Here is a 57,671-nt window from a genome sequence, read left to right as displayed (position 1 = left end):
AAAAACTCTATGTCTCTGTGCTTCTGTGGTGAACCGCTATGCTCTGACCCAACCACAGAGTCACAGAGGAACAGAGACCGTATTCTCTGCCCGAACTCACCCACATAAAAAGTGCTGGGGGTCATTCCTGATGCCCCAACTCCTTAGCCTTGGCATAGGCAGCATCTGCATCAGTCTGACGACCTAAAGCCTTGAGAACATTGCCTTTGAACAACCAAGCACTCGCTTTTTCAGGTTCCAGCTTAGTAATCATCTCATAAGCATCCAGAGACTCATTGTACTTCCCAAGGACATTGTAATAGGTAGCTTTCTCATACCATACGCTGGGATTCTCTGGATCTAACTGAATGGCTTTATCGATGGTATCAATGGACTCATTGTACCTGCCAAGGTTCAGAAGAATATTGCCCTTGGTGATCAAGGCATCAATCATCTTTGAACCGTTCAATTCGATCACTTTATCATAGGCGCTGATAGCCTCCTCACTCCCATTTAAGATGGAAATCAGCCCCGCCTTGAGAAACCAAGCAGTGGCATTCTTTGGATTATCTTTTATTTCTTGGTCGTAGACATCTATGGCTTTCTTTAGGAACTGGTTGGATTCTTCTCGATTCCCCAAACTTGCCAATGCCATCGCACTAGTCTGCAAAGCCTCGATATCTTGGGGATTTTTGGCTAATTTTGTCTCACTCAAATTGAGAATTTTACTATAAGTCTGTACGCTTAAAGTGTCGAGAACCATAGATTTTCCATTCCATGCGGTCATATTGTCAGGATTTATCTGGATGGCTTTTTCATACGATTCCAGGGCCTCTAGAGGGTTGCTTTTATTAAAAAACAGGTCGTCTCCTTTTGCTATCCAGTATTTTGCTGTATTCTCCTGTGCTGCAGCAGAAACGCATAATGCTGCCAGTGCCAGCAGGCCCAGGGCAACGGCCCACAGCCTGCTGTTTTTATGTCTCTTCCCCACTCGACATTTGTTCAATTCATTCACCTCTTTTCGATGCAACAAAAAAAATTTCAGACGACGTTCAGATCTGATTTTTCACAGCCGCCTTATCGCTGGCCTCTCCAGGAGTCCAGGCCCATCCCAGGTAAAAGACCCTGTCCGTTTGGGACTTGACATCCACAAACCGGCTCTTGTCCGCCCCGGAAGCTTGTTGGTCCTCGGCTTTTTCCCTGGATTCGTCTATCGTCTCCGTATTCAGACTCGAGGGCGCAATTGCGTCTGCAAGAATTGTGGCTGCAGGTCTGTATTGTGATGTATCCGGATTGATCTTGAACCCTGTAGCTTCTCCGCTGGAGACCTTCCCCTGGCTATCTCCTCGCAGGAAGCTGCCTCGAATGGTCTCGCCGTCTGCGTCTCCAAATATCGCCGTCTCCACAATGAGCCCGCTGCCGCTGCGAATAGATCGAGTCTGGAGTTCAACCTCATTTCCGGCAAGCGAGCCCATTACCACCGCATTCCAGGGTCCAGAGTCGCTTCCAGTGCAGGCTCCTATCAAACGGCTTTCATGCTGGCGGATCATCATGGTGACCTGCTCGCTGCCCAGGTTAATCGTCCAGATGCCCTCCAGGTTCGGAGGCTGGGCGGCAATTGCAGGATCCTCTGCCAGGGATAGGCTTGAGAGGCCTGTTATCATCACCAATGACAGTAGCATCAAGGATAGCGGCAGAAAAACGACTCTTGCCGCTGATTCTTGACTCAGTGGCTCCATCAAAGCATCTCCTTTCCGCTCCTCTCCAGGGAAGTGTTTCTGATCCAGCTGTAGTTAGCTGCCTCAGGTTCGTACTCAGTCCTCTCGGTGACATAAGGGCCGCTTCCGGTTTCTCTCACCACCATCTTCACCTCGTTTTGGCCCGACGGCGGATAGCCAAACTCGCCCTCTGCAGTCATTATGCCTGTGATAGAGCCATCGGACTCGACTCTGTACCCAAAAGAAGCCACAATCATTCCGGTTTCATCTTTCAGGATGATGTTTCCCGCAGTATCGTTAAGGGTGATGGCGCTGTTCAAGAAGACATCCGTCTCGTTGCTCTCGCCCCTACCAAGATGGATATTGATCCTCTCGTTAGGGCCAAGGGTGAGATCAGGCAGAGTTACGGACTGGTTGCTGCTGCCGTTCCTACCGTCACTGACATCAAGAGTCCAGCCGTTGAGGCTTTGGGCAGCTGCTCGGCTATTGGCTACTACCACGAACTCGTCCTCGCCTGTGGCCATAATCCTGGTGATGGCCAGCATTTTAGGGGTTGAAGAAGGCTTAGCGTCGCTCTCCTTCTGGACGTTGTACCCCAGATCCACAACCCTGGTGGAAGCCTCGTTCGCTTCCTCCTCCGCGGTTAGCAGGCTGCGGAGATGGTTATCTAGCTCCCCAGCCCTGGCATAGGCCTCGTCCGCCTCGGCCCGTCGGCCCAGCGCCTTCAAGACTTCTCCCTTGTAAAGCCAACCTGTCGGCTCTTGGGGATCAAGCTCTGTGACCTTCTCAAATGCCTTCAATGCCTCTTCGTTATTGTTCTGCCCCATGAAGTTAAAGCCCTTAAAGGTCCAGACCTCTGCTAATTTTCGGCTTGAATTGGCTGGGATCATCTCAATGGTTTCATCAAAAGCCTGGTCGGACTCGTTGTACCTACCAAGCATAGAGAGAAGCTCCGCCCTCTGCCAGTGAAAATCGATATTCTCGGGATTCAGCTCAACTGCCCTGTCTACGGCATCGAGCGCCTCGCCGGTCCTGCCCATCCACCTGAGAATAAAGCTTTTGTTGAGCCAGGCTCCAGCATTCTCTGGATAGATCTCCAGTACCTGATCGAAGTAGTCCAAGGCTTTTTCGAGGCTTTCATTGGCCTCTTCCCTCTTTCCAGGGCTTTTTTCACTGCCCGACAGCACAAGGAATGCCTCTCCTTTGCCCTTCCAGGCTTCTGCCAGCAGAATTTTATTCGAGCCCGCAGCCCCAATGGCCTTTTCATAAGCCTCAGCTGCTCCTTCAAAGGATTGGCTTCTGAATAGAGCCCTGCCAGTTTGAACCCAATCATCTGCAATTTTCACCTGTGCAGTCTCTTTAGAATTGGGGAAGCCATAATCCGCCCAGTTTGTGCTCAAGGCCTGCAGCGCCTCATCATGCCTGCCCAGAGGCTTTTCCTCGGGCGAGAAGCCTTTGCCACTGGTCGGCCTCTGCCAGGCTGCGGTGAAGTCCGAGTTGACCATCATGATATTCTCGATGGCTCCTGTGGACTGGTTGCGCCATGCTGAGGTGGTCCTGACAATCTGACCGTCTGCAATCCAGGCATTATGGTAGATGTCCGTACCTTTTGCCCACCACAGGCCCATGATGCTCTGCTTATCTTTGGTTGGCAGCAGATTGAGAGCGCTGTCAAAGGCTTCCACTGACTCGTTATATCTGCCCAAGGAAACGAAGATGTCTGATTTCCTTATCCAGGCACCAATTGCCTTCGAGGAATTCAGCTCGATGACCCTATCGTAAGCTTGTAGCGCTTCATTGCTCCTGCCAAGGTTGTCCAGGCTTTCGGCCTTCAGCCACCAGGCTTCAGCATCTTCGGGATCTTCTTCAAGGCTGCCATTCAAAACCTCGACTGCTCTCTCGTAAGCCTCCTTGGAGTCGCTATATTTTTCCAGGCTCAGCAGGGCATTGCCCCTACCAATCCAGGCCCTGGCCGACTCCGGATCGATCTGAATGGCCTTCTCGTAAGCCTGAAGAGATTCGTTGTAGGCTATGGCCGCCTCTTCAGCTTTATCTGGGCCCATCAGAGACTCGGCCTTGGACTTCCCAAGCCACGCATCCGCAACTGCCAAAGCGGCAGAGGAGTATCTGTATGTCGGGTCCCGTTCAACAGCACGGAGGACCTCATCGTAGGCCTGAACAGATTCGTTATATCTGCCCTGGTCTCTTAAGGCTGCACCTTTACCCGACCAGGCCGTTGCACGATTGGGATCGATCTTTAGGGCCCGGTCGTAAGCTAAAACAGCCTCTCGGTTCCTGCCTAAGCTCCTGAGAGCATGGCCCTTGCTGGTCCAGGCTCGGGCATCGGATGGGTCCAGCTGCAGGGCGCGGTCGTAGGCCTCTATGGACTCATCATATCTGCCCAGATCATTGGACAGAATCTCGCCCATCATCTCCCAGGCCATCACATACTCCGGAGTTATTTTCGTGGCATTGTTTAGAGCTGTAATTGCCTCCTCATACCTGCCCTGCTCCTGGAACAGAATTGCTTTGTTAACCCAGGCACCAGAGTTATTGAGATTCACTTCGATGCTTCTGTTCAGTTGCTCTATTGCCTTCTCGTATCCTGCAGCGGCTTCATCGCGTCTCCCCAGCTCTTTCAGTACTCCCGCTCGATTCTGCTGGGCCTCCTGGCCCACGAAATCCGGATCCAGGTCGATGACCTTGTCGTAGTTCTTTACGGCCTCCTTCAGCACAGCCCTGGATTCCTCAATCTGGCCTCTGGCTGCCAGATCCTGGCCCATATGGGAGAGAGCGACAGCCTTTCCTTCGTAAGCCTGAGCCAGGTTTCTGCTATCGTTGGTGGGTGCAAGCTCGATGGCCTTATCATATGCAGCTAAAGAATCGTTGTACCTGGCGGAGTCGTTGTTGAACGTGGCCAGATCGTCGCAGATCACTCCCTTGCCTGCCCAGGCCTCTGCAAATTTAGGATCAATCTCCAAAGCTCTGTCGAAGGTCTCTATTGCCTCTTCAAAGATCTGAATGCGCTCCTGGCCGCGCAGCCCGTTGACAGCCTGTCGCAAGGCAAAACCCTTCCACAACAGGTAGGTAGTGTTCTCTGGATCAAGCTCGATGGCCCTGTCGTAAACCTGGAGGGACTCATCGAATCTGCTCTGGTTCTGAGTGATCACCCCGGCTAAGTTCAGGCCGGAGGCTTTGTAAGCCCAGAGGGTGGCGTTCTCGGGATCGAGCTCTATGGCCTTATCGACCGCCTGAAGTGATTCTTCGAGAGATCCGTTGTTGTAAAGATCCAGGCTCTTTTCATACCAGTAATTTGCGCTCTTCTCGTCTTCCGCTACAGCGCCGATGCAGAGTATGGCCAGCGAAATCATAGCGAGAGCAAATCTTACTCCTACTACTATCATCGATGGCTTCTTGGCGTCTAATGTCTTTTTTCGTTTCATTTTTTCACCCACATCTCCTGTTTTTATTGCTCATGTTTGAGCGGCAATCATGTTTTTCAAAAAAATAGCCCGGATTATTCCTGATACCCTAACTTCCTGGCCACACGAAAAGATAGGTCGGCTTCAGAGAACTGGCCGAGGGCGCTCTGTGCCAATCCCTTGCCATGCCAAGCACGGCCAAATGCCGGATTGAACTCGATGGATTTGTTGTAAGCCTCTAGAGCGTCCTCGTTCTTCCCTAACGCTAGCAGAATATCGCCTTTGCCATTCCAGGCCTCAGCAGGGAATACTGGAACAGAAGATGGAGCGATCTCCAGTGCCCTGTCTAAGGCTTCTATGGCCTCATCGTACCTGTTTAGTTTGATGAGGGCATAGCCTTTTATGATACAAATGCCGCTGGCATTGCCTGCATCTTTCTGGATAACCTCATCAGAGATCTCCACAGCCTTCTCAAACGCCTTCAAGGCATCATTATGGTTATCCATTTTAGCCAAAGCATTTCCTTTTTTGTACCAGACTTCAGCCCATTTGGGATCTATCCGAAGGGCCTGATCGTAAGCCTCAATGGATACGTTGTATCTGCCTAGCTCGGAGGCCATATCGCCTTTCATGCGCCAACTGTGCCTGTCTCCGGGGCTTAATTGAGCATACTTTTCAAATGCTTCGAATGCCTCCTCTTCCTTGCCTAATTCCGCGAGGGCAAAGCCTGCGCTATTCCATGTTCGAGCAAGCTTTGCAGTATCGCTAGCAGGTATCAGCCCAATAGCCTGGTTGAAGGTTTCCTTGAACTCATCGTAATTGCCTTTGATAGCGAAGTCATATCCCTTAATTAACAGGGCATCTGCCAGCCTCGGCGTATGGTTCAGCTCTATGACCTTCTCGTAAGCCTGCAGAGCCTCGTCACTTCTACCAATCCCATAAAGTACGTTGGCCTTGGACCACCAGGCTTCTCCATCTTTCGGATTCCTCTCTGTGCTCAGGTTGAGAATCTCCAGGGCCTTCTCAATGGCATCGAGCGATTCCTCTTGTCTTCCCAGGCCGATCAAGGCATCACTTTTGGCCTCCCATGCTCTGGCATCCTGAGGGTTCTTCTTCAGATCATTGTCAATGAGATTCAGAGCCTTCTCATAGGCCTTTGATGACTCGCTACCATTGCCCATTATTCCCAAGGTTATGGCGATGCTTAGCCAGGCACTGGAGTTCTCGGGATCCAGCTGTATGACCCTCTCCATGGCCAATACCGACTCCTCCAAAGAGTCGTTTTCAAAAAGCTCAGTTCCTTTTTTATACCAGTCGTCAGCAGTGTTCTCCTGCAGCTCATCTTTGTTACTATGATTATGAGCTAACTCCGGCCCGATCTCCGTCCTCTCGGCGATAAAAGGACCAACACCCGCTGCCTTCTGCACCATCTTCCCCTGATAACCAGTCCCTGGATACTCAAGATCGTTTTCAGCTGTGCCTGAGTAGTGAGTGACCTGGTGAGCGATCGAACCATCCAGCTTGGTCCAGTAGTCCAATGAGGCTACTTTCGCTCCTGAGCCGTCTCTCAGGGAGACGCTTCCGACAGTGTCATTCAGCCCCAGATTGCTGTCCAGGAATAGGTCTGTCTCATTCTCCTGGCCGCTTCTCAGGTGAACCCTGACGGCTTTCCCTGGCAGAAGGGAATATTCCGGCAGCGATACTTTTGATCCCTGAATCTCCAGGCTCCAGTTCTGGAGACTGACGGCCTCCTTCAGGTTGTCGGCGATATCGATGAAATCGTCTTCCTTGGGATTGATTTTGGTTATGGTCAGGCAGGGAGGCCAGGCCTGAGGCTGCGCTTTTGGCTGGTTGAAGGTGTACATTTCCCAATTAAGGCTTGACCCCATGAGTGAGCCTCCATGTCTGCCTGGATCAACCGCCTTGCCTTTTAGCTGCAAGGCTGCAATATAATCGGAGTTGATCTGCTCTATCTCATCGAAGGACTTTGAGGAGATATTGTACAATCCGATAGAGACCCTGTGGATCTGGCCGTTAATGAGCCAGGCTTTTGTGAATATAAAGGTGTTCTCGCTCCGCCGCTGGAATCCTAACTGCGACTCGGATTTGTTAGCGGGAACCAGAGCCATTGCCCTGCTGAAGGACTCTACCGATTGGTTGTACCTGCCCTGAGCCGCCAGGATATCTGACTCCCTTATCCAGGCTTCCAGAGCGTGGGATGAGTTCAACTCTGCCACCCGACCGTAGGCCTCCAGTGCTTCCTCGCTCTTCCCAAAGAGATCCATCTCCTCTGCCCTCAGCCATAAGGCCTCCTGGTCTTCAGGGTTCTCCTGGAGCCTCTGGTCTATGAGCTCCATGGCCTTCTGAATTGACTGGTTAGCCTCCGCTCCGTGGCCCATGCCCGCCAGGGCCATTCCCCTATGATGCCAGGCAGAGGCATTCTGCGGGTCCGTCTTCAGGCCCTCGTCGAAGGCGCTTATTGCCTCCTCATTCCTGCCCATGTCAAACCAGTCCTCTGCGCTGTCCTCCTGCGCTAGGGCACAGGCGCAGAGCATGGCTACCGTTAACAACGCGATGGCAAATCTTGCTTTCATTCACAAACCCCCATTAACTTTACAAAAATGCTATGGTCATTCCTCATACCCCAGCTTCTGTGCCACTAGAAGCGACATGCTCGCGTTGTGGGTTTGGCCCAGCGCCCTCTGCGCCTCTCCCAGCCCGTGCCAGGCTGTGCTGAAATTGGGGCTCATATCTATGGCCTTGTTGTACTCCTCCAGAGCCTCCTCATTCCTGCCCAAAGCTCTGAGAGCATCTCCCCTGGCAATCCATGTGGTTATGTGAGTTAATCTTGGCTCGACGCTCGGAGTGGTTTCAAGGATATGGTCATAGATGGCTATGGCCTCATCGTACCTTTCCAGATTGAAGAGCACTCGGCCTTTCGCCTCCAGGAGGCTGACATCGCCCGGGTTCTCTGCTATCGCTTCATCATAAAGCTTCAGGGACCTCTGGAAGGCATCTGTTGCCTCCTCATTCCTGCCTGTCTTGTTCAAGGCTGATGCTTTGGAGAACCAGGTCTGTGCCAGCTCTTCGGTGTTGTTCTCTGCTGCCAGCTCGATTGCTTTATCATAGGCCTCCAAGGACTCGTTGTACCTCTTCATCTCGACGAGAAGGCTGGCCTTCCACTGCCAGTTGCCGATATCCTCCGGATTCTGCCCGATGGCCTCATTGAAGGCTGCCAGAGCTTCTTCCTTTCGATCAAGCTCTGTTAAAATAAATGCCTTGAAATGCCACCAAGTGCTGCTCCTGGGATTTAGCTCCAAAGACTTATTGACCGCCTCCAGGGCATCTTCCCATCTGTCCACAGAGGCCAGGTTCTCGCTCTTGGAGGCATAAGCCAGGGCAAGCTCATCTGTATCGTTGGCAGGTATCAGGCCGATGGCTCGATCGTATGCTTCAACCGACTCATTGATGTCCCCTATGCCGCTTATAACCTCAGCCTTTCTCCACCAGACATTGTAATCCTGCGGCTTGAGTTCAGTGACTTCATCGTAGGCCTCATGGGCCTCATCCCATCGACCTAGGTTCAGGAGAACATTGGCCCTGCCCATCCAGGCGTCTGCATCCAACTGGTTCCTCTCTATTCTCTGGTCGAAGACTTCCAGTGCCTTCTCATATGCCTTGATGGATTCTTCGTTCCTGTTCAGACTGTTCAAGGCACTGGCCTTTTTTTCCCAGGCCTCGGCATCGCTCGCATTCTTCTTCAAGTCCTCATCCAGAAAGGAGAGAGCCCTCTCGTATTCCTTGGCCGACTCATTCGCCATGCCAACTACGCTTAGATACCAAGCCTTGCGGATCAGGACGGTCTCATTTTCAGGCTCTATATTCAGAGCCTCGTCCAATGCTGAGATGGCCTCTTCGAAGGAGCCGTTGTGCGTCAGCCCTTCAGCCTTGTCCATCCAATAGTCTGTGGTATTTTCCTGTGCAGTGACACAAGCACATAGTCCTGCGACAGCCAGCATGCCCAGAGCAACAGCCCACAGCCCTCTGCATTTGTGTCTTTTCCCCACTCGACGTTTGTTCAATTCAATCACCCATTTTCGATGCAATAAAAATTATTAAGGAATCACTTTTCGTATCCCAGCTCCTTTGCCTTTGCGAAGGCGGCATCTGCGTCTGATGTGCGGCCCAGCGCCTGGAGAGCAATGCCCTTTTTGTGCCAGGTCTGTGCACCCATAGGCTCCGACGGGTAGTTCTCGATGGCATTATCGTAGGCAATGACCGCCTCATCGTATTTTCCCCAGGCGCTTAGCGCATCTCCCTTGCTGCCGTAAGCGTGAGCTATCAGCGCCTGCGAGGAGTCGGGATTCTGTTCAACGACTTTATCGTATGCAAAAGCGGCCTCTTCATATCTTCCCGACTGGTTGAGGGCATCGCCCTTTGCGAGCCAGACAAAGGCGGAGGCTTGCAGGTTCAGCTCTATGGCTTTGTCAAAGGCTTCAAAGGACTCGTTATACCTTCCCAGTTTTGCCAGGGCCGTTCCCTTGCCGCTCCAGGCATTGCTCAGCGATTCATTGTCAATTGCATTTTCGCCATCAAGATCGATAGCTTTATCGTAAGCGAGCAGGGCCTCCGCAGATTTGTTCAGCCTAGTATCGAGAACTGATGCCTTGTAGGTCCAAGCTTCCTCATTCATCGGGTCAAGCTCAAGGGCCTTATCAAACTCCTTGATGGCTTCTTCGTACAGGCTCTCATTCTTGTGCCCGCTCAAATCGGCCAGGTTGGCGATGAAAAAGCCTTTGTGAATATGCAATGTGGAGTTTCCTGGATCCAGTTCAATGGCTTTGTCCTGCGCCTTGAGTGATTCGTTGTACTGGCTGCGGTTGCCGTCAAAGGAGGCTGCAATGCCGAGGCTTGAGGCTTTAGCGTCCCAGAGCGTAGCATTTTGGGGATCAAGCTCAATGGCCCTGTTGAGGGCTTCGACAGATTCTTCATATGATGCCTTCTTGAAAAGTTCCTGACTCGTTTTATACCAGCCATCAGTTTTTTCCTGCATTCTATTGGCAGCTAAAGCTGCAAATTCGGCTCTTGTCTGTAAAAAGCCAATACTGTTGTCTCTGAACAACCAGGTGGAAGCCGGCCTTGAAACAATCTGCTGGATGAAATCAAATTTCTTTGTAGACTTGTTATAGCTGCCGATGGTTACTCTGAGGATCTTATCATCATCCCGCCAGACGTCCGTACGTAGAATAGAGTTCCCTTGATCTGAGACAACACCCCCTGCCCAGCTGGCATTGTCAGGCATCAGTCTAATTGCTTCATTGAAGGCTTCCACCGATTCGTTATAGCCGTTAGCTTTTGCGAAGAGTATGTCGGCTATCCTGATCCAGGCACCCACCGATTTGCTGGAGTTCAGCTCTATGACTTTTTCATATGCCTTGATGGCAGCATAATCCATGTACAGAGCCTCGTAGCTTACAGCTTTTTGCCACAACGAATCTATATCTTCCGGATTCTCCTCCAGCCTCTGGTCTGAAATCTCTATTGACCTTTCCAGGGCACCTATTGCCTCCTCATTTCTGGCAAGGCCGGCCAGAGCTACACCCATTGCCTGCCAGGCTTTCGCATCCTGAGAATCATCCTTCAAGGTCCCATTGGTCGCATCGAGAGCCTTCTGGAAATATTCCCGAGATTCAATCTGATTTCCCAGAATTTGAGATACCTGGGCCTTGCCCAACCAGGCACTGGCATTTCCGGGGTCCAGCTGCAGGGCGTGGTCATATCCCTGAACGACATCCTGGAAGGGATTGCGTTCCGATATGTTCCCACTTATTCCAGTCTGATTAACCGACATACTCTCCGCCATAGCAGAGGCGCAGAGCATAGCTATCGTTAGCATTACGATAGCAGATATCTCTTTCATTTACAAACCTCCTTCATTGGTCGAAAGCGGCTCCTGACACAAGTCCCGTGATCAATGAGAAGCTCTCTCCTCTGCTTCCCGGATTTATGGGCCTGATCTCGATATTCCATATACCCTTTGCGGGATTTCTGAGGAAGTAATAGTCGTAGTTCGTGCCAGTGACGTGTTTTATATTCTGACGGTCGCTATCCGGGAAAAGCTTGCTCCCATCAGGCTTGATCAGGGTAACGCTGAAGGGATTGCTCTGCCAGGCGAGGCCCACCATCTCGGCGCTCCCAGCTGCCTGACTTATTCCCTGGGCTGCAAGAGCGGCCTGATCGTAGCCGAGCTGTCTTGAGAATATAAGGGGCTGTCCGGCAACATATGTAACTCCATTCTCTACCTTTGCAGAGCCGATGGCTGTGACTGCCGTTCCCCAGGGCAGATTTATGGATGATCCGGGTGGAATCGTGTAGCTGCTCGGGGCAGCCCGAGGTGAGGAAATCGTCTGACAAACGCCGTTCACACACCTCTTTCCAGCTCCACAGACCACGGGTGTATGAGAGCACCCCCAATACGGATCACACTCATCGATTGTGCAGGGATTCCCATCATCGCAGTTCCTCCGCAGATGCATACATTTGCCCCGGCCGTCACAGGCATCGATAGTGCAAGCATTGCCGTCATCGCAGTTCTTTCCTCTATGGTAGCATTCTCCATTCACACAGGAGTCAGCAGTGCAAGGATTGCCGTCATTGCAGTTCTTTCCCATATGGTAGCATTCTCCATTCACACAGGAGTCGACAGTGCAAGGATTGCCGTCATTGCAGTTCTTTTGCCTATGAGTACATGTCCCGTTCTCGCAGGAGTCGGCAGTGCAGGCATTGCCGTCATCGCAATTCCCTGGGGTGTGAACGCATTCGTTTCCATTCCATGTGTCGATGGTACAAGCGTTGCCGTCATCGCATTTCTTTGAAGAATGGACGCACACTCCATTCAAACAATAGTCTATTGTGCTCTCGTTTTGATCATCGCAGTCTTTCTGCTTATGAGTGCATACCCCATTCTCGCAGGAATCGATTGTACAGGGATTGTCATCATCGCAGTTTACGGGAGTATGAACGCATTCTTTTCCATTCCAGGCATCTGCAGTGCAGGCATTGCCATCATCACAGAAATGAAGGAGGGCAGAGGACTCATTTCCAGTAATGGATTCATTGGTGCTGTTCATGGAGATTTCTGAGCTTTGCAGAATTGATGAATTCCCTTGTGTCGGCATTGATTCTATGAAGGAAGTATTAGCGTTCATATTTGGCAGAATTCCCGTATTCTGATTGCCGGATTCAGTGGAATTAATGATTCCAGATACATCAGCTCTAGCCGGGCCATTTATGCTTGAATTATTTGATGCCACATTGTTTTCCAAAATCCAGGTTGTCTTTGAAGCATTGCTAGCGAGATAGGTCCCGGATTCCCCCGATTCACTGCTATTTATCGGAAAGCCTGTTACCCTGGTTCCACTTGTATTCGTTTGGGAACTGTTTGTAACTTGGAAGCTGGCGGTTTCTGGACTCGTGATCTCCGGAGGATTGGTTATGTCGGGACTGCGGTTCTCTGAGGGACTGGTTATGTCAGGACTGGAGATCTCCGAGGGACTGGTTATGTCGGGACTCGTGATATCCGGGGGACTGGTTATGCCGGGACCCGTGACCTCCAGAGGATTGGCTATGCCAGGACTTGTGGCCTCAGGGGGACTGGTTATGCTGGGACTGGTGACCTCCAGAGGATTGGCTATGCCAGGACTTGTGACCTCGGGGGGATTGGTTATGCTGGGACTTGTGACCTCCGGAGGATTGGTTATGCTGGGACTTGTGACCTCCAGAGGATTGGTTATGCTGGGACTTGCGACCTCCGGGGGATTGGCTATGCCGGGACTGGTGACCTCCGGAGGATTGGCTATGCCGGGACTGGTGACCTCCAGAGGATTGGTTATGCTGGGACTTGTGACCTCTGGGGGATTGGTTATGCTGGGACTGGTGATCTCCGGAGGATTGGCTATGCTGGGACTTGTGACCTCTGGGGGATTGGCTATGCCGGGACTAGTGATATCTGGGGGACTGGTTATGCCGGGACTCGTGACCTCTGGGGGACTGGTTATGCCGGGACTCGTGACCTCTGGGGGACTGGTTATGCCGGGACCGGTAACCTCTGGGGGACTGGTTATTTCAATGTCACAGTCTATCGGCTCATGGACGCAGCCATTTGGCCCACAGTAATCCTTCGTGCAGGGATTTTTATCATCGCAATCTCCACACTTTGACAAAGCATAGGATGGAACTATCACAGCACAGACACAGAATATCACTATCGCTAATAATACAACTATGAGCCTCGCTTTCATTTACAAACCTTCTTTAGCCCTGCAAAAAGATTGGGGCTCATCTTCGAGGCCCCGTTTCCTCAGCCTCAGGCATCATCTCTGCCCTTTCGGCGACAATGAGACCGCTTCCGGCAACCGCCGTCACCATTCCAGACATGTATCCCAGATCCATGGCTTTTGCGGAAGCCTCCTCTGCCTCGGCATTGCCGCCAAGAGCTCGAAGCACAATGGCCTTGCCGCGCCAGGCATCGATATATCCCGGATTCAGCTCAATGGCTCTGTCGTATGCCTGCAGAGATTCGTTGTGTCTCTGCAGTCCCCGGAGGGCATTGCCCTGATTGTACATGACCTGGGCATTTCTCGGATTCTTTTTGATGACATCATCGTAATCCTTCAGGGCTTGCTCGTAATCCTCTTGTGCTTCGTCATATCTGCCCAGGCTGTCGAGGGCCATGCCCTTTCCAATCAAGGCATATTGTGGCTGTTGCGGCATCTCCGCAATTGCCCTGTCATAAGCCTGGATTGATTCGTTGTACATGCCCATGTTCCTGAGGGCATCTCCTAAGCCTTGCCAGGCTCTGGCAAACCGAGAATCGATCTCCAGAGCCCTGTTATAGTACTCTAGGGCCTCCTCGTACCTGCCAAGGCTTGCGAGAGCATATCCCTCTCCTCTCAGGGCTCCTATGTTCTTCGGGTCAATCTCCAGAGATTTATTGTAAGACTCGATTGATTCGTTGTACCTGCCAAGACGGTCTGCCAGAATGTCTCCCATGACGGCCCAGGCAAATGCGTCCTCTGGATTTGCCTTCGAGGAGTTGGCCACTGCCTCTAGAGCCTCTACGTACCTTCCCTGGTCGTCGAGGAGCTGTCCTTTAAAGCCCCAGGCAGCGGAGAGGTTCAGGTCTGTTGAGGTCTTGTACTCAGTCACAGCCTTATCCGCAAGCTCAAGCGCTCTTTCGTAAGCCTGAGCACTCTCCTCGTTCCTGCCAAGGATCGCCAGGACTTTTCCCTTCATCTCCCATTTGCTGCCTGAGTAAAACTCATCAGGCTCAAGCTCAATGGCTCTGTCCCAGGCGGCTATTGCCTCCTCGTACCTGCCCATGTTGTAGAGAACATATCCCTTGCCACCCCAGGCGAAGGCGTACGATTGATTGATCTCAATGGCTTTATCGAAAGCCTGGAGGGCCTCTTCATGAGAATCGTTTCTTTGCAGCTCCTGGCCCCTGTTGAACCAGTCCTCTGCGCTGTTATCCTCGAATGAGCCCTCCTGCAAATCAGCTGAGCCGTTAATGACGGGAAAATCGGCACTGGAGAAGTTGTAGACCACCCAGTTGGGGCTCGATCCTAAAAGATACTCGCTTGGCTTTCCTAGAGTCGTATCAAGGGGAGTGATGGCTCTGCCCTTGTTCTGCCAGGCGGCAAAGAGACCGGATTTGGTGCGGGTCTGGACCAGGTCATCGTATGCCTGAATGGATCTGTTGTATCTTCCAAAGTCCACTCTGACTATCTGGCCGTCGATCATCCACTCGTTCAGGATTATGGTATGATCTCCTTCAGGATACCAAAAGGAGATGAAGCTGGTGGAGTTGACCTCCATCAGGTCGACCGCTTTGCCGAAGGCGTCCTGTGACTGGTTATAGCCTCCCGGCTGTCCATAGAAGATGTCTGACTTACGGATCCATGCCCCCACAGCCTCAGAGGAGTTCAGCTCTATGACCTTATCGTAAGCCTCAAGCGCAGAATCGGTCCTGCCCAATAATTCCAGATTCTCGGCCTTCAGCCACCAGGCTTCGGCATCTTTTGGATCGTTCAGGAGGCTCTGGTTGAGCAGTTCAATGGATCTTTCAAAAGCATCTGTGGCCTCTGCCTCTCTGCCAAGGCTTGCCAGGGCGATTCCTTTGCTCTGCCAGGCGCTTGTATCTTCTGGATTCTCCTTTATGGTCTCGTTGGTTAGATTTAGGATATTCCTGAATGCCTCAAGCGACTCGTTCTTCTCGTCCATATAGGCCAGGCTTTTGGCCTTGCCAAGCCAGGCATCGATATTTTGAGGTTCGATTTGAATGGCATTATCGAACGCCTCTAAAGCCTCATCGATGTTGTATCCGAATCCAGTGGCAATCAAGCTCTGGCCTTTTTTATACCAGTCATTTGCTGTATCCTCCTGCGCCATAGCAGAGGCGCAGAGCATAGCTATCGCCAACAATGCAACGACAAATCCTGTTTTCATTTGCAAACCTCCATTATTCTCAGAAAAAGTGAGGGAGTCATTCCTGATACCCCAGCTCTTTTGCCTGGAAAAATGCCGCAGCCGCATCTGTGTCTTTCCCCAGGGAATGCAGTATCAATTGATCCGTTGTGGATCTTCTCTTTGAATTCATTCACATCGCCCTCTTTCATCGATCCACTTCTATTGATGAAAAGGATCTAATCGCTATAAGGCAGCCATTTTCCGGCTATCTCACTCAATGAACCGCCGAATTCTTTTTCGGCATTTGTCGGATTACGACAGTTAACGAATATAAACCTTGCGAGTGTTAAGTTTTAAACTTATTAACAGTATGCATCCATTAATACTGCTCATTTGCTCGTTTTAAACAATAGACAAAATGAAATATGAATAATTTGCATAGAGAATAAATCTTATTAGCTTTTTTTAAGAACTCTCGGCATGAGAGAGCCATATGATATATTCATAAATTTCTCTCATATCGTTATACCTAAATCAACGAGCCGGAGCCAGTGGGAGTTGAGATGGCAGGATAATCCCGCGATTCTGGAAAACCAGGATAATCTCAGGAGGAGCGCTCCTGGACGGAAAGGAACCTTTCCGATAACTCTATTACATTGGTCCTGCCCCATTCTTTCTTTGTTATGAGGTTTCGTCTCTCCAGTGAGACCAGTATCGTGGTGAGCGTGGATCTGGGGAGGTTGGTCTCATATCTTATCTCCGCCTGGGTCATCCTGCCGCCGCGTTTGATCAATGCCTCAACTATAGAACGCTCTCGAGGAGTCAGAGCATCCATGACCGCCATCATCTCGCTGCTGACTGCGATCTCCTTCTTCGGCCCTTCTTCGAGCGAAGGCATCTCTTCGGGTTCAACATCTTCCTCAGAGGCCTCCGGTTGATCAGATTCAGTTGATAAGGCATCGAGGGCCTGATCATCGTCGGGAAGATCTTCTGCTTCAGGGATCGACGACTCAGCGTTAGGTGAAACTGCTCTGCGTCGGACAATGAAAATAATCAGGCTGCCTATTGCTAAAGCTACGAGCAGAATCAGAAGAAGATAGGCCTGGCTAAGGTCGCTATTATCACCGTTTGAGCTATCTAGATTACTACTAATATTGCCTGTATTTCCTGTTATGCCCTCTTGCTCATTGCCCTCTGGCTCCATGTGCTGTCGATACTCTATTGAGATCGCTGGTTCATAGACTCCGTACCCATGAGATTCCACTATCAAAGAGTCGTTTGAGGTAGATACCAGATAACTCAGTCCCTTAGAGCTGTTGATCCTGCCCAGCTTCGAGCTGTTCGGAAGGTGAAAGATGACATGGTACTCGTTATAAAAACCGTCGCAAGAGAACATCAGGCTCCAGTTCTCTCTTTGCTTCGAGGTCAAAGCATCAGTCCAGGCATAAAGCTGATTGTCAAACCTGTACTTGGAGGTGTACTGAGCGGTATTGTCCGGAGCATAGCGAGCAGGCTCCAGAAAGGTAAGGCCCTCTATGCTATCCGCATAGCCTGCAACCAGGGCCTTGCCGCTATCATACAAGTAGACATCGAGGCTGAGATTCTTCCCAGCGACCTCGCTGTCGAAATCCTGACCGGTAGCCGATGCCATGGCCATGGAGGCCAGGATCAAAAGGAGGCTTGCTCTCACTAACATTCTTAGCAGCGCGACCGATCTCATTTTACCCTTCCAAGCCTTGAGATGAGTTAGAGGCTGCGTTTGATAGATCTTCTCACTTTTCTTATAGTTTGTGCCATTCGTCAAGGATTACCATGCCCCGCTTCCTTCTGATTTCTTAGACTCATCCCGATAATTCTTTCTTATAAAAAAAATGGGAAGGGGCTTAACCTTGATACCCCAGCTCCCGGGCCTTGGCGTAGGCTTCATCCGCTTCGGCCTGGCGGCCCAGCGCTTTTAGAGCATCGCCTTTATTCATCCAGGTCAGAGGGTCTTTGGGATTAATTTGCAGGGCTTTATCGAAAGCATTTACGGCATCATCATATTCTTTCAACTCCCTCCACAAGAGAACTCCTTTGACCTTCCAGGCCAATCCGTTCATCGGATCGGCATCAGTAGCATTACCCAGTGCCTTGACAGCATCCTCATATTTGCCCTGAGCTTGCAGAATGAAGCCCTTTGAAAGCCAAGCCTCCACCAGATCCTCAGTCGATTTTTCAGTTTCAATACTGGTGTTATAAAGCTCAAGAGCTTCGCTATATAATTTATCAGATTCATTTTGTCTTCCTAATTCGGAGAGGATGCCTGCCTTGTTCTCCAGTGCTCCTGCCGTCTGCGGGTCTATCTCTAGAGCCCGGTCGATGTACCGAAGGGCCTCTTCATATCTGCTTGTATCCTCTCTCGTCTGGCTTATGTAAACCAAGGCAATACCTTTACCATGCCAGGCATCGGCATCCTCGGGATTCAGCTCCAGGGCTTTGTCGAAGGCCTGCAGGGATTCGTTTAATATGCTAAGGTTATCTGTGAATGAGCCGATTTTAGCAAGGTTGTTGGCCTTGTAGGTCCAGACTGTGGCATTCTCTGGGGCGATTTCTATAGCCCTTTCATGTGCCTCAATAGCTTTATCAAAGGCCGTCATGCCAGAGGCTTCACGGTCTTTTATGCCCAGGTTCTTATTTTCCAAAGCGATCTTTGTGCCCAGACTCGTCAGTGCCATGCTCTTGAAAAGCCATGCATTGAGATTCTGAGGGTCCTGCTCAAGTGCTCTGTCGAAGGCTTGGGTGGCCTCCTCATAGGATTCGTTACTGGATAATTCTATACCTCTTTTAATCCAAGCAACGGGCGTGTTATCCTCCGCCGCCGCAGCCAGACACAGCGCAGAGAATACGGCCAGGACCATGGCAATCCCAGTCCAGGCCTTCATCTTTTTTGTATTCACTCTTTTTGCATTCATTCCCAAACTCTCCTGTTTCGCTCACTTTATTTCTTCAGCGGGCGTCTCTCATTCGAGCCGCCCGGCGATCCCCACTGGGCATGAACGATAGATAAAAGACGATGTGGATGGACGGTAAATGAAGATTTGTTTGGATGCAGATCGATGTTCAGGATTGTTCCTTTTTGGAAAAGAACGATTCAGACAGCTCTATCACATTGGTCCTGCCCCATTCTTTCTTTGTTATGAGGTTTCGCCTCTCCAGGGATACCAAAACCATGGTGAGGGAGGATCTGGGCAGGCCGGTCTCATATCTTATCTCCGCCTGGGTCGTTCTGCCGCCGTGCTTTATCAGGGCCTCTATGATCGAGCGCTCTCTGTGAGTCAGAGCGTCCATAACGGCCTTCATCTCGCTGCTGACTGCGATATCTTTCTTTTGGCCCTCTGCTGCCGGGAGCATCCCAATGGGCCCTGCATCATCCTCATCCTCCGCATCGTCCTCAGCTGCAACGGTCGGCGGATCAGCTTCGAAAGACGCGTAATCCTGCGATGCTGCCATCTGCGCAGCCTGCAAAGGCTCTGCCGACGTATCTGGGGCACTGACTTCAGGCTGGCGGTCTACAACCGACAGATCTGGTCGATCTGCCTGGCCGAGCGGCAGTCTTTCTCTTCGCCTGCCTACGACGAAAGCGAATGCTGATCCAATAGTCAGGATAAATATAAAGGCGGCAACCATGAGAAGGTTTTGTGAGCCGCTGCCATGGCCTTCCTCTCTCGCAGATGCGTCTTGCAGAGGCTCATTGCCCAAAGGCTGCTGGTACTCGATGGTGATTGCAGGGTCCTTAACACCGTGTGCCTGGGCATCCACCAGCAGGGATTCATTGGAGGCGGTGATCATGTAGTTCAGCCCGCTAGAACTGTTGATTCTTCCCAGCCTCAAGTCGCCTGGCAAGTGGAAGACGATATGGCACTGGCTGCAGAGTCCCCAGGTGGTGAAGGCCAGGCTCCAGTTCTCCCCATTCTTCCGGGTCAGGCCGTCTGTCCAGGCGTATAGCTGGCGAGTATCATTATCGTAGCTGTATCTGGGGACATATTGATTGGGATAAAGGGCATTGTACTGAGCGGTCCTCAGAAATGTCAGGCCTTTTGGGTCCTCCATGTAGCCCGCCACTAGGGTTTTGCCTGTATTGTATAAGTAGATGTCTAGGTCGAGCTTTTGTTCATCCGTACCATCGAACTCCTGTCCAGATGTCAGAGCGATGGAGACTAGCAGAAGAAGAGCAACTATGAGCTTTCTTGGTTCCTTAAGAATACCCTGCCCATACTTCAAAGCCACGATTATCAGATCCTTCTTCATTATATAAAAAAGGAAGCTGTCAACCTTTATACCCCAGCTCCCTCGCTTTTGCGGTGGCGGCCTCTGATTCTGCATTGCGTCCCATTTCTTTAAGAGCTTGGCCCTTAGTAAACCACGACGTGATATGGTTTGGATCCAACTCAGTAGCCTTATCTAAGGCACTGATAGATTCTTCAAGCCTTCCATACTGCATGAGAATGCCACCTTTAGTGCTCAATGCGTCTACCTTCCTGGGATGGTCTAGCTCAATCACCTTCTCGTAAGCAATGAGTGCCTCCTCGAACCTCTGGAGATTCGCTAAATTTTCGGCCTTATACCACCAGGCAGTGCCGTTCTTGGGATCTTTCTGGATCTCTTGATCGTATATTTCTATGGCCTTCTCGAAGGATTGGGTGGCCTCTTGTTCAATGCTCAAGTAGTTTAGTGCTACACCTCTTGCCTGCCAGGCCAATGCATCCTGCGGATTATTCTCCAATTTCTTCTCTACGATACCAAGCGCCTCTGTAGCTGTTCCTATTGTTATTATATCAAGAACTACTGTTTTTCTTAGCAAAATAGACTCATTTTGCGAATCCATTTGAAGAGCTTTGTCGTATGCGTTCAGCGCCTCAGTTAAGGACTCAGACGCCATTGAATTCATCAGATCATCTCCCTTCTTCACCCACTCATCTGCAGTCTCCTGTGCCGCAGCTACCAAGCACATCGCAGAGAGCACTATTAGGACCATGGCCACCCCGATCCAGGCTCTCATCTTAGATTTTCCATTCATTCCCAAACTCTCCTTCAAGTTGCTCACTTCGTCTAAAGAGGTGATAGCAAATAAGGGGCCTGCCCCTTATTGGCATAGAGTTGGCCCCTTATCCACTATTCCACTGAAACCTCCACGTCTGGAAGCTCGTCTTCGAGCCGCCCGACGACCTCTACCCGGCATGAACGATAGATAAAAGGTAATGTGAATGAACGGAAAACGAAGACCTTGTTTTAAAGGCAGGTTTTTGTTCAGAATGTTCAGGAATGTTTTTCTCCGGAGAAGAACCTCTCTGATAGCTCTACGACGTTGGTTCTGCCCCATTCTTTCCTGGTTACGAGATTGCGCTTCTCCAATGATATCAGAACCATGGTAAGCGTTGATTTAGGGACGCCGGTCTCGTATCTCATATCCATCTGCTTCATTTTGCCGCCGTTCTTTATCAGGATCTCCATGATCGAGCGCTCCCGTGGGGTCAGGGTCTCCAAGACCGCATTCAACTCGCTGCCAACCTCGATTTCTCCCAGGGACCTGACAGCATCTATTGGCTTTGAGGCATCCTGGGACTCAATGCCGAGCAGATGATCGCCTTCAAGCAGATCCTTCTTGACAGGTTGCATCTCATTTCTTCGCCATCTCATCATAAAGGTGAAGACAGATCCGATAAACAAAACAAGAAATAAAATGGCGCCCCCGACCAGCCAAAAATTGTTAGAGCTGCTGCCGTTGATATCCTCAAGAGATGCCTCTTCTGCTAAAGACTGCTGGTACTCTATGGTTATGGAAGGATTCCTGATATCATATCCCTGAGAAATAACTGTTAACGAATCATTTGAGGCTGAGACCACGTATTTCAGCCCCTCAGAGCTATTGATTCTTCCCAGCCCTAAATCGGCTGGAAGGTCGAATATGACGCGATACTCGGCATAAAAGCCCGGACATTGAAACATCAATCTCCAGGTATCTCCTTGCTTGAAAGTCAGTGCGTCAGTCCAGGCATACAGCTGATGAGTCTCGTTTTCATACCTGTATCTGGATGCATACCGAGTCGCAGCCGGGTCGGTATACTGGGTCGGCCTCAGAAAGATCAGGCCCCTGGGATCATCAACATAGCCCACGACCAGGGCCTGACCGGTGTCGAGCAGGTGGACATTGAGGCTGAGGTTCTTCCCGGCTGCCCCAGAATAGAACTCCTGTCCGGATGCCTGAATTGCGGCGACAAGGGATAGAAGAATAGCCGATCCCATCAGGATCTTCTTCAATAGTACCATAGATACCATCCTATCCCTCCGGTTCTTGAGATGCTAAACACGGTCATCTGTATTCCTACGGATCTATGCTTTATACCCTAGCTCCTTTGCCCTGGCAAAAGCTGCAGCCGCTTCAACCTGGCGTCCTGAGGCCTTCAGTGCATCGCCCTTGCCCTGCCAGGAGGAGGCTTTCAGCAGACCTAGCTCTGGACTCAGCTCAACAGCCTTGTCGTAGGCGCTTACGGCCTCTTCGTATCTGCCCGTATAATTTAGGGCTTCACCTTTGTTCTTCCAGGCAATCGGATTTGTCGGATCTATCTTTAGGGCGGCATTAATAGTCGTTAGGGCTTCCTCGTACTCGCCCATCTTTACAAGAACGCTACTCTTGTCCGCCATAAATGTGGCTGTGAGCAAGACAAGGTCTGCAGGCACAGACGAAATAGCCCCGTCGTAGGCCACAAGAGATTCATTGTACCTGCCCAGTTCGGAGAGGATACCAGCCTTCAATAATCGAGCTTCCTGGCCGGTGAAATCTGGGTCTAGCTCAATAACTCTATCGCAAGCCGTTAAGGCCTCTTCATACCTTTCTCTGGCCTCATCCTTCCTATCCATATCGTTAAGCATATTGCTCATGCCAACGAATGCAAGTGCCTTGCCCTCCCAGGCCAGAGCTGAGAATTGCCTGGAATCTTCAGCAGAAATAAGCTCAATGGCCCTATCGAAAGCCTCCAGCGACTCATTGTATCTGTTAAAATTCTTGCCATTGAACCTGGCGAGGGACAAGAGAGTATAGCCTTTATCATTCCAGGCCTTTCCATAGCCAGGATCCAGCTCAATGGCCTTGTTCAAGGCTGTAAAGGCTTCTTCATAGGTCTTGGCGCTCTCCTGTTCAGGTAGTTCCCCTGCCTTAAGGTTCAGAGCTGCGCCCTTCTGGTACCAAGCCTCCGCATACTTGGGATTCAGTTCAGTAGCTCTGCTATAGGCGTTGATGGCCTCATCGTTCTTGAAAATCCTTATGAAAAGCTCCCCTTTCACAAGCCAGCCCCTGGCATCATGGGGATTATCTTGGGTAGTTTTTTCTGCCATCTCCAAGGCGTTTTCATAAATCTTCAGCGATTCATTATAATCTCCCATTCTTACGAGCACATCACCTTTGCCCATCCATATGCTGGCGTTCTCGGGATCGATCTCAATTGCCTTATCGAATGCAATGAGCGCATCCCTATAGTTATCGTTTCCCATTAGCTTCAAACCCTCTTGATACCAGCTATCTGCAGTATTCTCCTGCGCTACAGCTGCCAGACATAGCACAAAGAGAACGGCCAGGATGAGGGGGATTCTCATCCAGGCCCTCATCTTTTTTGCATTCGCTCTCAGATCATTCACTCTTTTTTCATTCATTCCCAAACTCTCCTTTCTGCTCTATTCCTCGACTTCTTTCATTTATGCGGACATCTCTCGTTCGAAATGCCTGCCAACCTCTTCTGGGCGTGAACTGTAGATAAATGATTGATTGAATGAACGATGAACATGGGAGAAAATCTTGAGAGATGGAGCGTTCAGATGTTCATGAAGGTTCCTTTTTGATGAAAGACATCTCCTGAGCCATTAGCAAAGCTAAAAAATCCATTTTATTGGGTACTACGACGTTTAAGGAGCTATGACTGGGACAAGAATACTGGCGGCATTGAGTGTGCGTCATTGCCATAGGATCAAATCTCTGCCCATCATCGATGCAAAAGGTAAAAGATGGGCTTATATGCCGCCCAGCTCCTTGGACCTGGCGAAGAGTTCCTCTGCTTCGACCTCACGGCCCAAATCCTGCAGTGCCTTTCCCTTGTAGTAGTAGGACCTATAGTACATGGGAGCCAGCTCTATGACCTTGTCGAAGCACTGTATCGACTCATTGAGTCGTTCCAGATGGTAAAAGGCCGTGCCTTTGCCCTGCCAGGCCATTATACTCTTGGGATTTTGCTCGATGGCCTCGTCGCAGAGCTCAACTGCTCTTGTGAAAGAAGCGTTAGCCCCTTCAGTGCGATTGAGTCTGTTGAGAGCGCCGCCTCTGTCCAGCCAGTATGATGCTTGAGTGGGATCGAGCTCAATGGCCTTATCATAAGCCGGGATTGCCTCTTCGTGCCTGTTCAGTTCGGCCAGAACGCCTGCTTTCCAGTACCAGGCATCGGATGAGTTTGGATTTATCTCAAGAGATTTATTATAGGATTCCAGGGCTTCTTCAAAATCTCCATAGCCAGTCAGGGTTTTGCCTTTCTGATACCAGGCATCGGCAAATTGCGGATTGATCTGTATGGATTTATTGAAAGCATTAAGGGCTTCCTCATAATTGCCGAGGAAATCGATCTGAAGCTCTCCCTTCTTAAACCAGGCCGATGCCGATTGAGGATCGATCTCTATAGCCTTATCATAGGCCTCGCGGGCTTCCTGAAGAAATATCTCTCGGGCAGTCTGATTTTGCATTTCATTTATTGCCATTTCACGCGACTCGTTGCCCTTGTTCAGCCAATAACCGGCTGTGTCTTCCTTCGCCATATCTTCCTGAGAACTAGATGAAGCACATAGTACTGCCAGGGCTACAAAGGCCAGAGCTAAATTAGGCTCCTCGCTGTTTCATGTGGGTAAATTGAATTTGAGTTTCCCTGTCCTGATATAAATAATAGTAATGAAATTTTTTGTTGATCTGAAACCTCTGGCGCTATCCTTTGCAGCCTGAATCAGACTATTTGTTCCTTCCAGGATACCATTATCGATTTTTGTTTTAATATAATTAGTCACGCCATTCCAGTGATTCTTTATCATTTTAGCGCATTCGATCACAGGATCGAGTCTGCTATGCGTAGCCCAATAATACCAGCGTTTGAGGTAGTCCTCGGCGGATTTCCGATATTCATAGCTCCAAAAGTCGCGAAGGGCTAATTTAATATTATAAGCTCTCATCGTTTTTAATCGGATGCTTTTTAGTGGCGTTAGCATCTTATTCTGATTGGCTGTGAGGTTCTCGGGATTTTTGAGCCAGATATATCTTGTTCTTTTCAGCAAAGCATTGTGTGATTGTTCCTCACGTCTGACTTTATCAACAGCTTCATTCATCAATTTCATAACATGGAATTTATCAAACGTTATCGATGCATTAGGAAAACTATTCTCTATACCAGATATAAAAGCTGGCGACATATCGCAGCAGAAATTTTCAATATTTTCGCTAGATCCGTTATGCTGCTCTAGATCATCTTTAAACGATCCGATAGTTGAGGCATTTTTTCCTTCGCATACATGGATAACTCTCGACTCATCTAGATCTATAAATACTGAAACATATTTATGTCCTTTAGCTCTTGATGTCTCATCAACTCCGATTGATTTGACCATTGAAAAGTCCTCATTGGATCTAGCTTCTGCGACATAATGTTGCAGGACTCTCCATATCCGAGTATCATGTTCATCAATCATTTCAGCAATAGCAGTAACAGTCATGTATTGAGCCATAAGGACTATCAGAGAATCCATAAGCAAGGTGAAACCGCTACCTTTTCTTGCCCAGGGAACCTTTGACTGCTTCACTCCGCAGTCTTCACAGATCGTGCGAGGGACACGACAGTGGATATAGGTTTTAAACTGAAAGAAGTTCAAATGTCGCCAGGTTCTTTCGATAGTATCATGCACGCTGCAACCTGGATTGCCGCATTTCGCACAAGGAAATTTGCTGCCTGGTTCGAAGTCAACGTGTATATCAAGTTGCTTTCCTTCGGCACTGAAATCTATCGTCTTGATGTACCAAGGATCTTCAAGATTCAATGCTATCTTAAATAGGGCTTCCTGGGAGATTGACACGGCTAATTTTCTAGCATGAGTTGCTATAAAGACTTAACCAGCTACCCACAGAGAATAGCGAGGAGCCCTAAATTAGCTTTCATCATCTTATCCCCCTCACATGAAAAATTAATTGCGCCTCTATTTATATCCCTGTCCATGATGATATTGTGGATCTCTCAACCAGAGTCTTACAGCCACCAATCCCATATCAATGGCTTCTTTCTGCACATGAGGACGGTGTTTCTTTGATACCTGATGACGAAAGTCTCCCTAACACCGCTATCCTGCTGTGCGCTCCAGTTTGCCTCAGGGTCCAGGTACAGGGTTGGCTTGGGCATGAGGTCCTCGTCCAGGGGGGTGAAATTCGCAAATATAACTTCTGTGCCGATGACCTCTCCGGCGGCCGTAGTCATTTGGGTGGCAGCGAACTTCCCTTGCCAGAAGCTTCCCCCGCCGGAGGCGGTGAAGCTGCCCTGCAGCCCATCATCGCCTTGGCTGCCCGACAGCCGAAGGAACAGAGCAGGATTACTGCGGAAGGTGATGGCCGCCTGAACATCGCTACCCTGTCGGGATCCTATCAGGAAGCCGTCGCCGCGGCTGCCAAGGGTTGCCCTGCCCTGCAGAGTCGAGTCCTTCTCGCTTAGGGAGACCACGCTGCCTTCAGCGAACTTTTCGTCAGGGCCGCCGCTCTGAACAACATAGCTGATCTTCCAGCGACCGGAAAGATCCTCAGAAGCCGCAGCTGTTGCGACAAAGAGGAATGCCAGCAAGGCTGCAAATAAACAGCCACCGCTATTCGCCAATCTCATGCGTGAAAAAAGATTGACGGAGGTCACTCCTCATACCCCAGCTTATCCGCCACCAAAAACGACATGCCGGCGTTACCAACCTGCCCCATGGCCTTCTGCGCCTCTCCCCTGCCGTGCCAGGCATTGCTATAATGGGGCCCTAAATCTATGGCTTTATTGTAGGCCTCAAGAGCCTCCTCGTTTTTGCCCTGCAAGCGCAGCGAATCGCCCTTGCCTATCCATGCGCTAACAGCTGTTGTATCAAACTCGAGGCTCAGGGAGTTCTTGAGAACCTGGTCATAAGCTTCGATAGCCTCATCATATCTGCCCAGTTCGAATAGAACCAAGCCCTTCTGTTGCAGCAGACGGATATTTCCTGTATTCCCTGAAATGGCCGTTTCGTAAAACTCCAGGGACTTCTGGAATGCCGCTTGGGCCTCATCTGTTCTGCCGGTCTTATTAAGCGCCCATCCTTTGGAGAGCCAGTCGAGCGCCAGATCTTCGCTATTGTTCTCTGCAATCAGCTCGATGGCTTTATCATAGGCCTCTACTGACTCGTTGTACCTCTTCATCTCCACAAGGAGATTGGCCTTCCACAGCCAGCTTTCGGCATCCTCTGGGTTCTGATTGAGGACTTCATCAAAAGCCTCTATCGCCTCATCCTTACGGCCCAGTTGTGACAGGATATCGGCTTTGAAGCGCCAATTCACCCGGCTTTCTGGATCAATCTCCAGAGAATGGTTGATGGCTTCCAGGGCCTCCGCCCATCTGCCACCTGCAATCGCCAGCACTTCAGCTTTGGACATCCAGTAATCTGCCTGCTCCCGAGTATTATTGGCTGGAATCAGCTCGATGGTCCTATCGTAGGCCTCCATCGATTCGTTGATATCCCCTATTCTGCCTATGACCTCGGCTTTCCTGCCCCAGGCGTGGTAATCCTGCGGATCGACCTCTATGGCCTCGTTGTAGGCATCCCGCGCTTCATCCCACTTGCCTAGGTTCAAAAGGGCATTGCCCTTGCCGATCCAGGCATCTATGTCTTTTGAGTCCTTTTCAATGCGCCTGTTGAATGCCTCCAGAGTTTCTTCATAAGCGGCTAAGGACTCGTTCTGCCTGTTCAGACTACCTAAAACCGATGCCTTCTTCTGCCAGGCCTCGGCATCATCCGGGTCCTTCAACAAGATTTCATCCAGAATGCTCAGCGCCTTCTCATAGGTCTGAGATGACTCGTTCACCTTGCCTACAATGCCAAGGTACAAAGCCTCCCGGATCAGAATGGTCTCGTTTCCGGGATCTGTCTTCAGGGCTTCATCGAGGGAAGAAATCACCTCTTCGAAGGAGCTGTTATACGCAAACTCTTCGGCTTTGTCCATCCAGTAGTCTGTTGTAGTTTCCTGTGCTGTGACACAAGCACATAGCGCGGCCAGAGCCAGAAGAGTGAGAGCGAGCTTTGCTCCCAATTTTTTAGATATTCTTTTATCTCTTTTCATTTCTCTCACCACATCCCCTTTTCACAAAAAAAAAATAGTGGGGCTCACTTTTCATACCCCAGCTTATCCGCCGTCAAAAGCGACATGCCGGCATTGCCAACCTGTCCCAATGCCCTCTCGGCCTCACCTTTTCCGTGCCATGCGGCGCTAGAACTGGGAGCCAGCTCTATTGCCTCATTGTAAGCCTCCAGAGCCTCCTGGTTTCTGTTCAATGCCCGAAGAGCATCACCCTTGCCCTCCAATGCAGAAACGTCGATAACGTAGGGCTCTATTCTGGGAGAGGCCTCGAGTACTTGATCATAAACCTCTAAGGACTCCTCGTATCTGCCCAGGTTATAGAGCGTCAGGCCTTTCATCCTCTTCAGGCTGAGGTCGCCGGGGTCCTCCAAGATGGCTTTAACGTGAAGCTCCAGCGACATCCGGAAGGCCTCTTTTGCCTCTTTTCGCCTGCCGATCCTGTTCAGTGCCGTTCCTTTGACCAGCCAAATCCCAGCCAGCTCTTTGGTGTTGCTTTCTGCAATCAGCTCAAGGGTTCTGTCGTAGGCTTTGATGGATTCGTTATAGCATTTCATCTCCACGAGCAGGCCAGCCTTCCGCAACCAGCTATGGGCATCTCCGGGACTCTGCCTGAGGGCCTCGTCGAAGGCTGCCAGCGCTTCATCATTCCTGCCAATCTCCATTAGAGTAGAAGCCTTGAAATGCCACCACACGCTGCTTTTAGGATTCAGCTCCAGAGATTTATCAACCGCCTCCAGGGCCTCTTCCCATCGTTCGGCAAATGCCAGGTCTTCTGCCTTTGCAGCATAAGCCAGTGCCCGCTCCGCTGCATCGTAGGCTGGTATCAGGCTGATGGCCTTATCGTAGGCCTCCACGGACTCGTTGATATCTCCTATGCCGCTAATGACTTCTGCTTTCCTCCACCAGACGCTGTAATCCAGAGGTTTGAGCTCCGTCGCTCTATTATATGACTCACGGGCCTCATCCCACCGGCCGAGGTTGAGCAGCACATCTGCTCTGCCTATCCAGGAGTCGGCATCCCGCGAGTCATTCTTTATTCTCTGGTCGAAGATCTCCAGGGCCTTTTCATATGCCTGGTCGGACTCATCTTCTCTGTTCAGGCTGGCTAGAACTATGGCCTTCCATTGCCAGGCTTCGACATCTATTGCATTCTTCTTTAGCTTTTCATCCAGCAGGGTCAGCGCTTTCTCATATGTCTTTGCCGATTCATTCACCATGCCAATGATGTTAAGATACATGGCTTTGCGAACGATAATTGAATCGTTCCATGGTTCTTTTTTTTGAGCCATGCCGCATGCAGAGATGGCTTCATCGATAGAATCGTTGTGCATGAGCTCTTCTGCTCTATTAATCCAGTAGCCGGTAGTCTCTTCCCGCGCTACTGCAGAGGTGCAAAAAAATTTCAGCGATATCAAGGAGAAAATAAGCTTAAAGACGGCATATAATATATCAGGCAATTGACGGTGATCATGCCTGATCTCCGCTATCTTAGCATTATTCTCCATCGAATCGCGCTCCTCAATAGACCCCTCTCCATTGACAGAAACGGATCTAATCGCAATAATTCAGCCTTTCTTCAGGCTGTCTCCCACTCTAAGCAGCCGGCATTGAACTACGGCATTTGCCGTATTACGGCAGTCAACGAATATAAATCTTGTGGCTGTTCGACAATCAAACTGCGTGCTGCCACTCCACCCTAAACGCCCATGTGCCACAGGACAATGGCACATGCGAGGCAAATAAAAACCTGAACAGCGTGGCACTTACTCCCCACTAGAATTTATCCTTCTGTTAATGAGCCATTTCTGAAACTGATTTTCCAAAATAAGCCACTATATTAAATTATCCTCGTACCGAAATATACTTATGCTTGTAGGGAGTATACTCCCCACATGGCTATCAAAAGGCGCAAGCGAGGAGGTCATGTTTACCTTGAGGAATACAAAACCACAAGGGAAGAGGGAAAAGTAGTCAGTAAGTTCGTGCGCTATATTGGACGAGAAGATGCCAAATCCGATACCTATAAACCTCGTAAGAAGGTCATAGATCGACTTGATTTGTCCAGATCATATCGAGCAGGTGACGTTCAATTGCTCTGGTCGATTGCCGAGGATCTTGGTTTTATCCAGATAATCGACGGAATCTGCTGCTCCGATTCAGGCTTAAACGGCGTCTCTCCAGGGAAATTGCTGACTGTTTGGGCAATAAACCGTGCGATCGACCCAGATAGTGCTACTATGCTTGAGCGATGGGTGCAAACTACAGATCTCCCGCATCTTGCAGGTCTTCCCGCAGATGTCTTCACAAAGGATGCATTCCTTTTTGCACTTGATTTCGTATGCAAGGAAGACAAGACCGCAGCTTCTATTACCGATTTGAGTTCGAGGATAGATGACGCTCTGTACCATAGATGGCGAAAAAGCCATCCACTCCCTGCCGATGAAAAAGAGACATTAGCTTACGACCTTACAACTTTGCTGTTTTTCGGAGTTAGTTGCCCTCTTGCTGAGCTTGGATATAATCCTGATAGAATTCGTCGGCGTCAAGCTAACCTCGCGATTCTTGTGTCAAAACGAGATCGATATCCTCTTTCGCATTTTGTGTACAACGGAAGCCGTCACAGCATATCCACAGTGAAAAACCTGCTGAATCGCTTATCTAAAATGGCCATTGAACCTGGAACTCTAATATGGGATCGCGGAAACGTATCAAAAAAACATGTGCAAATGGTAGATGAGTCTGGGTGGAAACTGATATGCGGCGTACCTAAAACATCGAAAGAAGCAAAAGAAATCATCGGCAAAACCAAAATCCCAATTAGCCCTGATTCGCTTGTCCGCAGCAGTCATGCGGGGCATATCTATGCGATAAAGACAGAAAATGAACTTTTCGGAAAAGAACGCTCTACAATCGTTTATGCCAATCGCGAAAGAAGCGTGAAGGATGCTGATGCAAGAAATGAAGCGCTTTCCGTAATCGGAGAAAGCCTCAACGAGCTAAGCCAGACTGGAAAAGACTGGTCCGAAAAACGACTCCATGATCGAATAAAAAACATAGTCGGACAGTGGTCTGGCTTTATTGATGCCAGCGTGCGCAGAAAAAAAGACGGGCCTAGGATTGAATGGAGTTATGATCGACAGAGACTCCGATCTGCGGAAAAATATGATGGAAAATGGCTCATATTATCTACTGATTACTCATTAAATGCAAATAATGCTGTGAACATGTATCTGGAAAAGGACTTCATAGAGAAAGTCTTTCGTGTTTTGAAAACACATGAAGAGGTCGAACCTGTTCGACACAGATTGGAGCATCGTGTGAAAGCTTACCTTTTCGTCTGCATGCTTGCATATCGATTGTTGGCTGTGCTTCAATGGAAGCTCAAAGAGGCTTCTGGCAAAGAAGGATCTTGGGAGAGCGCGGATATGTTTTTGCGGGATCTGGCCGTGGTGCAAAGAGTCGAGGTTCGATTTGGCAACGAGGTCAAAACATGGTATCTCAATATGACCGATTCTGTTTCTGCAAGATTAAAGGAGATCGGAATGAGTGCGTTATTCAAAGAGGAGACTCGACTCGTCGGCTAACGAGAGATGTAGGGAGGAAGTCATCGCTGATCAGGTAAAAAACAAGATCTATCGACATCTTAAATCTTGCTTTTCATGGGAAAGGATGGGGTATTCGTGATTCTCTGTGCTCCCAATATAGCAAATCGAAATTCATGAATTGGAACGGCAAAAACATAAAGGATTTAATCTCTTAGATATAAGCACAGAATGTGAGCGATAAAGATTCCCTGCTTTGGGTTCTAGCATATCAATTATCTGGATGCACCATATTAGGCAGAACTGAATCAGAACCCTTAGGAAGCTTGCCAATTCAAATTAGAACCGCAGTTCTAGAGGTCGCACATGAGATCGACCCGGAAGATGTCTTAGTAAAAATTAATAAAAGACAACTTATAAGAGTGGTAGATCCAAGGCATGCAAATTATAAATGGGTCGAACAGTGGCGTTTCGCGAATAATGAAAAAAGGAAAATCCTTCGTAGCAATCATAGCAATCAAAAAATTCCTTTTAAATCCGTTGATGAGTTCATTCATGTGCATAACCTCGATAAGCCAGAAGACGATAGCTTTGATGAACATTATGCAGAGCGCCTCTTCCTTAAGGATGCGTTCTTGCCTGTTTTCGGTGTACACGGGCTGTCATTTTTAAGTCCTCAGTTTGCATTCCGTGACCAATCGGGTAGAGAACGCCGAGTTGATTTTGTTTTTCATGGAGTAAGAAAGTACGCCTTTGAGGTAGAAGGGTCCAAATATCATGATTCAGCAATAATAAACAGAGATCGATTCAGGGATGAAAAGAAAAGGCAAAGAAGCCTATCGGATCAAGGCTTTATTTATAAACCGTTTGCTTTGGACGAGATTAAGGGTGAGGACACTAGAGAATATCTAAGAAAGATGGCATTAGAAGATCCGATTCTAAAGGGCCTACTAGAACTCGAATTGAGTGATAAAGAGCACAGCCAAAAGCCTACGCTAATTTATATTATGGATCTCTTAAATCATTTTCCAAAGAAGTATCCCTTGTACCAAAAAATTGCGCTCACCATACTCTGCAAGGCGATACATCAGGGCAAGAACAAGATTGTGATAGCAGACTGGTCACCGATGTTGGCCTTGTTGTCTGTAGCCCTGTTAGATACCGTAGCTCTGATTGAAAGGGTAGCACGGCTATACGGTCTAGAGGTTGAACTGCCAAAGGTGGATATTCATATTGTGGGTCCGTACGACAAATATGGAGTTTACGAGGTTTTGAGAAAATACCTAGGCGCAGAGCCTGGTCAAGGGGACCAACGAGTCGACTTTTCTATGACTCCGGTAAATCTTTACTTTAACGACAATTTACCAGACGCAGACTACGTTTTTGCTGATGAGGCGATGAATCCCTGCAAATCTAAGGATTGTATATCTGGAGCATCGTTGGAGAGATTTCCTGATATGTTCTTAGAGATCGCAAATAGGCAGATTCAACTTGAATTGCCCAAGATGATTGACCGAGAGATACTTGATTATTTTGCAAGGCGTTACTTCTTAGTTCCCGAGCTTAAAGAACGGCAGTTTGAGCTCTTAGTAAAGATTCTGAATCAAGAATCAGTATTAGGTATCCTTCCTACAAGCTACGGCAAATCACTTGTCTTTCAGTTATACGCGTTATTAATCCCAAGAACCACACTTGTCATTTGCCCTCTCCGTTCGCTTATTCGAGATCAAATCCAAAACTTGCAACGCCAGGGATTACTTTGCGCCGAATCCATCACATCCTACGACAATCGTTCCGGAAAAGATAAGAAATACGAAGATCTTCAAGGCCATAATTACCGTCTGCTCTATATTTCTCCAGAACGTCTTCGAGAAAAAGAATTCTATTGCCAGATCAAATCTACTCTGGAAAATAGTCCGGTAGGAGCAATTGTGGTTGATGAGGCCCATTGCGTATCTGAATGGGGTCATGATTTCCGTCCTTCCTATCTTCAGATCGATCGCTTCCGAAAGACTATCGAGAAAGCCACCAGGCGTATGGTTCCAATTATAGCACTTACGGCAACTGCCTCAAAAGATGTAAAAGAAGACATCAGAAGGGTTTTGAACTTGCCTGAGGAAGCCGTTATTCAGAAAGAGAGCAGTGATAGGACCAACCTCAGCCTTTCCGTATGGAAAGTAGGTTCTAGCAGCACTGCCAAGTCGAACATGCTTAAGCATATCATTACTGAAAAAATTCCCAGAGCTTTGAACATGCCCTTCGAGGAGCTAGTGCCGGTTAACGGGAAACCTCCTTATGATAATGCCGGCATTATTTTTGGCATCTATGCAGCGCCGTCTGGGTATAATACAGCGCCGGAAGGAGTTCACTTCATTTCCCAAAAACTTGTAAAAAATTTGCTTAAGGACAATCGATTGATTAATGTATATGCCTCTGAGCCACCAAGGCTTTGTTCATCCTGCGATTCTCCTCGTTTAGTTGATGCAAGCGATGATGATCTCGTGCGGGCGGGTATTATAAGTAAAAAGGGCCTATGGCCCACTGAGGATCATCTTAAATGCGAAGACTGTGATATGGTCCTTCCGAAGCGTGAAGCGCGGAAGGATGCAAATTGGGAAAAGAAAATCCTGCAATGTCAGGAGGAGTTTCATCAATCTCAATTTCCGCTATTAGTTGCCACAAAAGGCTTTGGCATGGGCATTGATAAGCGCAATATCAGGTTTATCGTGCACCACTCCTTCGCAAGCGGTTTGGAGGGGTATTATCAGGAAGCAGGACGCGCAGGACGAGATGGCGATCATGCCCACGTTGCTCTCATGTATGTACCTCCGGACCAGCAGTGCGAAAATGATTGGCTAAAGGATAAGAGCCCGCCTAAGCCACCTTGTGCTTCTGGTAGGTGGAGATGTGCCTACAACTTACAATCTTTGTGCGACTACGGAAAACAGGCACGCTTCATTGAGCAATCGTATATAGGCATAGAGAGAGATCTAAAAACTGTCATGAAGGTTTATCGGAGTTTAGAACAAGGAGAGAATATTCGCTCAAGAAAAGGTGAAAACAGATCTTCAAGAAGCAAGGTCAAAAGCGAAGAGGAAGACGAATATAAATTTATGGAGTTGGCCTTATACAGGCTGCAACAATTGGGTCTGGTTGAAGGCTATTCTATGCGCTATCTAAGCTGGAATGAGACTGTTTTCGATCCCGAATACAAAGATGACTGGAAACCAGGAGATGTTATATCTAATCTAATAGAAATATTGAACCGCACTGAAGCAGGGAAAAAATTCGATGATGAAGCCAGAGGACTCCAAAATATCTCCTTGATTGGAGAAAATCGCAATGTAAGAGGAGAGAATTTCATAACTGAGGCAGTTAGGATATTATTGAAACTTGTCTATGATACAGTGCCGAATATGCGCTACCAAATGCTCACAGATGAGAAGAATTATGCAGTGAGCAAACAATGCCGCCGTATAACATTACGTAGTATTTTTGATACTGAACAAAATCATTCTCGTCTGGTCGATTCAAATTACCATTGCAATTTCTGTGATGTCTGCGTTCCTGACCTGAGATTTCCGAGGTCAGAAGCTGAGATTCCAGTTTATGAAGCAGAATTAGACGAGATCGCAAAGAGTATCCATCTCATTCTAGAGAGATTTGATGTAGAAGCCATGAAAAAAGCTGTGCGAACTGTTTTCGAAAAAAAGGCAGATACAAGCCTTCTTGTCCAAATGACCTATCAGCTAGAGCAGAAATACAATGATCCTGGAACTTTGTTTATGGCTGGAACCCTTAGCAGGCATCGTGGAGAGCAAAAAGAAGCATTGCGTTATCTAAGGGATGGATTCAAATTTGGTGTACAACGAGAATTTAAGACGGATTCTCTTTTGGCCTTTTACCAAGAGGCTAGCGCTATAGATGCCAAAGAAGCTTTCTCCTGGATTGCTGAAGCTAAAGGTCCTTGGGATTCAACCGATGGATTGGAGTTCTTGGCAGAAGAGGCATTCCAGTGCTTCGGCAAGAGATCCCAGGAATACCGTCACACTTTTGCTCTTTGGAAGTTACGAAAATATGGAGAGATCTCTATGAATCTGGGAAATATTTTGCAGAAAGTTGATAGTCTTAGGATGTTGAAGGAGACTGCATGGCCCGCATAGACGACCTAGAACAAGTAAACTTTGAACTTGAAGACTTCAGAGCCAGGTCACAGGAAACCCTCAAAACACTGGATCAACTTGCCGATTTTATCTTGGAATTTTCTAAGCTAGAAAAGGACTTTGAATCCAAGCTTCGAGGTGCTTCTGAGAGTCTCGATAAGCTAGATCAGTACATAATCGAAGTGGAAAGCAGATGGTCAATCCTTGAGCCGGAAGCAAGAAAAATTTTAGAACAGCTTAAAGATACTGGGAATGATATTCATAATAGTTTTAATGAACTCAAACAAGAAACTGACCAACGCGGGACGAAGCTCCAGGAAGATACAGATAAGGCGAAGGTTGAGCTGCATGCAGCTCTTGATAACCTGGAATCTAAGTTGGATCAGAGCTTAAAGTATTTCCAAGATAAATCAGAGGATCGCTACACGGAGATAAATCAAAACCTGGATAATCACAGATCTCGACTTGACGAATTTGAAAAAGAGACTGACCAACGCTGGATGAAGCTCCAGGAAGATACAGATAAGGCGAAGGTTGAGCTGCATGCAGCTCTTAATAACCTGGAATCTAAGTTGGATCAGAGCTTAAAGTATTTCCAAGATAAATCAGAGGATCGCTACACAGAGATAAATCAAAACCTGGATAATCACAGATCTCGACTTGACGAACTTGAAAAAGAGATTGACCAACGCGGGATGAAGCTCCAGGAAGATATAACTAACGCGCAGAGTGACTTTCAAATTGCTAATCGCAATTTGCGCAACGAGCTAGTAAGAATGATAAACGATCTGCGCAGTGAGTCTGAAATACGCTTTTTAGAATTCAATAATAGTTTTGATCAGCAGAAGGATGAGTTTTCAGAAGTGACTACAGGATTAAAGGACAGCATTCAAAAGATGCATGATGAACTTACAGGAGATTTGGAGGTTTCACGCCAAGAGTACAAAGAGTTTTTCAGAAATGCAATCGAGAAAAACACAACTATCGAGAGCCAAATACACGAATTACGAAAGCAGGTAAGAGCACAACTAGCTTTTGTTGGGCTTATTGTTATTGTTATTTTGCTTTACATATTTAAGATAATATAAATAGCTACGATAAATACAGTGCTTTCGAAGTTTACTATACTTTCCAAGTTTTTCATTTCAACAACCAAAGCATCGGGACATTGCTATAAAATAATTTTGCGATTTCATTCAAGCAATACAACGTGCCACTTCAATGATTTGGCATCACACAAATAACATATCATGCATTCAGGAGGCTACTCTTCCGACATTCAAGGTCTGTCTATTTATCCCGGCCAGGAATAATCATGCGGAATAAACTGAGTATTGATTTGAGATTTGGGCTCAACCTATCGACTCTGCAGGCTCAATGCGGAGCTACCTTATTTCCTCGGACTTACTCAATGATAGACATCGATGATCTGGTCACTAATAGCTCGTGCAGGGCAACAGAGTAATGCGCTGACTCAGTGGAAGCTTCCAATCTCGGGCTCCTAGCAAATAGTATAGACGAAAATCTATTAAAAATTAACAGTAAGTAGGTGCCGGGGGCGGGATTCGAGCCCGCGACTTCGAGATGACTCAGGCGCGTTCTTCGCAATTACCCTATGAGTCTCGCGCCCTAACCAGCTAGGCCACCCCGGCACGGCATAGTCCCTCGGGTGAATAGCTAATTAAGGTTTTTGCTTAATCCCCTTCAAGGGAACGGGCATCCTTTAAAAGCTCAAAGTGCAAAAGGGATGAGTATGCCCTCTGATATCTCAGCCTCGGTGAGCGAGACCCTATCCGGAAAGACGATAGTGGTGGGAGTGACGGGCAGCATCGCTGCTGTCCGGGTGATAGACCTCATTCGCGACCTCATCCGCCGCGGGGCAGAGGTTCATTGTACCATGAGCCATGCCGCCGGACAGATACTGCATCCCTATGCCCTGGAGTATGCCTCAAACCATCCGGTGATAACCGAGATCACTGGCCGGGTGGAGCATGTCTTGTTCTGCGGCGTGGGCGGAAAGGCAGACCTCTTCCTGGTCGCGCCGGCCACCGCCAACACCATTGGCAAGATGGCCAATGGCATCGATGACACTCCGGTGACCACCTTTGCCACCACGGCTCTCGGAAGTGGCAAGCCGGTGGCAGTCGTCCCTGCCATGCATGAGGCCATGTACCGCCATCCTGCAGTCATCCGGAATCTGCAAATCCTGAGGGAAATGGGCGTGGCCCTCATCGATCCGCGCATCGAGGAGGGCAAGGCCAAATTCGCCGATAACCAGCGGGTGGTGCAGGAGGTAGAAAGACTGCTGGGCCCGGCCGACCTTAAAGGGAAGAGGATCCTGATCACCAGCGGCTCGAATGCCGAATCCATCGACCCCATCAGAATTCTCACCAACCGGGCCTCGGGAAAGACCGGTGTCGCCCTCGCCCTGGAGGCCCGAAGGCGGGGGGCGGATGTAACCCTGGTCCACCGCTTCATCCAGGACCTGCCCGTCCACCAGGTCTATGCCCAGAGCGCCAGCGATATGCTGGATGCGGTCATGTCAGAGCTCAAGAAGGGCTGCGACGCCCTGATCAGCGCCGCGGCAGTGGCGGACTACACCCTCGACCCGAGCGAGGAGAAGATCAAATCCGGCCTGGAATTGAATCTGCGTCTTAAGCCCACCAGGAAGATAATCAAGACGGTGCGAGAAGCCTACCCTGATCTGAAGATAGTGGGCTTCAAGGCCGAGACCGATACCGGCGACGAGGCGCTCCTGGCCAGAGCTCGTGCATCCCTGGAGGGCGCGGGTCTGGACCTGGTAGTGGCCAATGACGTCTCCAGAGGTGGCATGGGCACGGATGATAACCGGGTGCTGATTTTGAGCCGGTCCGGCAGCCATAGCGAGGTCGAGGGGAAAAAGAGCCTGATTGCGAGAAGGATCATCGACTCTCTGGCGGAGATTCTATGAATTCCCCCAATTCGAATCATTTGACAACCAGAGCCTGGGTCCCATCCCACATCACCGGCTTTTTCGCGGCCAGGCGTGAGGAAGACCCTCTGCAGTCCGGCTCTATCGGCTGCGGCCTGTGTCTTTCCCCCGGCGCCACAACTATCATAGAATCCTCTCCCGATATCGAGGATACAAAGATCATCCTCAATGGCAGAGCGACAGATGCTCCCGTCTCCAGGTTCGTCATCGAGCGGCTGGCCAGGAGCCCAGTCCGGGTGAAAACCGATATGAATATGCCCTTTGGTTCCGGATTCGGGGCCAGCGGGGCGGGGGCCTTGGGTTGCGCTTATGCCCTAAACCATCACTTCGACCTGGGCCTCACCGCCGATCAGGCGGCATCTGTAGCCCATGCGGCAGAGGTTGTCAATCGCACTGGCCTTGGGGACGTCATCGCCCAGAACACCGGCGGGCTGGTTATTCGTCTGGAGCCAGGAGCGCCGGGCATCGGCAGAATCGACCGAATACCCGTTGCACCACAACCGGTTCACTGCATGGTTCGGGGCCCGATCTCCACCCGGGAGGTGCTCTCCGACCAGAGCATCATGTCATCCATAAATGAGGCTGGCCGGGCTGCCCTGAAGGATCTATTGAGAAGGCCCACATTGGAGGAGTTCATGCGGCTCTCCCGCCGTTTCACCATGGAGACGGGTCTTGCCAGCAGCTGGGCCCTGGATATGATAGAGGCGGTGGAGGCGGAGGGCGGAAGGGCCAGCATGATCATGCTAGGAGACGCGGTCTATGCCTTTGGCGGAATTGAGGCCCTCCAGGGCTCAGGCCAGGTCTATACTACCTTCATCTCTCAGAGAGGTGCTAACCTTGACTGAAATTCCCAAATCCCATCCCAGATATGCTTCCCTGGTGGCGCGGGAGCGCGTGGCAGAAGGAGTGAAAAAAGGATATACCAGCACCCAGGGGCTGATTGCCCAGGGCAGAGGAGAGTGCTTCGACTATCTCCTGGGCGAGAGGACGACGGCTTCCGCTGCAGCAGCGATCCGGGCGGGAGCGGCATTGCTCCTCTTAGCCGAGAGGCCAGCGATCTCGGTCAACGGCAATGTGGCCGCCCTCGTTTCAGAGGAGATGGTGGCGCTGGCTAGAGCACTCAATATCCCCCTGGAGGTGAACCTATTTCACCGCAGCGAGGATAGGGTGAAGAAGATCGCCGATCTGCTAAGGGAGAAGGGGGCAGAAGATGTTCTGGGCGAGAGGCCGGACACTTCAGTACCAGGCCTTGATCATGCCCGGGCCCTGGCCACCCGGGGCGGAATCTACGATGCCGATGTGGTGCTCATTCCCCTGGAGGACGGCGACCGTTGCGAGGCCCTGCTGGCCATGGGAAAAAGAGTCATTGCCATCGACCTCAACCCCCTCTCCCGCACAGCAAAAAAGGCCACTGTAAGCATTGTGGACAACATACTCCGGGCGGTTCCCCAGCTGACGGAAGAGGTCAGGCAGCTCTCCAATAAGCCTCTCTCTGATCTGGAGAAGATATTAAATGAATACGACAACCAGGAGACTCTGGCCGGGGCGGTGCAGGAGATCCGGGACCATCTGGACGAGCAGTTCAGGAAAGGGAGCGATTAACCTATCATCGGAAACCTCCTGCGTATGAGCTTATGCAGCTCAATGGCGGCAAAGGCCACCAGGGCCACTCCCACCAGCTCCACCCACTGATACAGAGAGACGGGATGAATCTGCAGCACATCGGATAGACCGGGCATGTACATGGCAGCCACCTGGATCAGAATGGCGGCTATGGTGCCGAACACCAGCAGAGGATTTCTAAGTGGACTGGAGCTGAAAGCGCTCTTGAGCTCTGATCGGCTGGCGAAGACCACAGCATTCTCGAAGAGGACCATCATGATCATAGCGATGTTTCTCGCCTCCTCAATGCTCCGGCCCATGGACATCTGCCAGTGGAATATGGCATAGGTCAGGCCGCCTACAACCACTGCCACCAGTGCTACCTTCTCCACCATCAAACGGTTGAAAATCGCCTCGTTCGCCGGTCTCGGCGGCCGGTTCATCTCCCCGCCCTCGGCGGGCTCGAAGGCCAGGGCTACATCTTGAATCCCGTTGGTGACCAGGTTCAGCCAGAGGAGCTGGACCGCAAGCAGAGGGAGGGGCATATTGAAGATCAGGGCTAAGATGAATAGGAATATCTCCGCCACTCCGGTGGAAATAGAAAAGAAGATCACCTTTCGCAGGTTATTGTAGACGATCCTCCCCTCCTCTATCCCCGAGACTATGGAGGCGAAGTTGTCATCGGTGATGATGAGGTCAGCGCTCTCCTTGGCCACATCGGTCCCGCCCTTGCCCATGGCCACGCCCACATGAGCGGCATGCAGCGCGGGGGCATCGTTGGCTCCGTCACCGGTAACAGCCACCAGCTTTCCGTTTCTCACCAGAGAGTTGGTGATGAGCACCTTCTGCTGGGGCTCAACCCGGGCGTAAACCCGGCCCTTCCTGGTAAGAGCATCGACTGCCTCCGGGCCTTTGGCCTCAGCATCCTTCAGCTCCATTCCCGTGACCACCTGGTCGACGCTATCCGCCAGCCCCAGCTCCCTGGAAATGGCAAATGCGGTTGCTGGATGATCACCGGTGACCATTGCCACCTGGACGCCCGAGCTCTTGCATGCCTCCACTGCCGCTTTGGCCTCCGGCCGGAGGGGATCGATCATCCCCACCAGTCCTAAAAATGTGAGCCCTTCCAGCCGGTCCTCAGCGAATTCCTGGTTCTCTGGGAACCTGCCAGAGGCCAGGGCCAGGAGTCTGAAACCTGCAGTGGCCAGAGCCTCGGCCACTTTATCTGCACCCTGTGGATCCAGAGGAATCTCGCCATCGGGAGTGGCCATTCTGCAGCTCATCTTCAGGATCTTCTCTGGCGAGCCTTTGGCAAATGCAATCCTCCCATCCGGCCCCTGATGAAGGGTGGCTGAGAACTGGCGCTTGGATTCAAAGGGTATCTGAGCGATCCTGGGATAATTGCTCTGCTCCTCCTGTTGAGTGACTCCAGTCTCCTGAGCCATCATTAGCAGGGCCACGTCCACTGCATCCCCGTGGTAGTCCCAGCCGCCGTCTCGGAAGCCGGAAAAGGCCTCATTTGCCAGAACCGAGGCTCTAGCCAGGGCCTTCAGGGCAGATGTCTGGCCGGCTGACTGGCTCCCGACCGGGCCTTCTGCTGCCATCTTCCCTGCTGCTTCCTCTGCCACTTCCCGAGGGCTTTTCGCCAGATCGATCACATTCCAGCTATCCCTGCCGGGAATGACAGCTCTGGTAACAGTAAGCTGGTTGACGGTAAGGGTTCCCGTCTTGTCCGAGGCAATGAAGTTGCATGATCCCAGGGCCTCCACCGCCACCAGCCGGCGGACGATGACATTTCTCTTTGCCATGCGAGACATGCCTATGGACAGAGCCACAGTCATGGCCACTGGCAGACCCTCGGGCACTGCCGCCACCGCCAAAGCCACCGACTGCAGGAAGATATCATAAATTGGCTCTCCCCGGTAGATCTCAACCGCAAAGATCACCGCCACAGCCACGGCCACGCCCAGAGCGATCTTGGAGTTGAACTTCTCCATGCGCAGGATCAGAGGAGGCTTGGTCTCGGGCTTGCCAGCCAGAGACGCTGCCAGACCTCCTACTGCGGTATTCGAGGCGGTGGCGACTGCGACACCTCTACCCCTCCCTGATACTACAATGGTGCCGGCAAAGGCCATGTTCTCCCTATCGCCCAGTGGGGTTCTCCGATCGAGAATCAGATCGGGGTCTTTGGCATCTGGTATCGACTCTCCGGTGAGCAGAGACTCGTCCACCACCAGATCCTGGACCTCTATCAGTCTGATATCGGCTGGAACCTTTCCTCCTGACTCCAGGAGGACTATATCGCCGGGAACAAGCTCCTCAGAGTCTATCTCGAACTCCTCGCCATCCCGGATCACCCGGGTCTTGGTTCGGACCATATTCTTCAATGCTTCAGCGCTCTTCTCGGCTGAGTACTCCTGGATGGTGCCAATGATTGAGTTGAGCAGCAGCACAATCATGATAAATATGCTCTCCTGCCAGTCTCCAAGCAACAGGGAGATAGCGGCTGCCAGGAGGAGAATGTATATCAGGGGACTGTAAAATTGGCGGAGAAAATAGACCGCAATGCTCGTCGGCTTCGGTTTGGGAAGGCTGTTCGGCCCATAGATCCTCAACCTTTCTGCAACCTCGTCCTTTCCCAGTCCGCCTTCGGTGTTTGCCTTCAATGCCTCTATTGCATCGTATGCAGGAATTGAATGGGCTTCTATTATCGTATCCAACTCAATACCTCCACCAAAAGCTCCTGTCTGGCCAGGAGTTCCATGGGCTCAAATTCATGAAATTTTTGTTATATGATCTCGTTGATTACAGTTTCGGTATAAAAGCAAGATACAGTCGCCTTAATTTAATTATATGGTGTGGCAACGATCGGATTGAGCTATGACGATAGGCTTACATATCTGGCCGGATAATTCTCGAGTGGTGGGGTTAATTACAAAAATAATTATAATCTTGCTGGTTTGTCTCTCATTTGTATCCCTCTCGCCCTGTGAGGCACTACCGGAAGATGTCACAATCATGGGATCCTCAACAGTGATGCCGCTGGCCGAGGCTGCTGCAGAGGTATTCAATCTCGAGCAGAATGATTATTTGGTCAGTGTCACGGCAGGTGGAACCGGCGCGGGAATTTTGGGCATTGTGGAGCGCAAGTACGATATAGCCATGGCTTCGCGGGCTATAACTGAGGAAGAAAAACAGATGTTCGGGGACAGCTTCCAGGAGTTCAAGATCGGCATGGACGGCATCAGCATTGCCGTAAGCGATGAGATATACCAGGAAGGAGTACGGGACCTGAGCAGGGATCAGGTTATGAGGATCTATTCCGGTGAGATCACTAACTGGAATGAGGTGGGAGGACCGGATAAGGATATCTATGTTATTTCCAGAGAATACGGCTCGGGCACAAGAGACGACTTCAATGAAGCGGTGATAGGGGACATAGGGACAGAAAGCCCTGGAGTCGATACCGTGGCCTACAGCGGAGCAGAGGTCAAGACGGCAATTTCCGGAAGCGATAGGGCCATAGGCTACCTGGGATTCAATTATTTGGGAGGAGGCGTCCAGGGGATAGCCTTCAACGGCATCGTGCCCAGCTATGAGAACATAAAGTTGGATTTTTATGAGCTCAAAAGGAACCTCTACTTCTATACATTCGGCGACCCTACTCCTGGAGCCAGGGCATTCATCGATTTCATCCTGGGGCCAAAGGGACAGAAGATTGCGGCAGAAGAGGGTTTCATACCGGACTGATACTTTTAAGGAGAGAAAAGCACTCTAATCTTGCACAGGAGCAAGCAAAAAATAATAATACCAGTATGTACATCTACTATCTGGTGAACTTCCTTTGTGCATACCCGAGCCCAAGACCATCTGGTGGGATGAAGGCCTCTGGCTTATCGATCAGACCCAGCTTCCTCTAAAGCTTGTTCCCCTGAAGATCGAGAGCATAAGACAGCTGGTAGCCGCTATAAAGTCTCTTTCCGTTCGCGGCGCCCCTGCTCTGGGAGCCGCCGGTGCTTACAGCATCGCTCTGGCTGCAGAAAGATCCCATGCCACCAACGCTTTCGATATGATCGCCGAGCTGGAGATGGCCGCCGATATGATCCGGAACTCACGGCCCACGGCGATAAACCTCTCCTGGGGTGTGGACAGAGCCCTGCAGGCGGCCAGAGGGGGGGAGAGCACTGAAGAGATTCGTGAGGCAGCGCTACGATCGGCAGAGGGGATCGCCGAGGAGGACATCCGGGTCAATCGGGCCATAGGAAAGAACGGAGCAAAGCTCTTGGAGGACGGGGACACCATTCTCACCCACTGCAATGCCGGAAGGCTGGCCTGTGTAGGCTGGGGAACTGCTCTGGGAGTTGTGCGCTCCGCGGTTGAGGCCGGAAAAAAAATAGAGGTCTACGCCTGCGAGACCCGACCTCTGCACCAGGGCTCCCGCCTGACCGCCTGGGAATTGGCAGAGGATAAAATCCCCGTAACCCTGATCTGTGAGAGCATGTCCGGCAGCCTGATGCGCAGAGGGAAGATCGACAAGGTAATTGTGGGAGCAGACCGCATAACCAGGGATGTGGTCTTCAATAAGATCGGGACCTACAATCATGCCGTCCTGGCCAAACACCACAAGATTCCCTTTTATGTGGCCGCACCCCTCTCCACCTTTGACCGGATTTATGGCGAGGAGGACATCACAATAGAGGAACGTGATCCTGAGGAGATCTGCACCCTGGCCGGAGTGCGCCTGGCACCCCTGGGAATAAACGTCTACAATCCGGCATTCGATGCCACTCCTCTGGAGCTTGTCTCTGCACTGATAACCGAGAAGGGCGTCTTCCGGCCCCCGCTCATGCCCCCAGTATAGATTCTACAGAAAGGTAGTTTAAGTTTGAAGAGCAGCTCAACTCATGGATGCAGAAATCGCCGTCATCGGCGGAGTGGGCTTCACCCTGGAGGGGATAGCAGATGAAGTGGATACAGCTTACGGTCCCGTCCCTGCCTTTCGCAGCGGAATAAAGAGCCAGAGGCTCGCCTTCATCCCCCGCCATGGCACAGGGCACCTGCCGCCTCATAAGGTAGACTACCGGGCCATCATATCTGCCGCCAAGAAGATTGGCGCTCAATGGGTCATATCGGTCAATAGCGTAGGAGCAATGGCATCTCAGCCCGTGGGAAGCTTCTTTTTCCCTTATGATTTTGTCGAGTTCACCAAATGCCGGTCCAACACATTCTATGAGGACCGAGCGGTGCATATAGACCTGAGCGAAGCCTACTGCCCCCATCTCCGAGGCCATCTTCTTGCAGCTGCGAAGTCGCTTGATCTGGAGACCTCGGAAGGAGTCTACGTCTGCGCTGAAGGCCCCCATCTTGAGACGCCTGGCCAGATCAGAATGATGCGCCAGTTCGGGGATGTAGTGGGTATGACCGGCTATCCAGAGGTAGCTCTGGCCAGGGAGGCTGAACTGTGCTATGCTTCTATCTGCATTATCACCAATCCCGCCGCCGGAATGGGGGAATCTGAGAGCCTTTCCGCCAGCGATATCCCTGAGCAGGTGAAAAAGTGCCATCAGGATGTCCGGGAGATAATTTATCAGGCGGCTTTAAAGCTGGATGAAAAAAGATCCTGCCATTGCAGGGAATCCCTATCCAAGGCAGCGCTCTAGAAAAGCCCCTGGAACTGTAGCCCTACATCACCTCGACCTGGACGCTGCCCTGTCCGGATTTGCCGCTCTCATCCATGGCCTTGAGAATGATGATATGTCCACCCTTTTCAAGCTCTATTGGATTCTGCTTGAAGGACCGGCTGGTGGACAGCTTTCCATCAATGCTCGAGCTCCATTCGTAGCTCAGATCTCCTTCGCCACCTTTTGCAGAGCCTTCAAAGCTTATATCCTCATCACCCTTGATGATCTGCCCGGCATCAGGTGAGGTAATGGTCACTTTTATCATTTCAGTGTCAGCATGTCCAACTGGCTCTGAGGCCCCTGCGGCGCTGTCTTTTGCGCCGCCACTGTCTTCCTTCTCCATGCACCCTGCCGAGAAAAGGGCAAGGCATATTGCCAATATGATGACCAGCTTCATGAAACGAATGATCCCTTAGTGGAATATATCTTCTTCTATAGAAGATGTCTTTATCAGAATAAAAGCAAAGCTGACCACACTTATGGCCGAGAAATTCTCAAGCCAGCGCCCTTCCCGCAATGTACAAGAGGGGCGCCAAGCTGATGCAGATTCGATCCGATTGAATCATAGATCCAAGATGGATCTGGCCACAATAAGCCTCAGGATGATGCCGGCGGAGCAGCTGGTGCCGCTGGCTCAGGCACAGACAATGCGGGCTCAGTTCTGATCTCAGTCTTTCGTACCTCTACCCTTCTCAAGGGGTAGATCACCTTGGCTTCCTTATAAATGTCCAGAGAGATCTTTCCACCCACCACATCCTGGATCAGCTGATTTAAGTCCAGGTTCTTCGACCTCTCCATGACGACGCTCTTTGAGAGATCTCTAATGCACTTGACCTGGTTTGCCCGTGCCCTTTTAACTGTAAAGCAGCTGGGCTTGATCCTGACGGTGTAGCCGTCGGTCGTGGTTACATCTACGATGGAATCAATGCGAGAGGTTCTTCTCTTGACCAGAGAGCGCACATAATCTGTGGTCATCTCATGGCCCAGGAACTTCGTATATGCCGAGTCACCAGCTACACGGTCCACTCTGAACTTTAGCTTGGTATTCTGCTTGGAGAAGTTGTTGGTGAGGTCTCCTAAGGTGGTCTCGATGATCCTTCCCACAATCCTCTCGGGATCGTTGGCGATCGTCTCTCCAAAGGGAACCCTTCCGAACATCTCCGGACTTACAACCTTATACCACTGTTTGGCCTTTCTGCTATCAGCCTTTCTCTGCGATCTTCTAGCCAATAAACATCCTCCGAGATAATATTAATCCGAACTCCGTTCAAGCTCACTGTATTTAAACCGATCGCCCAAAACAGGCATGATCCTTACGAAGGCGGTCTTCGTAGCGGAACCTTTCCATTTCGAGATCGCCTTTGTGATGCGATTCCGCTGCTGTCTTTCACTTTGTGATCTGGATTGGGAATGATCTTCTTTCCAGAGGGATATTCTCCCACTGCCTCTTGTGAACCATGGTTATCTCTGTCCTTCCTGCCTTGATCGGGACAAAGGTTAATGTCTCTATTCCGCCGGATCCAACCGATTCTCCATCGGATTCTTTGAATTCCTTTTTCTTCAGCTCAAGAAAGGCTCTGTCGAATGTTGCCTCCCATACATAACCGGTAGTGGGATTCGATTCGAGCGATAAGGTGAACTCCACGTTCAAGCTCGCGTTCATTGGATCACCAGTGATAATAGGCGCTAAAAAGGGAAATATCTTTCTATATTATACATACTCAAACTGCCCGGTCTCAATCCATGATCCCTTTATGAGAGTCCACCAATCATCAGCCAGTCCGGTCAGAACATAATCATATGGCAACCATCCATATCCCTCGTCGCCCCATAGCTCTCCCCAGGAGTTTCTTATCATGAGAGCACCGGTGGTCTCGGCACCGCAATTGCTGTTCTTGATCTTCATCTTGTCATCATAGCCCACTGCAATTATAGCATGGCCGCCTTGCACGCTTTCATTGCTGCAGGGATAGGGGATCTTGCCGGTGCTTCCAGCCTGGCTGATCGAATCGTAAACAGTGAATCCGAATATTGAGGGAATTCCCGCCGCTATATTCGTCTTGATGTTAGACAGAAGCTTGGTGGGGGTGGTTCCGGGCGGATCGAGGTTCACATACTTGAGAGCTTTGTAATTGTCCGCGAAACCGAAGAGGAATGCTGAGGGCTCCTCATCGAACTTTGATATATCGTATGGCCAGTATCTCTCCGGTGGGACGCCAAATAGTGCCATCGCTCCCATGGTCGTCCGGATATAAGCACCAGTATCTCCTCTCTCCTGCATCAAATTTCTCGTCACCTTATAGAGAAACAGCCTCGAGGCATCGATATGCTCTCCGAATGCCCTTCGCTCGAAATACTCAAAGACTCCTACGCCAGCGTTTGCAGTGCATGAGCCCAGGTCGCCTTGATCCTCTATCGGTGGGAACCATTTTCTGAGATCAACCGATGTGGGAAGGGTGGAGACCGCCACTTTGGAAAGCTTAAGAGGGCCGAGGATATCTGCTACCTCCTTTGTCTGGAAGGTATAGTCTCTTAAGTCCGGAAGCTCTGGTCGCCAGCCCATTCCTTTTGTCTTCTCGCCGTTCTTTGATTTCATTCCCAGATCTTTCAAGAGTATCGTCATCATCTCAACCACCGCATAATGATTAAAGTTCTCCGATCCTATCGCGCCGTCTCATAGTCGATTCGATCTGAATATCTGCTTATTTTATCCAATCCCTGAGCCTTTATGGTAATCCTAATACTATTAAAATATTTCTAAGCATATGCACGTCTAAAATAGCATGAGCTACGATCAATTGCAGATCGCCCATGTTTTTCGATAAACCAATTGGAGAAGGAATCGTGAAAAGGATAACTCCTGATGCGGATTTATATTGTGCAGCCAACTGCAGGCTGAGAAATTATATATCGCATCCAGCCATATCATCCATGAATGCAAAAGGATACTATCATTGAGATTTGGGAGACGGGCACTGCTGCCGCCAGGGCCTTTGAAATAAGAATAGCAGTGGACGGGGAGGTGGTCATGAACAGACGGCTCAACCCGGTTGAGGCTATGGAGGCCAGAGAGATATCCTCTCAGTATGCGTCTTTCTTTTCTAACGGCAAAAAAGGGAAGAATAGCTACCTTCATCTCCTGGGCGAGAGCATCTTCCGCCTATTTTTTCAGCCGGGCTGGCAGGAGCTGGGGCCGAAGATCCTATCTGGGGGACGGCTGATTGTGGTATCGAGCATACCCCAGATCCTGCTGCTCCCCTGGGAGCTTCTCCGCCTTCCGGGATTTGAGGATATGGCCGATGGCTCATCCCCGGATTTTGCCGTCCTGCGCGTGCCAATGGAAGGTGGCCGGCCCGCCAGCTCATCCCTTCCTGCACCATTTCTCTCTCAGCCCTCTGAACTGAGAAGAGGCCCCTTGAGAATGCTCTTTTTCTCCACCAATCTGCAGCATTTTGAGGAGGAGGAGCTGTCCCTTCTCAAGGCGGTGCAGGGATTAGATATCCACCTGGAGATGGGCGAGACCGCCTCCTTCGAGGAGCTGAAAAGCAGCATTGAGTCTTTTCAGCCTCATCTGGTATACCTTTCCGGTGAGGCAAAACTGTCCGGCGAAGTCTCCGGGGGAGAGGCAAGGCTAGCCTTCATGGATCCTGCGGGCAAGCTTGACCTGAGATCTGCAGAGGAGATAGCTCCCGTTCTGAAGAGTGGCGGGGTTGAGTGCATAATTATTGGAGGGGAAGGGAATGGCCCTGACCCTGCCAGGGAGCTTCTCTGCCAGAGGCTGGCAGAAGATCTGCTCATGGCTGTAGCCTGGAATGGTACCGTCGCCCCTCAGGAGATCGTTCGCTCTCTTTCCCTGGGCGCATCTGCAGATGAAGCCATATGGAGGACCGGGCAGAGGATGCTGAAAGAAGGCTTGGAAGAAAAGGAGGAGAAGAAGGGAGCGATACAGGCCTATCCCTTTATTTATGCCGTCAGAGAGCCAACAGGTCTCTTCGATCCCAATAAGAAGAGAGAGGAGATAAAAACAAGATACCAAGAGCTTCCTCCAATGCCTGGGATGACGGAAGGACATGCCAGGGGTTTTCTTGACAGAAGAAAAGATTTGCTTCGACTCTATCCCGATTTGAGACAGGGTGCGGTCAACGCTCTGATCATCACTGGCGAGCTTGGCCGAGGGAAGAGCGCTCTTGCCAATTTCCTGGCCAGAATGCTGGCCGCATCAGGCTACTTTGTGCTGCCTCTGGGAGGCACTGCCCACAACCCCATAAGCTCTGCCCGACTGATAGAAGCAGCAGGCCTGCAGCTGGCAGCGGCAGGAGAGTATCAAGGACTGGAGGGGACAAAGAGGCTCTTAGATTCATCGCTCCCGGTTAATGAGAGGCTGGCTGTTTTGATGGAGCTTCTCCGATCCAACCGCATACTCATATTCTGGGATGACCTCGATCTTGAGGAGAAGACGGGCAGGATCTCGGATCCTCATCTTGGCGAGCTTTTCCATCAGATGACTAAAGGCCTCCATTCCAGCCGGGCGATCATCTCCTCACAAAAGGTCCCTGCGGATGCCTCCATTCTGCCCCGTCTGGCTAGAAACTGGAAGCTGGATCGGCTCTCTCAAGCAGCTTTCCTGAGGTTCATGCTCCAGGATAGAATTATAGCTGATGGCTACCGCAAAGGCGAGATCGCATTCGATGCCCTGTCGGACCTCTATTCCCTCTACGAGAGAGATCCGTCTAAATTAGAGCAGATCCGCAGCGCTCTGGCCAGAGGGCTGCCAAAAGATGTCGATCCCCTGGCTAGGCTCGCCGAGTGCCTCAGCCCCGAGTCTCTCCTGGCCCTCCAACGCATAGCGGTCTACGATGTAGCAATGAGCCCGGCAGGCTTTACAGCCGCAGCCGGGACCGATCTGGAGAGCATAGCCGAGAGCTTGCCCCTCTGGGAGGAGCTGTCGCTCTGCTATAAGACCGGCAATCTGTGGGCGGTTCATTCCTCCGCTCGCCCTGCCCTTCGAGAGGGGTTGAGCCCGGAGGAGATAAGAGAGGCTCATAAGAGGGCAGGCCGATTTCTGGAGGAGATGGCGGAATCGGGCCGCTCCCCGGAGCTTTTCTTGTTCCGTCTGGACGGCCTCTTAGAGGCGCGGGGGCACTATCTGGAGGCCGGCGACCTGGCTGAGGCGAGGAGGGTGACCGCCAGGATCAGCAGCTACCTGGATCGGAGGGGATACTACACCGAGCTGATAAGGCTGAACAGAGAGATACTGGAGCTGGAGCCGGACAAGGATTCAATGAATTGGATCGCCCAGGCCTATGCTCATCAGATGGATCTTGAGAATGCTGCCCAGTGGTACAAAAAGGCCCTGGATATGGCTCCGGATGCCTTCAGCTATCAAGGGCTGGGCATGATCCAGCTTGGCCGGGGAGAGTATGATCTGGCTGAGGAGAGCTTAGAGAAAGCTCTACAGATTCATCTGGGCCAGAAAGACCAGCGGGGAGAGGCAGCAGTTCTGCAGGCTCTGGCCTCCATTGATATGTCACGGAAGAGCGGCTCTGCGGCTAAAGATAAGCTGGAGAGGGCTGCCCGGATCCTTGAGGATCTGGGAGATAGGATGGGGGAGGCTGCGGTCTTGCAGGAGATGGCGAATATCGATATGATGCAAGGCCACTACGATTCTGCCTGGCCCAGGCTGGCCCGATCCCTGGAGCTGGCCAGAGAGGCAAAAGATCGAGCAGGTGAGGCGGTACTGCTCTTTTATCTGGCCGATGTTGACCGGGAGACCGGAGAGCTTGCTCGGGCAACAGAGGAGCTTGATTGTGCCCTGGCCATCACCAGGGATCTGGGCGACCGCAAAGGGATGGCCGCCAGCCTGCATGGATTGGGAATGATCAGCTCTCAGGCAGGGGAGATGGAAATGGCCGCGGAGCATTTCCGGGAGGCTTTGCAGGTCTATCAGGAACTGAAAGATCAGGCGGGTGAGGCAGGAGCGCTCTTTCAGCTCGGCGCCCTGGCGGTGCAGATGGACAGGATCCAGGAAGGGCTCCGCCTCATGGCTTTATCTGCAGTGGTCTTGAGAAGCATCAATAGCGATGAGGTCAAGAACATCGAGCCGGTGGTGGAGCGGCTGGCCTCGCAGCTCAACTTTAGCCAGGATCAGTTCGTAGCTATGCTCCAGGAGGTCATGCACAGCTATGTCAAAGATAAAGGAAGGGGCCTCATAGAAAGGACTTTTGGAGGATAAAGGGATATTATAGAGAAAAGATGCCGATGATATTCAGGATGAGGAGGATCAAATTGCCTCTGCACCCAATGCGGGAGCCTTCAGCGGAACCTCATCCACCGAGCAGGCAGCGATCTTCTCTGCCAGCTTCGCCAGGACCTCTTTTCTCATCCCACCTACGAACTTGATGGAACCAACGACGAGATGACCTCCTCCTGAGACCCCTCCATTGGGGATCTCCTCCATCAGCTCTTTAACCATCTGGGGGATGTTCATCCTCACTCCCCGGCTGCGCAACACTGCAAAATCCGGGCCATAGCCGATAGTGACCACCGGCTTTCCATCATATTTCTGGCATAGTCGGTCGTGCACCTCGCCTGAGGTCTTGCCAGGCGGGGGGAAGGTGAACTTATGGGCGAAGTTCTCCACATCCAGGACGTTCATGATGATGCCATTGGGAAGCTTTGTGCTCTTGACATTGCCCATGCTCGCCCGGAGCTGCTCGTCTATGGCAGCATTGGCCTGCTCGCAGAGAAGCTCGACGATCTTCTGGTGCCGGTCAAGCCTTCCCAGGCACAGGATGTCGTTTATCAGCCCCCGTCCATCGTTGAAGCGCTGCCAGAAGGCCTCATAGTCTAAAGCGAGGGCGATCTTTTTGAGGTCATCTCTCGGGAACCTGTCCTCGACCAGGCGGATGTATAGATCAGCCTCCGGGGCCTCGCTGCGGTCGCCCACCGCGGATACAGCCGGAAAATGACGGATCTTGTTCTCGACCTCGGGATGGATCATGCGGGCGATCTCCGTGGCCAGCATGCCCGTGGTCAGGCCGAAGTCCCCTCCGGCGTGGGCGGGATTGACATGGGCCACCAGGAACTGGTCTACGATCTTGTGGGGATGGTGATGGTCGACCACCAGCATCTCCAGGCCGTAAACCTGGGCCTGGCGCATGGCGGGAACATCCTCCTCGGTAGAGCCGTTGTCCATCAGAACGATCAGAGGCATCTTCTGACCGTGCCGGCTCTGATCCTCCAGGGCAAATGTCAGGTCCTTGGTTACATCCTCCAGCTCGTAAAATGGGGCTTTGCTGGGGGCGCGGCGGTAGTTGTGGTACTCGGCATCCGGGCCGCTGACCTCGGCAATCAGGGGAAGGATGGCCATCTCAATGGCCACTGCAGCGGAAATACCATCAGCGTCGGCATGATGGCGGACCACAATGGGCCGGGACTTGAGGACGGCGCGGCGGATCTCTTTGGCCACCGCCTTCATCGCCGGACGCAGCCGGTCCAAGATCTCGCTTTTGACCAAAAACTCCGTCTGGGCCGGCTCGGCCCGGAGGTCAATGGCCTTCTCTATCTGGTCTTTAACTACCGAGGCATCGCCTCCCCAGAGGCGTTTCATGGATTTTATCTCCACCTGAACCTGGTTATTGCGCAGGCTGACCTCGCCGATGACCCGGACCATCATATCGCTATCAATATCAGCGTACGCTCGCACTCCGGCCCGTTCGAAGGCAGCGCAGAAGACCAGGCCGCTGTCGTCGGCCAGGGTGAAGATGGTCGGACCGCCGGTCTGCTTGACCTGGATCACCTCTCCCTTGATCATGACCGTCTTGCCCACCTGGCTGTGCAGATCAGATGCCTTGGATAGAGGAAGGTCCTTTTCCACTTCGACGGTGTTGTACTCCTTCAGCTCTGCTGGCTCAAGCTCTATGTTGCCATTAGGCAGGATGTTTCTCACCGTCACCATGATGGCGTCGCCAGCTTCCGGCCGACTCTTGAGATATTTGTTGTGGGCCAGGCCGCGCACAGAATCGGATAGATCGACAAAAGCCCCGAAGTTTGCCAGACCGGAGACCTTGCCCTGGTAGATCTCCCCCACGGAGATATCTCTGATGTCGCAGGCCGGATCGAGGATGTGGACCAGCGGCTTTTTGGCACAACGCTCGCACAGCTCTTTTTTGCTGTCCAGCTTTGTCTTGCAGACCACGCACAGGTATTCCCGGCCAAGACCATGGCAATCAGGGCAGATCTCGGTGATCGGAATCTTGCCGCTACCCTGACAGACGCTGCATTTCGCCGAGCCGCTCTCGATCAGAGACTTCATGTCCTTATCTGATGCCTCTCCCAGGGAGATGGACTCGGTCGTTCCCTTGCCATTGCAGTTGGGGCAGGGCTTCTCTCCAACCGTGAGCACTCCACGGCCCTGGCATCTCTCACACTGATTCATCGCTCTTGGGATGTTTTGGAGGAATTTATAGCTTCGGGATGTTCCCGGTTTCGGGCACGAGATAGCAGGATCCTGGAAGGCTCTAAATAAGGGAGACCATATTCTTTTGGCCCGTGCGAGCAGTGGTTTTGCGTCTGGGGCATAGACCGGAGAGGGATAAGAGGATCACCACCCATGTGGGCCTGGTCGCCCGGGCTTTTGGAGCGGAGGGGATGCTTCTTTGCGGTCGCGATGCCCATGTGGAGGAGAGCCTGAATGATGCAGCCAGGCGGTGGGGAGGGGCCTTCCGTCTCACCCCGAATGCGTCATGGAAGGGAGAGATCGTTCGCTGGAAGGAAAGCGGTGGTCAGGTGGTTCACCTCACCATGTACGGCTCGAATCTGCCCGATGTGATCGATGAGATCCGCAAGAGCGAGGATATACTGATCGTGGTGGGGGCGGAGAAGGTTCCGGCAGAGGTGTATCAGTTGGCGGACTGGAATGTGGCTGTGGGCAACCAGCCCCATTCCGAGGTGGCGGCGCTGGCGGTATTCTTAGACCGGCTTTTTCAGGGCGAGGAGCTGGGCCGGGAGTTTGAGGGGGGGCTGAAGATAGTGCCCTCCTCTCGGGGGAAGGAGGTCATCTATCCGGAATTCAGCTCCAAGGATGAAGAAGGCGGAGATGAGAAGAGCGAGTATGGGAATGAGGCTGCAGATGATGGTTTGGACGAGGATGATGACCAAATCGCCCCTGGTGCAGACACCAGCCTCCTCTCATGGTGATGACGATCTTATGAGAGTCAGATAGGATGAAGCTTCTGATAATTGGAATCAACATTCGGCATATCGCCTGCTCCGCCAGACGGGCGGGGCATGAGGTTTATGCCGTCGATGGCTACTGCGACCTGGACCTGGAGAGCTGTGCCGAGGATATGGCGCTCTTGTCCAGGGATGGGATGGATGATCCCGGTGGTGCGGACAGAATCGATGAGTTGATCTCCGAGCACGTCGAGAGAGTCCTTCCCGATGCTGTCGTCCTGGGACCGGGACTTGAGGTGGCCAGGGTCAAAGGGTTGCCGGTGCTCAATAATCCTGCCGAGAAGACCGCCAGGATCTCAGATAAGCTCTATCAGGCCCGCTGGTTGGAGAAGAATGGCTTTCCCTTCATCAGGACGGAAACCTCGGCGGAGGACCTGAACTTTCCGGTCATGGTAAAGCCCAGGCAGGGGGCAGGCGGGGTGGGCTGCAGAATCGCAGAGGACAGCTCAAGGCTAGAATGGGAAGAGGGGTTGATCGCCCAGGAGGTCGTTTCTGGCCGGGCGGCGAGCGTCTCGGTCATCGGCGACGGGAAAGATGCGCGCGCGCTGGCGGCAAACGAGCAGCTGATCGGAGAGAGCTGGACTGGAGCCAAGGGCTTTCGCTATTGCGGCAATATCACCCCTCTGGAGCCGTTGCCCAAGAACGATATAGCGAACATGGCGGAGAGGATTGTTGCGCGACTGGGCCTCTTGGGAAGCAATGGGGTCGACTTCCTTCTCACTGAGGAGGGGCCGGTGGTGGTGGAGGTCAACTGCCGCTTCCAGGGGAGCCTGGACACAGTGGAGTGTGCCACAGGCATCAATGTATTCGAGGCTCATCTGAACTCCTTTCGGGGATTGCTTCCCTCAAGGCCAGCCATCAAGTGCACTGCCGGGAGGGCAATAATCTATGCGCCATGCTCCATGGAGATCAAAGAGAGCCTGCTCTTTCCCTGGACGGCGGATGTCCCCCGTCCTGGCTCGAGAATTGAAAGAGACGATCCGATTCTCTCCATCCTGACAAAGGGGTCGAATAGAGGGGAAGTCCTCGCCCGGCTGAAAGATAGAGCAGCAATGATACGGGAATTGACCACTTGTTCATCTCGCAGATAGCACTAAAATAGAGACTCTTTTCTGTGACTCGTCATATTGAAGAATTATCAGGGGAAGAGCATAGTCAATTCTTAAAGAGGGATGCTTTGGGCATGATCCCCGCCTGATGATCATGGGCTCTATGTGGTTGGGTCAGAAGATCGCAGTTCACCACAAAGGCGAAAAGATGCAGAGAATTTGCGATTCAAGTCCACATATACAAAATACGCAAAGACATTTTATGGGGCCACGGCGATTTGAACGCCGGTCACAGGACCCCCAGTCCTGTAGGATACCAGGCTACCCTATGGCCCCGCGCAGCGTTCGTTAGGATGCAGAAGTGGCATATAAGGGTTTCCCACTGAATGAGATCCGGCTCCATCCCTACGAAATATCGGCTGCATGCTCCCTTAGGCCCGAACTCTATCAGCCGTTTTTCACTCCCACATACATCATCCAGATCCCGACCACCACGGTGAATCCGAATAGCACCAGGCTCTCGATTGCAAATCCATTGGGCAGATCAAATAGGACCACAGTCCCCATTATGGCTGTGCCCGCACCAATGCTCACTACCCCCAGCCTCGCCGAGAAGGGATAGATCAGAAATCCAAGGCCTATCAGGGCGGCAGCGATCAAGAGCGGAGTTGAAAATAGGGGAATGGATATGTCCATATCCTGCAGTCCCCCGGCAGCGTACTTATAGTTTCGCGTTTGAGTTCGCCATCTATTTACCCTCAGCTCTCAATAGAAAAATGGATGAAGCGCATTTACATGGACCATTCCGCCACCACCCCAGTGGCGCCAGAGGTGCTGGCAGCCATGCTGCCCTATTTTGGGGAGAAATTCGGCAATGCCTCCAGCCTGCACCGATCAGGCCGGGAGGCCAAGGAGGCTTTGGAGGACTCAAGGGAGAAGGTAGCTGCCCTGCTGGGGGCGAGAGCTGAGGAGATCATCTTCACCTCCGGGGGAACGGAGTCAGATAACCTGGCTCTTAAGGGCATAGCCCGCAAAAATCGAAAGCTTGGAAAGCATATCATCACCACCCAAATCGAGCATCCTGCAATCCTGGAGACCTGCCGGGCCCTGGAAAAAGAGGGATTTGAGGTTACCTACCTGCCCGTAACCGGGGAGGGGCTGGTCGAGCTCTCCACTCTGGAGGCCTCCATCCGACCGGATACCATCCTCATCTCTGTGATGCACGCCAACAACGAGGTGGGAACCATCCAGCCCCTGGAGGAGATCGGCCGTCTGGCGGCGGAGAGGGACATCTACCTTCATTCCGATGCCGTGCAGAGCGTGGGCAAGATACCGGTCAATGTAGATGACCTCGGGGTCGATCTGCTATCCCTCTCCGCGCATAAGCTCTACGGGCCGAAAGGAGTGGGGGCTCTATACATCCGCAAAGGCACA

At 51.1% G+C, this 57,671-nt stretch carries 41 protein-coding genes and 2 tRNA genes (1 of these 43 running past the window's edge); 14 read left to right on the top strand and 29 right to left on the bottom strand.

Features of this window, described 5'->3' with window-relative positions; translation table 11 throughout:
• Nucleotides 1–121 precede the first annotated feature (121 nt).
• From MCON_RS14735 to MCON_RS14645, 20 genes are all read right to left on the bottom strand, one after another.
• Nucleotides 122–1,009 (bottom strand): tetratricopeptide repeat protein, encoded by an 888-nt coding sequence (locus MCON_RS14735; protein WP_048132661.1) that lies wholly within the window; start codon nt 1,007–1,009, stop codon nt 122–124.
• A gap of 22 nt (nt 1,010–1,031) precedes the next feature.
• Nucleotides 1,032–1,661, bottom strand: a complete 630-nt coding sequence (locus MCON_RS14730) for a hypothetical protein (protein ID WP_162145032.1) — start codon at nt 1,659–1,661, stop codon at nt 1,032–1,034.
• Between the two features lie 56 nt (nt 1,662–1,717).
• Nucleotides 1,718–5,140, bottom strand: a complete 3,423-nt coding sequence (locus MCON_RS14725) for a tetratricopeptide repeat protein (protein ID WP_013720729.1) — start codon at nt 5,138–5,140, stop codon at nt 1,718–1,720.
• A 74-nt stretch (nt 5,141–5,214) separates the two neighbouring features.
• A complete protein-coding gene (locus MCON_RS15420; RefSeq protein WP_083804749.1) occupies nt 5,215–7,713 on the bottom strand; it encodes a DUF3856 domain-containing protein in 2,499 nt (832 codons plus the stop codon).
• A gap of 36 nt (nt 7,714–7,749) precedes the next feature.
• A complete protein-coding gene (locus MCON_RS14715; RefSeq protein WP_394296214.1) occupies nt 7,750–9,210 on the bottom strand; it encodes a tetratricopeptide repeat protein in 1,461 nt (486 codons plus the stop codon).
• A 32-nt stretch (nt 9,211–9,242) separates the two neighbouring features.
• Nucleotides 9,243–11,039 (bottom strand): tetratricopeptide repeat protein, encoded by a 1,797-nt coding sequence (locus tag MCON_RS14710; protein WP_013720726.1) that lies wholly within the window; start codon nt 11,037–11,039, stop codon nt 9,243–9,245.
• Between the two features lie 13 nt (nt 11,040–11,052).
• Nucleotides 11,053–13,419 (bottom strand): hypothetical protein, encoded by a 2,367-nt coding sequence (locus MCON_RS14705; protein ID WP_013720725.1) that lies wholly within the window; start codon nt 13,417–13,419, stop codon nt 11,053–11,055.
• Between the two features lie 37 nt (nt 13,420–13,456).
• The gene (locus MCON_RS14700; protein WP_013720724.1) at nt 13,457–15,625 is read right to left on the bottom strand and encodes a tetratricopeptide repeat protein; all 2,169 of its coding nucleotides are present in this window, start codon (nt 15,623–15,625) and stop codon (nt 13,457–13,459) included.
• Nucleotides 15,622–15,795, bottom strand: a complete 174-nt coding sequence (locus MCON_RS16465) for a hypothetical protein (RefSeq protein WP_162145031.1) — start codon at nt 15,793–15,795, stop codon at nt 15,622–15,624. Before MCON_RS16465 ends, MCON_RS14700 begins: the two co-directional genes overlap by 4 nt.
• A gap of 395 nt (nt 15,796–16,190) precedes the next feature.
• A complete protein-coding gene (locus tag MCON_RS14695; RefSeq protein WP_048132656.1) occupies nt 16,191–17,282 on the bottom strand; it encodes a helix-turn-helix transcriptional regulator in 1,092 nt (363 codons plus the stop codon).
• 187 nt (nt 17,283–17,469) lie between these two features.
• Nucleotides 17,470–18,537 carry a tetratricopeptide repeat protein gene (locus MCON_RS14690; RefSeq protein WP_013720722.1) on the bottom strand — a complete coding sequence of 356 codons (1,068 nt, stop codon included), beginning with the start codon at nt 18,535–18,537 and terminating at the stop codon, nt 17,470–17,472.
• A 148-nt stretch (nt 18,538–18,685) separates the two neighbouring features.
• A complete protein-coding gene (locus tag MCON_RS14685; RefSeq protein WP_013720721.1) occupies nt 18,686–19,873 on the bottom strand; it encodes a helix-turn-helix transcriptional regulator in 1,188 nt (395 codons plus the stop codon).
• A 19-nt stretch (nt 19,874–19,892) separates the two neighbouring features.
• Nucleotides 19,893–20,642, bottom strand: coding sequence for a tetratricopeptide repeat protein (locus tag MCON_RS14680; RefSeq protein WP_013720720.1), 750 nt, complete (start codon nt 20,640–20,642; stop codon nt 19,893–19,895).
• Nucleotides 20,643–20,881: 239 nt separating this feature from the next.
• Entirely contained in the window at nt 20,882–21,901 is a 1,020-nt protein-coding gene (locus MCON_RS14675) for a helix-turn-helix transcriptional regulator (RefSeq protein ID WP_013720719.1), read from the bottom strand.
• Nucleotides 21,902–21,955: 54 nt separating this feature from the next.
• Nucleotides 21,956–23,272, bottom strand: a complete 1,317-nt coding sequence (locus MCON_RS14670; RefSeq protein WP_013720718.1) for a tetratricopeptide repeat protein — start codon at nt 23,270–23,272, stop codon at nt 21,956–21,958.
• Nucleotides 23,273–23,626: 354 nt separating this feature from the next.
• Nucleotides 23,627–24,418: a tetratricopeptide repeat protein gene (locus tag MCON_RS14665; protein WP_013720717.1), complete on the bottom strand. Its 792-nt coding sequence runs from the start codon at nt 24,416–24,418 to the stop codon at nt 23,627–23,629.
• 78 nt (nt 24,419–24,496) lie between these two features.
• Nucleotides 24,497–25,717, bottom strand: a complete 1,221-nt coding sequence (locus tag MCON_RS14660; protein WP_013720716.1) for an ISL3 family transposase — start codon at nt 25,715–25,717, stop codon at nt 24,497–24,499.
• Between the two features lie 170 nt (nt 25,718–25,887).
• On the bottom strand, nt 25,888–26,508 hold the full coding sequence (locus tag MCON_RS14655) for a hypothetical protein (RefSeq protein ID WP_013720715.1): 621 nt from the start codon (nt 26,506–26,508) through the stop codon (nt 25,888–25,890).
• Nucleotides 26,509–26,531: 23 nt separating this feature from the next.
• Nucleotides 26,532–27,977, bottom strand: a complete 1,446-nt coding sequence (locus MCON_RS14650) for a tetratricopeptide repeat protein (protein WP_013720714.1) — start codon at nt 27,975–27,977, stop codon at nt 26,532–26,534.
• A gap of 44 nt (nt 27,978–28,021) precedes the next feature.
• Nucleotides 28,022–29,410, bottom strand: coding sequence for a tetratricopeptide repeat protein (locus MCON_RS14645; RefSeq protein WP_232844304.1), 1,389 nt, complete (start codon nt 29,408–29,410; stop codon nt 28,022–28,024).
• Between the two features lie 477 nt (nt 29,411–29,887).
• Between MCON_RS14645 and MCON_RS14640 the strand changes: the two genes are divergently transcribed.
• The 3 genes from MCON_RS14640 (at nt 29,888) to MCON_RS14630 (ending at nt 36,788) form a co-directional block, all read left to right on the top strand.
• Complete coding sequence (locus MCON_RS14640; RefSeq protein WP_013718213.1) at nt 29,888–31,579, top strand: IS1634 family transposase; 1,692 nt, start codon at nt 29,888–29,890, stop codon at nt 31,577–31,579.
• 191 nt (nt 31,580–31,770) lie between these two features.
• Nucleotides 31,771–35,700, top strand: coding sequence for a DEAD/DEAH box helicase (locus MCON_RS16785; RefSeq protein WP_013720712.1), 3,930 nt, complete (start codon nt 31,771–31,773; stop codon nt 35,698–35,700).
• Nucleotides 35,688–36,788, top strand: coding sequence for a coiled-coil domain-containing protein (locus MCON_RS14630; protein ID WP_013720711.1), 1,101 nt, complete (start codon nt 35,688–35,690; stop codon nt 36,786–36,788). The genes MCON_RS16785 and MCON_RS14630 overlap by 13 nt, the downstream gene beginning before the upstream one ends.
• A gap of 462 nt (nt 36,789–37,250) precedes the next feature.
• Here MCON_RS14630 and MCON_RS14625 read toward each other — a convergent pair.
• Nucleotides 37,251–37,352: transfer RNA gene (locus MCON_RS14625), tRNA-Met, on the bottom strand.
• 101 nt (nt 37,353–37,453) lie between these two features.
• Here MCON_RS14625 and coaBC point away from each other — a divergent pair.
• The 3 genes from coaBC to MCON_RS14610 are packed head-to-tail and all read left to right on the top strand — an operon-like array spanning nt 37,454 to nt 40,273.
• Nucleotides 37,454–38,650: a bifunctional phosphopantothenoylcysteine decarboxylase/phosphopantothenate--cysteine ligase CoaBC gene (gene coaBC / locus MCON_RS14620; RefSeq protein ID WP_013720710.1), complete on the top strand. Its 1,197-nt coding sequence runs from the start codon at nt 37,454–37,456 to the stop codon at nt 38,648–38,650.
• Nucleotides 38,647–39,516 (top strand): pantoate kinase, encoded by an 870-nt coding sequence (locus tag MCON_RS14615; protein ID WP_013720709.1) that lies wholly within the window; start codon nt 38,647–38,649, stop codon nt 39,514–39,516. Before coaBC ends, MCON_RS14615 begins: the two co-directional genes overlap by 4 nt.
• Nucleotides 39,509–40,273, top strand: a complete 765-nt coding sequence (locus MCON_RS14610; RefSeq protein WP_013720708.1) for a 4-phosphopantoate--beta-alanine ligase — start codon at nt 39,509–39,511, stop codon at nt 40,271–40,273. The genes MCON_RS14615 and MCON_RS14610 overlap by 8 nt, the downstream gene beginning before the upstream one ends.
• Here MCON_RS14610 and MCON_RS14605 read toward each other — a convergent pair.
• The gene (locus MCON_RS14605; RefSeq protein ID WP_013720707.1) at nt 40,270–42,993 is read right to left on the bottom strand and encodes a cation-translocating P-type ATPase; all 2,724 of its coding nucleotides are present in this window, start codon (nt 42,991–42,993) and stop codon (nt 40,270–40,272) included. The two genes, MCON_RS14610 and MCON_RS14605, sit on opposite strands and share 4 nt — an antisense overlap.
• Nucleotides 42,994–43,153: 160 nt before the next feature.
• On the opposite strand from MCON_RS14605, the gene MCON_RS14600 reads away from it, so the two are divergent.
• The 3 genes from MCON_RS14600 to MCON_RS14590 all read left to right on the top strand — a co-directional run bounded on the left by MCON_RS14600 (nt 43,154) and on the right by MCON_RS14590 (nt 45,933).
• On the top strand, nt 43,154–44,023 hold the full coding sequence (locus MCON_RS14600; protein WP_048132652.1) for a phosphate ABC transporter substrate-binding protein: 870 nt from the start codon (nt 43,154–43,156) through the stop codon (nt 44,021–44,023).
• 94 nt (nt 44,024–44,117) lie between these two features.
• On the top strand, nt 44,118–45,134 hold the full coding sequence (locus MCON_RS14595) for an S-methyl-5-thioribose-1-phosphate isomerase (RefSeq protein ID WP_013720705.1): 1,017 nt from the start codon (nt 44,118–44,120) through the stop codon (nt 45,132–45,134).
• Nucleotides 45,135–45,177: 43 nt separating this feature from the next.
• A complete protein-coding gene (locus MCON_RS14590) occupies nt 45,178–45,933 on the top strand; it encodes an MTAP family purine nucleoside phosphorylase (RefSeq protein ID WP_013720704.1) in 756 nt (251 codons plus the stop codon).
• 22 nt (nt 45,934–45,955) lie between these two features.
• On the opposite strand, the gene MCON_RS14585 is transcribed toward MCON_RS14590, so the two are convergent.
• From MCON_RS14585 to MCON_RS14570, 4 genes are all read right to left on the bottom strand, one after another.
• On the bottom strand, nt 45,956–46,351 hold the full coding sequence (locus MCON_RS14585; protein WP_013720703.1) for a hypothetical protein: 396 nt from the start codon (nt 46,349–46,351) through the stop codon (nt 45,956–45,958).
• A gap of 200 nt (nt 46,352–46,551) precedes the next feature.
• On the bottom strand, nt 46,552–47,184 hold the full coding sequence (locus MCON_RS14580) for a 30S ribosomal protein S3ae (RefSeq protein WP_013720702.1): 633 nt from the start codon (nt 47,182–47,184) through the stop codon (nt 46,552–46,554).
• Between the two features lie 157 nt (nt 47,185–47,341).
• Complete coding sequence (locus MCON_RS14575) at nt 47,342–47,617, bottom strand: protease inhibitor I42 family protein (RefSeq protein WP_083804746.1); 276 nt, start codon at nt 47,615–47,617, stop codon at nt 47,342–47,344.
• A 48-nt stretch (nt 47,618–47,665) separates the two neighbouring features.
• Nucleotides 47,666–48,577 (bottom strand): C1 family peptidase, encoded by a 912-nt coding sequence (locus tag MCON_RS14570; RefSeq protein WP_232844395.1) that lies wholly within the window; start codon nt 48,575–48,577, stop codon nt 47,666–47,668.
• Between the two features lie 188 nt (nt 48,578–48,765).
• On the opposite strand from MCON_RS14570, the gene MCON_RS16460 reads away from it, so the two are divergent.
• Both MCON_RS16460 and MCON_RS14565 read left to right on the top strand, forming a co-directional pair.
• On the top strand, nt 48,766–48,912 hold the full coding sequence (locus tag MCON_RS16460; protein WP_162145030.1) for a hypothetical protein: 147 nt from the start codon (nt 48,766–48,768) through the stop codon (nt 48,910–48,912).
• Nucleotides 48,890–52,186 (top strand): tetratricopeptide repeat protein, encoded by a 3,297-nt coding sequence (locus tag MCON_RS14565; protein ID WP_013720699.1) that lies wholly within the window; start codon nt 48,890–48,892, stop codon nt 52,184–52,186. Before MCON_RS16460 ends, MCON_RS14565 begins: the two co-directional genes overlap by 23 nt.
• Before the next feature lie 48 nt (nt 52,187–52,234).
• Here the strand turns inward: MCON_RS14565 and MCON_RS14560 are convergent, their stop codons facing one another.
• Nucleotides 52,235–54,391 carry a DHH family phosphoesterase gene (locus MCON_RS14560; protein ID WP_013720698.1) on the bottom strand — a complete coding sequence of 719 codons (2,157 nt, stop codon included), beginning with the start codon at nt 54,389–54,391 and terminating at the stop codon, nt 52,235–52,237.
• A gap of 113 nt (nt 54,392–54,504) precedes the next feature.
• On the opposite strand from MCON_RS14560, the gene MCON_RS14555 reads away from it, so the two are divergent.
• Both MCON_RS14555 and MCON_RS14550 read left to right on the top strand, forming a co-directional pair.
• A complete protein-coding gene (locus MCON_RS14555; protein WP_157863855.1) occupies nt 54,505–55,152 on the top strand; it encodes a tRNA (cytidine(56)-2'-O)-methyltransferase in 648 nt (215 codons plus the stop codon).
• Nucleotides 55,153–55,178: 26 nt separating this feature from the next.
• Nucleotides 55,179–56,279 carry an ATP-grasp domain-containing protein gene (locus MCON_RS14550; RefSeq protein ID WP_013720696.1) on the top strand — a complete coding sequence of 367 codons (1,101 nt, stop codon included), beginning with the start codon at nt 55,179–55,181 and terminating at the stop codon, nt 56,277–56,279.
• A 221-nt stretch (nt 56,280–56,500) separates the two neighbouring features.
• Here the strand turns inward: MCON_RS14550 and MCON_RS14545 are convergent.
• Both MCON_RS14545 and MCON_RS14540 read right to left on the bottom strand, forming a co-directional pair.
• Nucleotides 56,501–56,573, bottom strand: a tRNA-Pro gene (locus MCON_RS14545).
• Nucleotides 56,574–56,684: 111 nt separating this feature from the next.
• A complete protein-coding gene (locus MCON_RS14540; protein WP_013720695.1) occupies nt 56,685–56,933 on the bottom strand; it encodes a hypothetical protein in 249 nt (82 codons plus the stop codon).
• Nucleotides 56,934–57,017: 84 nt separating this feature from the next.
• On the opposite strand from MCON_RS14540, the gene nifS reads away from it, so the two are divergent.
• Nucleotides 57,018–57,671 carry the 5' portion of a cysteine desulfurase NifS gene (gene nifS, locus MCON_RS14535; protein ID WP_013720694.1) on the top strand. It continues 504 nt past the right edge of the window, so the window shows 654 of its 1,158 coding nt (coding positions 1–654); the start codon lies at nt 57,018–57,020; the stop codon falls past the right edge of the window.

The organism is Methanothrix soehngenii GP6 (assembly GCF_000204415.1).
Taxonomy (GTDB): domain Archaea; phylum Halobacteriota; class Methanosarcinia; order Methanotrichales; family Methanotrichaceae; genus Methanothrix; species Methanothrix soehngenii.
This window is presented reverse-complemented; position numbering and strand designations above follow the sequence as displayed.

Excerpts from the sequence above, each read along its gene's own strand:
- MCON_RS14730 (WP_162145032.1), bottom strand. The coding sequence starts at position 1,661 with ATGCTACTGTCATTGGTGATGATAACAGGCCTCTCAAGCCTATCCCTG.
- MCON_RS14725 (WP_013720729.1), bottom strand. The coding sequence starts at position 5,140 with ATGAAACGAAAAAAGACATTAGACGCCAAGAAGCCATCGATGATAGTA.
- MCON_RS15420 (WP_083804749.1), bottom strand. The coding sequence starts at position 7,713 with ATGAAAGCAAGATTTGCCATCGCGTTGTTAACGGTAGCCATGCTCTGC.
- MCON_RS14710 (WP_013720726.1), bottom strand. The coding sequence starts at position 11,039 with ATGAAAGAGATATCTGCTATCGTAATGCTAACGATAGCTATGCTCTGC.
- MCON_RS14705 (WP_013720725.1), bottom strand. The coding sequence starts at position 13,419 with ATGAAAGCGAGGCTCATAGTTGTATTATTAGCGATAGTGATATTCTGT.
- MCON_RS14700 (WP_013720724.1), bottom strand. The coding sequence starts at position 15,625 with ATGAAAACAGGATTTGTCGTTGCATTGTTGGCGATAGCTATGCTCTGC.
- MCON_RS16465 (WP_162145031.1), bottom strand. The coding sequence starts at position 15,795 with ATGAAAGAGGGCGATGTGAATGAATTCAAAGAGAAGATCCACAACGGA.
- MCON_RS14695 (WP_048132656.1), bottom strand. The coding sequence starts at position 17,282 with ATGTTAGTGAGAGCAAGCCTCCTTTTGATCCTGGCCTCCATGGCCATG.
- MCON_RS14690 (WP_013720722.1), bottom strand. The coding sequence starts at position 18,537 with ATGAATGCAAAAAGAGTGAATACAAAAAAGATGAAGGCCTGGACTGGG.
- MCON_RS14685 (WP_013720721.1), bottom strand. The coding sequence starts at position 19,873 with ATGAAGAAGGATCTGATAATCGTGGCTTTGAAGTATGGGCAGGGTATT.
- MCON_RS14680 (WP_013720720.1), bottom strand. The coding sequence starts at position 20,642 with ATGAATGGAAAATCTAAGATGAGAGCCTGGATCGGGGTGGCCATGGTC.
- MCON_RS14675 (WP_013720719.1), bottom strand. The coding sequence starts at position 21,901 with ATGGTATCTATGGTACTATTGAAGAAGATCCTGATGGGATCGGCTATT.
- MCON_RS14670 (WP_013720718.1), bottom strand. The coding sequence starts at position 23,272 with ATGAATGAAAAAAGAGTGAATGATCTGAGAGCGAATGCAAAAAAGATG.
- MCON_RS14665 (WP_013720717.1), bottom strand. The coding sequence starts at position 24,418 with ATGGCGAAGGAAGACACAGCCGGTTATTGGCTGAACAAGGGCAACGAG.
- MCON_RS14655 (WP_013720715.1), bottom strand. The coding sequence starts at position 26,508 with ATGAGATTGGCGAATAGCGGTGGCTGTTTATTTGCAGCCTTGCTGGCA.
- MCON_RS14650 (WP_013720714.1), bottom strand. The coding sequence starts at position 27,977 with ATGAAAAGAGATAAAAGAATATCTAAAAAATTGGGAGCAAAGCTCGCT.
- MCON_RS14640 (WP_013718213.1), top strand. The coding sequence starts at position 29,888 with ATGGCTATCAAAAGGCGCAAGCGAGGAGGTCATGTTTACCTTGAGGAA.
- MCON_RS14630 (WP_013720711.1), top strand. The coding sequence starts at position 35,688 with ATGGCCCGCATAGACGACCTAGAACAAGTAAACTTTGAACTTGAAGAC.
- coaBC (WP_013720710.1), top strand. The coding sequence starts at position 37,454 with ATGCCCTCTGATATCTCAGCCTCGGTGAGCGAGACCCTATCCGGAAAG.
- MCON_RS14615 (WP_013720709.1), top strand. The coding sequence starts at position 38,647 with ATGAATTCCCCCAATTCGAATCATTTGACAACCAGAGCCTGGGTCCCA.
- MCON_RS14600 (WP_048132652.1), top strand. The coding sequence starts at position 43,154 with ATGACGATAGGCTTACATATCTGGCCGGATAATTCTCGAGTGGTGGGG.
- MCON_RS14590 (WP_013720704.1), top strand. The coding sequence starts at position 45,178 with ATGGATGCAGAAATCGCCGTCATCGGCGGAGTGGGCTTCACCCTGGAG.
- MCON_RS14585 (WP_013720703.1), bottom strand. The coding sequence starts at position 46,351 with ATGAAGCTGGTCATCATATTGGCAATATGCCTTGCCCTTTTCTCGGCA.
- MCON_RS14575 (WP_083804746.1), bottom strand. The coding sequence starts at position 47,617 with ATGAACGCGAGCTTGAACGTGGAGTTCACCTTATCGCTCGAATCGAAT.
- MCON_RS14570 (WP_232844395.1), bottom strand. The coding sequence starts at position 48,577 with ATGACGATACTCTTGAAAGATCTGGGAATGAAATCAAAGAACGGCGAG.
- MCON_RS16460 (WP_162145030.1), top strand. The coding sequence starts at position 48,766 with ATGTTTTTCGATAAACCAATTGGAGAAGGAATCGTGAAAAGGATAACT.
- MCON_RS14565 (WP_013720699.1), top strand. The coding sequence starts at position 48,890 with ATGCAAAAGGATACTATCATTGAGATTTGGGAGACGGGCACTGCTGCC.
- MCON_RS14560 (WP_013720698.1), bottom strand. The coding sequence starts at position 54,391 with ATGAATCAGTGTGAGAGATGCCAGGGCCGTGGAGTGCTCACGGTTGGA.
- MCON_RS14550 (WP_013720696.1), top strand. The coding sequence starts at position 55,179 with ATGAAGCTTCTGATAATTGGAATCAACATTCGGCATATCGCCTGCTCC.
- MCON_RS14540 (WP_013720695.1), bottom strand. The coding sequence starts at position 56,933 with ATGGACATATCCATTCCCCTATTTTCAACTCCGCTCTTGATCGCTGCC.